The sequence below is a fragment of the Myxococcus virescens genome (assembly GCF_900101905.1).
Lineage (GTDB): Bacteria > Myxococcota > Myxococcia > Myxococcales > Myxococcaceae > Myxococcus > Myxococcus virescens.
The window spans coordinates 1-55,157 of sequence record NZ_FNAJ01000015.1; the positions used below are offsets into that span (position 1 = coordinate 1).

Below are 55,157 nucleotides of genomic sequence, written 5' to 3' on the forward strand. Positions count from 1 at the left end.
CAGCCGCTCCAGCTCCCTCACCTGGGCCTGCAGCCGCTTCACTTCGGACTCTGGGACTACCGCCTCGTCTGCGCCTAGGCTGGACATCGAGCCCTCCTCCGCCAGTCGCCTCCAGTGGAACAACATGCTCGCCGACAGTCCATAGCGACGGGCCACCGAGGAGATGCTCTGCCCGGCCATCTCCGCTTCTGCCAGGAACCGTTGCTTCTCCTCGGCGTTGAAGCGTCGTCGGCGACCAGGGCGAGCCGGTGGGATGACTTCTACTTCGAGTGCCTTCGTGTCCATCTCTAGGCTGGTCCTATGCGTTAGGGACCTGTCCGTTCGAAATGGGGGCTACACCAGGAAGATGTCCGTATAGCCATCCCCGTTGAAATCGCCGGCCACCAGATTCAGATTCGAAACCCAGGTCTCCTGCGAGGTGGCACTGAAGCTCAGTGCGCCCATTCCAGAGTTGCCGTAGCGAATCTCCACCTCGCCCGTAGGCATGTAGTAGCGGAAGATGTCCGTATAGCCATCCCCGTTGAAGTCGCCGGGAATCATCTTCAGGTTTCCAACCCACGTCTGCTGCGAGGAAGGGCTGAAGAGCAACTCCGTCATGATGGCCGACCCGTAGCGGATCTCCACCTCGCCCGTGCTCGGGCGGTACCGGAAGATGTCCGTGAAGCCATCCCCGTTGAAATCGCCGGGAATCAGTTCCAGTCCAGGAATCCACGTCACCTGGGATAGAGCACTGAAGAGGAACTCGTCCATTTCGGGCCGACCGTAGCGAATCTCCACCTCACCGGTGCTGGTGTTGTAACGGAAGATGTCCGTGTTGCCATCTCCGTTGAAGTCGCCGGGGATCATCTTCAGATTTGCAATCCATGTCTTCTGGGACGAGGCACTGAAAAGGAGGTCCCCCGTACCAGCATTGCCGTACCGAGTTTCCACCTGACCGGTACCGGTATCGTATCGGAAGATGTCTGCGTAGGCGTCACCATTGAAATCCGCACCAGGCACCTGGGAAGGTCCGTAAACACTGCGGGCGCCGATTCGGTCGAGCAATGAAAGGCGGGAGTAGGTCGACAAACCGCCACATTGCGGATAGTTCATCACCGACTCCGAATCATACGCAGTCAAACCCTCCCAGAGCTCACTCTCAGAACAATCCGGATTCGAAGAAGAAATGCGAAGATGCTCGTGTGGAAAACCAAGAATATGCCCCACCTCGTGCGTAAGTACCTTAGCGACGAGAGCATAATCATAGATCACATAGCGCCTATTCAACTCGACGCGCCGATCAGACCGCTCAAAGTCCGGGTAAAACGCCATTGCCACGACCCTGGAGTAACCAGACGGAAGAGCAGGTCCGCCTGGTTCCACGGGAATCCAGCACGCGACCGGATGCTCCTCGCAAAAATCAATGGGCTCCTTATTCATGAACACATCAAAAACAACATTCTCCTGCGTCGGCCCACAATCCCCATCATACTGACTCAGGTGAACGAACTTCACATCAGCAGCAGCCTCCCACTTGCGCATCGCAAGCCCCAGGTCATGAACCACCTGAGCGTAGTGGACTCCCAACGACGCACTGTCCACGCAGTAGGTCAAGTGGCGCTTCTGAGCTGCACTCCAAACACTTCGCTGCCCACCAGAGATACGAACAGCTAGCGGGCTGCGCGTGACTCCGTGAGCCGATGCTTCAACGTGAGCATCGTAATAGCTCCGGAGTTCCTCCTGGCTCCTGAAAACTTCATCGCCATTCGCGATATAGACGCCACGTGAAGGAGCGAAATAAGAGGACGCAAGAAACTCCTCCCACGTCGGAACCCTCACGGTCTCGTCCGCTTCACTCGAGGCCAGTTCCTGTGCCCCCTCACCACAGCCCAAGGAACCCGTCGCCAGCGCCGCCAAACATGACCAAACACCTACGATTCGTCTCACAGACCACTCCATTCGCGCAGCAGCGAACCAGCCGTCCCAAAACCTGGAATAGAAGAACAAGCCACCAACTCAAGACTCCTCACCGCCCCTCAAGCCGAGCGGTCGATGAGGATGACCGTGTCTAACAAAGGGGTCTGACATCACTCAATACCCAAATCCACAACCAGAAAATCTGGCTTTCCCACAACAAGCGCCGCCAAAGCCTCACTTGGAAGAGCCGAGTGCATTAGCACTATTCACTCGCAGATACTGGAACCCGTTCACGGACGTCGCCCCAAACCCGGCACTGCACGCGAAGCGGCGGCTTCATCGCGAAGGCAAGACCCAAACGGACGCCCAGGAGAGTCAGCGACGCCCCACATCCGAAGCCCATTTCGCCTCGGTCCAGAGTAGACAGGGCTCATGAGCGCCCCTGTCTTCATCTACCTGACCCCGCCCGACGGACTCGTCCCCCTGCTGACGCCGGCGCGGCTCGCGGCCTTCCGCGACTGGCTCTGGCGAGAAAACACGGAGCACCTGAACGCGGAGGAGCTGGCCGACATCGAGTCGGACGAGGAGCTGATGGCCCTCCTCGGCCTCGTGGACCACCTGCTCCAGCAGGGCGCCGAGTCCCTGCGCAAGCCCCCCACCCGCCACGCGGACGCGATGCTGGACCTGCTCGATGAGCTTTCCGACTACTTCACCTGCGAGGAACTGGGCATTCCAGAGGGCATGGAGCTGGCGACGGACCTCAAGCCCACCGACAAGCAGGTCCGCGCCTCGGACGTCGTCATCGGAGAGAACTGTCCCGAGCGGACGTTCGAGCTGTGGCGTCACCTCGTCTGGGGCCGGGCGCCGGACCGGACCGTGGCGGAGGGCATTGGCCTGCGACGCAACTTCCCCTCCATGGGCTACTGGACGGCCGCGGAGGTCCGGCACGTGCGCGACGACCTGCGCCAGCACCTGAGCGGGCCCCCTGACTACATGCCCATGAACAACTGGGCCCGCTTCATGACGTCGCTCCGCCTGAAGCTGACACGGACCGGCCGGGCAGCAGCCCCCGCCCCGGCGATTGAGGCCATCTCCCGCGCCGTGGACCGGGCGGTCCGAGAAGGTGCGGGGCTGCTGTTCGCGCGCTGAGCCCGACGTCAGGTCAGGCTGCGCGCCAGCGCCCCCAGCGTGGAGATGGCCGCCTCGATGCGCGGCGTCCACGGGTGGCCACAGTTCAGCCGGAAGCAGTGGCGATAGGAATCCATCCGCGCGGAGAAGATGGGCCCCGGGGCGATGCTGATGCCCGCTTCCAGGGCCTTCGCACTCAACGCCAGCGAGTCCACCTGCCGCGGCAGCTCCACCCAGAGCAGCGCGCCACCCGAGGGCCGCGTCACGCGCGTGCCTTCGGGGAAGAACTCCGCCACGGCCTCGGCCATGCGCTCCACCTGCGCGGCGAGCCGACGGCGCAAGGAGCGCAGGTGTCTGTCATAGCCTCCATTCTGAAGGAAGCGCGCAATCGCATACTGGGGCACGGTGGCGGTCGTCACGGAGGTGGAGAACTTGAGCAACTCCACCCGCTCCCGGAAGCGGCCCGGCGCCACGTAGCCCACGCGGAAGCCCGGCGCGAGCGTCTTCGAGAACGAGCTGCACAGCAGCACGTTGCCGCGCGTGTCGAATGCCTTGCATGCGCGCGGACGCTCGGCGCCGAAGTGCAGGTCGCCGTAGATGTCGTCCTCGATGAGCGGCACGTCGTGAGCATCCAGCAGGTTCACCAGCCGCTGGCGCCGCACGTCGGGCATGCAGCTGCCCACCGGATTGCTGAAGCTGGGCACCGCCAGCACCGCGGCGATGCGCCGCCGCGTCAGCGCCGCCTCCAGCGCCTCCATCTGCATGCCGTTGCGTGGGCAGCAGGGAATCTCCAGCGCGCGCAGGCCCAGCGCTTCGATGGACTGCAGCGTTCCGTAGTACGCGGGGGACTCGATGGCGATGGTGTCTCCCGGGCGGGCCACCGCGAGCAGGCACAGGTGGATGGCCTCGGACGCGCCGAAGGTGGTGATGAAGTCGTCCGCGGCCAGCGAGCAGCCCCAGTCCATGGAGCGGCGCGCGAGCTGCTGGCGCAGCTCCGGACACCCGGGCAGCGCGTCGTACTGGATGCTCCGGTCGCGCGATTCGCGGCTGAGCGCGTTCAGCTCGCGGTACAGCCTGCGGACGGGCAGCAGCTCCGGCGCGGGCGAGGCGGCGCCCAGCTTGACCATGTGGGCATCCCCCATGGACCGGTAGACGCTCGCGACGAGCCCGCTGACGGTGACAGCGGTGGCGCTGGACGCGGGCCGGGACACCTGGGGCTCCGCCAACCGGGGCCGCTCACGGCGGCGCACGTAGTGGCCGGACTGGGGGCGCGTCTCGATGAGCCCCAGGGACTCCAGGTGCAGGTAGGCCTGGAGGACCGTGGAGATGCTCACCCGCTCGCGCAGGCTGAGCTGCCGCACGGACGGCAGCCTGTCTCCAGGCTGCAAGGTGCCCGCGGAGATGGCATCCGCGAGCCGCTCGGCCACCTGCTCATAGAGCTTTGCTTTGTGTGCCACCGCGCCCATGGCTCCTCCCAAGGTGAGCCGCATCCACCACGGCCGGTATCGGAGACGAGAACGGGCCCGTTGCCCAGATACAGCTCCCATCAACAGCGACCGGCACAGTTCGCCGGAGCAGAACTGTACCGATAACAATCTCACCTGACTGAATCTGTTCCGCAACCGCCCGGGGGCGCATGTTGGCGCCCTGGAGGACGCGGTGATGTGGGACTGGATGAGGACGGTGGTGAGCGGGCTTCGGTTCGAAGCAGCGCCAGCGCGGAACATGGGCCCGGTTCACCTGGCCCAGGGCGCCTTGTGGAGCGAGCGCACCCGGAGCGGACATCCCCTGACGCTGACGTGTCGCGAAGGCATGCTGTGGCTCACCTGCGAGGGCGATGCGAAAGACTACGTGCTGCACCCCGGCGACACGCTGCGCATGGAGCGCTCCGGGCACGTGGTGGTGCAGGCGCTGAAGCCCTCGCGCTTCTGCCTGATGCAGCGCGCTCCGGTCCATACGCCGTGCACGCCTCCCGTGAGGAAGCATGAGGGGCTCGTCCGATAGTCGGTGCCATGCCCTGCCTTGCTATCGTCCGCGCCATGCCCAGCCGCCCTGACTGTCGCCGCCTCGCCTCGGTCCTCACGCTCGTGTCTTCGCTCCTCACCGCGCAGGCCGCGGAGGTCTCCCCGGCGGAACGGGTGGAGACCTCGCCGGGCCTGTCACCTGATGCCGTTCGACGCGCCTTCGACAGCCAACGCCAGACGCTCGCGTCCTGCATGCGTCTGGTCTCCATCCAGCGCGGGAAGGACAAGGCCCCGCATTCGATTGAGTTCGTTCCGTGGAAGGCCGGACCCGACACGGATGATCGCATCCGGGTGCGCTTCACCCTGGCGCCAGACGGCAAGGTCCAGAAAGAAGAAAGGCAGGCGGAGGCATGGGGCGTGCGGTCGATGTTCCTCGACCCCGGCTGCGTGGAAGAGCGGGTGAAGACCTGGTCCTTCCCGACCTTTCCAGGCAACCATGACGAGCGGGTGCAGGTGGAACTGTGGGCGCGGTTCCGGACCACGGAGGCGGAACGGACGGCGGCAGCCACCCGGTTGCGTGAATTCTACGGCGACTTCTGCAAGGCCCTTTCCGCATTGAAAGTCACCCAGCAGCCTCAGGCAGGCGTGGCGTGGCGCGCCACCATCAAACGCTTCCTCGCCGAGCACGGCGCGCGCGTCGACCCACGCATCGGCACGGCCATGCAGGCGGTCGGAGACATCGCGGGCCACGACCTGCCAGGCGCCATCTCGATTTATGAGCTCAGCATGGAAGAGTCGCTCGCCACGACCATTCCATGCCCGAAGCTCCGCGCCTGGGTGAAGGAGGGGTGAGCCCCAGGCCGGCCCCTCCTCGCCGGCCCACTCAGAGCACTTCGCGCAGGTTGCCCTCCACGATGCGCGTCAACTGCGTCACGCGCTTGTGGAGCCAGAACCCGAAGGGCTGGATGCGCTCGGGCTTCGTCATCCTGGGCAGCTTCTGGATGCTCTCATCGAAGCCGACCACGGCGTGTTCGCGCGTCGGGGACTTCGTGCGCAGGTCAAAGGCGAAGGACCTGCCGGTGTGCCAGCCGCCGTGGAACACGGTGAGGCGCTCCAGCTCCGCGTTTCCAGTCGCCTCGACGAGGCCGTCGAGGTCATAGACGTCGTCGGCGATCTCCAGGCAGCTCCAGCCTCCACCCGAAACGTTTCCGCACGGGAACGTGGGCAGGCCATTGTCGACCGCGTTGTCCACAATCCAGGTGATGGAGCCGTACACGCGCAGGAAGTAATCCCAGCTCGACTCTGTCTTCCTGGGCTTGAGCGCCTTCACGCCATTCCAACGTCCGATGCGGTGCTTGTAGACACGCTTGAAGAAGGACAGATTCTGGTCGAGCGAGCCCATGCGCTTGGGCTCCTTCTTCACGTCGAGGTGCTCCGCGACGAAGTGCGCCTTGGGGTAGCGCGCGTGAAGGTCCTTGAGCATGGCGATGGCGGTGTCGACCGCCGCGAACGCGTCCTGCGGCTTGGAGAAGGTGGGCGCCTTGGGAGCAGCGGGCTTCTTCGGCGCGCCCTTTGGAGCCGCGGGCTCGGGGTTGGAATGGGCAGCGTCCCGGAGCTCCACATTGCGCAGGACGAAGCCAGCCTTCTCCTGGGCGCGGATGCGCTGCTCCGCCCGCTGGATGGCGGCCTCGCGGCTGCCGGCGGCCGTCTCCTTGCGGTAGTTCTCGACGGTCCGATTCCCATCGACCCAGATGACCCATTGGGTCGAGGCACCCTTGCGATACTCACGCACCGTGATGCGCTTCCGGTTCGCGTTCCAGGGCGTGCCATCGCGGAAGCCCAGCTTCCGGTAGCGCGCCACCAGGGCCTCGACGTCCGACGCGTCGCAGAGGGAGACGAGGTGGGCGCCGTTCAGGGTGCCTCGGCGGACCACTGCCTTCTCTCCGCGCACCTCCACGTCGACGAAGAGCTGGGACAGCAGCTTGAAGAGCGTGAAGCGTCCCGTCACGGGAGCGGACACCTTCAGTGCCTTGGGCTCCGGCTTGTAGAGGGTGCCCGCGCTCCAGACTCGCAGCTCGCCTCCCGCCGAGTAGAGCCAGACCTCGTCCTTCACATCGAGCTGAGGCTCCGAGTACCAGATGGCGTCGCCGCCGTTGAGTTCCTGTAGGCGCTTCCAGTCGGACATACGCCCCCTCTCGCATGGGGCTGACGAGGGGTCAACGGTAGCACCGGCTCAACGGCCCGAGCCGCGCGCGCAGCCGGCCAGGAGGACGCGCTCCGCTGCCGGCTTCACAACCCCAGCGCGCTCATGGGGATGCGGTACATGTCCCCCGTGCCGCGGCCAATGCCCTGGACGGCGCTGTCATCCCGTGGCGCATCGAAACGTGCCCCCACGTCGCCCGTGAAGGGGCGCGTGCTGCTGAAGTAGAGCCACTTTCCGTCGGGGGAGACGCTGTGGTTGTAGTCGCTCGCGGGCGTGTTGATGCCTTCGCAGAGCCGGCGTGCAGGTGTCCATGCGCCATCCACCTTGCGGCTGAGGAACAAGTCGTATCCGCCCAGGCCGTCTTCCCGCCGCAGTGCACTGAAGATGAGGTAGCTCTCATCAGGCGCAATCCACGGCTCGAGCTCATGGACCGACGAATTGATGGCGGGCCCCAGGTTCTCTGGCGGCTGGTAGGCGCCGTCGACCCAGCGGGAGACCCAGAGGTCGCTGCCACCCAATGTGCCGTCTCGCTCACCCCCGAAGTAGAGATTGCCATTGGCGGCCACGGCCGGTGACCACTCGTCGCGGTGCTTGTCGTTGACGGGAGCCGGAAGGCGTCGCGCGTCCTCCCATGCTCCGTCGGTGTCCAGCGACGCGGTCCAGATGTCATACGAGCTGCGGGGGCCTTGCTCCCCAGGCTCGGGACGGTTGGAGATGAAGTACACCGTGCGCCCGTCGGGTGAGAAGTGTGGGTCCGCGTTGCTCCACTCGGTGGCGAAGCGCGGGAGCACCGGACGGGACCAGTGCCCTTCATCGGTCCGCTGCGTTTCGTAGAGCGTATAGTGTTGGAAACGGTCATCTGCCCTTCCAAAGAGCACGCGTCGCTGGTCTGGAGAGAAGGCCATGAAGAAGTCCCAGGCCCCGGTGGTGAAGAGCCCCGCGCCGTAGAGTTCAGGCGTGCAGGTGCCCCCGTGACTCTCCAGCGCCTCCGCGGGCCGTCCACCGTGTGCGCCACAGCCCAGCTCCCAGAGCGTCATCATCAAGAGCACGCCTCGCATCGACGACATCCCCGCCATGTACGGCTCCTCCTGGACGTTGCTTCAGCATCACGGCGGTCGGGATAGCATCGGCCCATGAGGCGAAACTTTGGGAATGTTGCGGTGCTTCCCGAACGGGCTCCCGGCTATCACGCGCTCAGCGAGGGCGAGTCCTTCGACATCAGTGACTGTGTCTGTCGAGCAGGCGCCCGCAGCCCCATCTTCGGCGGCGAGCACGCACAGGTCTGCATCAGTGTCGTGCTGTCCGGCGTGTTCCATGTCCGGAGCCCCGAGGGGGCCGCGGTGGTGGGGCCGGGCGCGCTGGTGCTCGGGAACCGGTCGGCGCCCTATGAGTTCCGGCACGTCGATGATGGAGGAGACCGCTCGCTCGTCATCGAGTGCTCCGACGCGCTGCTGGACGATGCCCTCCGCTCGCTGGGGCGTTCCCATCGAGGAACGCGCCCCTTCGCGCGCGTCTGCGCTCCGGCGTCGCTCACATCGGTGAACGCAGTGCTCCTGGCGCGACAAGCACTCGAGAGTGGCCAGGTGGAGGACCTGCGAGAGGCGGCACTGGCGGTGGTGGATGCGGGGGTGACGCTGGGAAGCAACCCGACGGAGACACGGGTGGAGGTCTCCGACCTTCAGGCGCGCAGAGTGGCTCGGGTCCTGCGGTATCTCGAATCAAGGTTCATGGAGGACTGCTCGCTGGACACGCTCGCGGACGTCGCGGGGCTCACGAGCTTTCACTTCCTGCGCATGTTCCGAGCCGTGACGGGACAGACACCCCGCCAGCTCGTCATCGCCACGCGGCTTGGCGTGGCGGCCTCGGCGCTGCGCGGCAGCCGTGCGCGAATCACCGACGTCGCCCTGGAAGCCGGCTTCGGGGACCTGTCCCACTTCACGACGAGCTTCACGCGAGCGTTCGGTCTCTCGCCTCGTGCCTACCGCGCTCGCGCGCTCAAGCACGCCTGACCGCGGTGGCAGGCGCGGCTCGCGCTTCCGCCATCGAACAGAACACCTGAGTCACTGCTTCAGGGCATCGCCAAGGCGGGATACCGCACGGTGCGGGAACTCGAAGCGCCAGATGGTGGCGCCGTTCGCCGCGAACTCCCCTTCGAGCCGACGGAGCGCGCGCCAGAATGAGAGAACGATGTCTCGCGCCGGAGCTTCCATCCTGAAGCGTTCCGCTTCGGTGTCCTGCATGCGCGTCCGGTCCGGCAAGCGCACGAGCCGCAGGGCCGCCTGAAGGCCAGGACCAGGCTCCAGGCGCAGTTCGTCTACTTCCGGTTCCCCATTCAACTGCGTCGCGCCCGGGAGCCCGTTCTCGTAGAAGCCGAGAAGCGATTCCGCCAGGTGCCGAAGCGAGTCGAACGGCACATCGGAGAAGGTCGAGGAGACGTGCCGTCCCTGCACCTCGAACGAGAGCTCCAGCCACCCCTGGCCCCTACACGAGAACGCGACTTTCAATCCTTGCCCCATCACGGGTGAGCCTACCGGAGCTGAACAGCCGCTACGAATTGGCGCGGCTCGCGTTCACCATGGGGGAACCCCATTCGAAGTGAAACGCGCCGCCGCCCTCACTCGCCTGGATAGCAGCCGTGGAACGGACCTGTGCTTCCGCCGATCCCACCTGAATCCCCGCCCTCCCATTCCCCCGAGCCGGAACGCATTCTCGAAGCCCACTACGACTTTCCGAGGACCTCTCATGGCTCACGACCACCACCATCCCGCCCACCACATCGTTCCAGGATTTGGCGCGGACCGCGCCGCTCACTACGACGCCCAGGCGTCCGTCGCGCTCGCGGGCACCCAGGCCCTGTATGAACTCGGCGTCAGCACGCTGACGGCCCAGCTCGACGGCCAGGACGCGGCCTCGCTACTCTTCGTGGGAGTGGGCACGGGTGCGGAGTTGATGCCCTACACCCGCTTCGACGTCCCCGGCTGGCGCTTCACGGGCGTGGACCCCTCCGACGCCATGCTCGACGTCGCGCAAAAGCGCCTGGAGGCGGAGGGCCTCCTCTCGCGCACGCACCTGCACCACGGCGAGCTCCACACGCTCCCGTCCGGCCCCCTCTTTGATGGCGCGCAGATGATGGGCGTCCTCCACCACGTGGAGGGTGAAGCAGCCCGCCTCGATTTGCTCCGGGAAGTCGCCCGTCGGCTCAAGCCCGGAGCCCCTCTCGTCGTGGGCTGCCGCATCGGCATGGACCCCGAGCTGTTGAACGTGGAGCTCCGGCGATGGCGGGCCTATGGCACCCCACGGGAGGAACTGGAGCGCCGGCGCGAGCGCTTCATGACGCTGCGACCCATCGAATCCGATGCCGCCCTGTTCGCGATGCTCGCCCATGCAGGACTGGTCGCGCCGAAGCCGATCTTCGTGTCGCTTCAGTTCAAGGTGTTCCTGGCGCGATACGCGCCCTGACAGCGACCGCCGAACCCGGAGCGCACGGCCGGAGGAGTCCGGCCGCGCGCGTCCACGGGCTCACGCCACGGTGAGGATTTCCGCGCCCTGCTCGGTGACGAGCAGGGTGTGCTCGAACTGGGCGCTGCGGCTGCCGTCGGCGGTGACGGCGGTCCACTCGTCATCCCAGGTGCGGTGACCCCAGCCGCCCAGGTTGATCATCGGCTCGACGGTGAAAATCATGCCGGGCTGCATGACGGTGTCGGCCTCGGCCTCGTAGTAGTGCGGAATCTGGAGCGCGGTGTGGAACGTCTCGCCGATGCCGTGGCCACAGTACGCGCGCACCACGCTCATGCCGTGCTGCGTGGCATGCGTCTCGATGGCGCGGCCGATGTCGCTGATGGGCCGGCCCGGCTTCACCGCCGCGATGCCATGCTCCAGGCACTCGCGCGTCACGCGCACCAGCCGCTGGCTCTCCTCGTCCACGTTGCCCACGAAGTACGTCGCCGAGCAGTCACCGTGCACACCATCCAGGTAGATGGTGACGTCCAGGTTGACGATGTCCCCGTCCTCCAGCGGCCGGCTGTCCGGGATGCCGTGGCAGATGACCTCGTTGACGGACGTGCAGAGCGACTTCGGGTAGCGGTGGTAGTTGAGCGTGCTGGGGTACCCGCCCCGCTTGATGTAGGCCTCGTGGGTAATCGCATCCAGCTCGTCCGTGGTGATGCCCGGACGCACGTGCGAAGCCACCTCTTGCAGCACCTCGGCGGCGGCCTTGCACGCCTTGCGCATGCGGGCGATGACGTCCGGCGTCTTGATGTCGGAGCCCGCGTCCTTGCGCGACGGACGGCCCGTCAGCGCGTAGTCCGGACGGGGGATGTGGAGCGGCACCTCGCGGCGCGGGCTGATGACGCCCGGGCGGATGCCCTTGCGAAGCACGTCCGGGCCCTTCTTGCGCGCCTCGGCGGCGTCCGCGCCGCGGTGGCACTTCTTGTACTTGCTGCCACTGCCACACCAACAGGTGTCGTTGGGGCCCGGAAGCACGGCGGGCGGGGAACGGGGAACAGCGGTAGTCATGACTCACCTCCAGCGCGGAGCTGCTCGGGCTTACGGGCGCGCATCCAGCGCACCACCTGGGGACGAAGCCAAAGCCGGGGCCGCCCCGTGCCCAGGTCCAGGACGGGCCGGGGCATGTCGGGATAGCGGCGCAGGTAGGTGCTGACGCTGTTGGCGTGGCGCAGGCGCAGCAACCCGGCCACCGCCTGAGCGTCAATCAGGTCTTCGGTCTTCACCATGGGACACATTTCGGGCGTGTCTATACCCCTAGACATACACCCATGCACGGCTTCTTTCCCAGACGGGGCGGCGGCACTGCTCGCCAGGCGACGCCGCCCGCCCGGGCAGGGAGCAGGCCATCAGCGCGCCAGGGCGGCACACGTCAGGCAGTGCCGGGCCTCTGGAACAGCGCGCAGCCGGTGCCGGCCAATGGCCCCGCCGCAGCGCGCGCACCGGCCGAACTCACCGTGGGCGATGCGCGTCAGCGCCTCCTCGATGTCCCGCAACTCCTGCTCCTCCGCCTGGGTGAAGGACAGGCCCCCCACCCCCAACGAGGCCCGAGCGCGCAGCCGGTGGCTGCGTTGCCGCAATGCTTCCTGGGCCTCCCGAGCCAGCAGCTCCATGTTCGTCTCCCACTGCGGCCACCCCGGCCACTCCGGCCCCTCGGCCCAGCAGGAGATTATGCTTTCAGGAAGCGTGCCTTGCGGTGCGCGGCGCTACAGCCCTGAAAACGCGCAAGGCTTGCGCACCCCGGCCAGGGGCCCTGCATTGGTTGCGGCGCACCGGCGTCACTCCGCGCGAGCCCGGGATGCGGCGTGTTCCCGGGCGCGCTTCTCCACCGCGCGGAACGTGTCCTCCACGGCGTCCTTCTGCCCCATGCGCGCCAGGAAGCCAGGGATGGAGCCGGCCGGGTCCACGGTGAAGCGGTACACGGCATGGGACTTCCCTTCGCCCCGAGGCTCCACGCGCCAGCTTCCCTCGTTGAGCCGGATGCGAACGGTGCCGCGCCGCTGGGGGATGGTGTCCGGCGTCGCCTGCCAGCGCTGCGCGAACACGCCCGAGCCGTCCTCCGCCAGCCTGGACTCCAACACCACGTTGCAGATGTAGTCGCGCGAGGACACCACCGGCAGGTCCAGCTTCGTGTACGTGAGCTGCCCCTCGTCCGGCAGGTCCTTCAGGATGCGGGATTCCTTCACATAGGGCATCCAGTGCCGGTAGGCGTCCACGTCCCGCAGCACCGCCTGGACATCCGCGGCGCTCGCGGCCAGCTCGCCCTCCGCCCACACGTCCTTGGCCTCGGAGCCCGGGCGCGCGCGGACCTTCACCACGTAAGGCTTCTCCGCCACCGTCTTCCACGCCTCTTCCGCGCGGGCTGCTCCGGCGGCGAGCCCCAGCACGCAGGCGGACAGGACCGCACCACTCCACGACATCTTCATGCAAACATCCTTCGCGGCTCGGGCCGGGTGTGACGTCACGTCCGCCTCCGACACCCAGGCGCGGCGGCGCATTCACGAACGCGCAACGGGCCCACGCAAGCACCGTCCCCGAGCCACCTGCCGAAGGTGGCCCGGGGCGGCAACCCCCACGCCGGTACCTACGGCACGCGGACGGCCCGCCCGCCGAACGCCGGGCTGGCCATGACATCCATGGCCAGACGGTCCGCGTAGGGGCGGCCCAGCCGGGCGTAGGCCTCGGCTTCCTGCTCGGTGAGGACCACGCGCACCGTGAACTGGGCGATGCCCCCCACCACCACGTCGAGGAAGAGCGCCCCCTCCGCCGAGCGCACCAGCCGGTACATGAGGGGGCTCTGGATGAGGACCTGCTCCTCGCTCACGGAATCTCCGTCACCACCGCCTGGGAGACGGGCGCGTCGATGACCATCAGCTCCGGCACGCCGCCAGAGGTGTAGCCGCCGAACTTGAAGCAATCCGTGTCCTCCTCGCTGGTGCACTTCCAGACGCCCGGGTCGCTGTCCACGGGCAGGCGCACGCACACGCCGGTGGCCGCCAGGTCCAGCGTCATCATCCGCAGCGGGCCTTCGAAGTTCTTCGCCGGCAGGCCCAGCGCCTGGCCAATCACCGCCGGGTCATGCGCGCCGTTCACCATCGACTTCTCGACGGCGGCCTGGATGGTCTCCGACGGCGCGGCGAACAGATAGCAACCGCTGTCATTGCAGCGGCCAAAGTTCTGCGCGTTCGGCTTCACCACGAAGTTCTGGTACGCGGCGTCCGTCATCAGCCACGACACCTTCTTGCCAGGGAAGTTCTTCGCCAGGTGCTGCTCCACGCTCCACGGGCTGGCGCGCTCATCGGCCTCGCGGGAGATTTGCGCCTGCTGCGCATCACACGCCTGCGGCTGCGTCGGGGTGGGGGTGACGCTGCCGCCACCCGTGTGCTTGCAGCCGGACAGCAGGAAGACACCAAGGAGCAGGCTCCGAATCGTCCACGTCATGGGCAGACCTCCAGATAGGGAAGGAGTGAAAGAGGTGGCGGAACCTACCTCCTGTCGGCCCATGGATAGTTGTCATTTCTGGATTTTATAATCTCCCCGACCTGCCCCCCGCCGAGCGGTTATAGGGTGCGGCATGAGCCAGAACCTCTACGACATTCCCCTCAAGTCCATCGACGGTGCCCCGCAGTCGCTCGGCCAGTTCAAGGGCAAGGTCCTGCTGGTGGTCAACGTGGCCTCCAAGTGCGGGCTGACGCCGCAGTACGAAGGCCTGGAGAAGCTCTACGAGCGCAAGCGCGGCGAGGGCTTCGAGGTGCTGGGCTTCCCGGCCAACAACTTCCTGGGCCAGGAGCCGGGCAGCGAGGCGGAAATCAAGGCGTTCTGCACGCTGACCTACGACGTGAAGTTCCCGCTGTTCTCCAAGATTTCGGTGGTGGGCGCGGACAAGCACCCGCTCTACCACGCGCTGACGGGCGCCATCCCGGACGCCGTGGGCGAAGGCCCCATGCGCAGCCGGCTCCAGGGCTACGGCATCACCGCCAACCCCGTGCCGGAAGTGCAGTGGAACTTCGAGAAGTTCCTCGTCGGGCGTGACGGCCGCGTCGCCGCGCGTTTCGCGCCGGACGTCGCCGCGGACGATGCGCGGCTGCTGTCCGCCATCGACGCGGAGCTCGCGAAGCAGGCCTGACCCGGCCGGGGTGCCGCTGGACTTCTGCCGTCCAGCGGACGGGCCCTGACGAAAGCAGTGACTTTTCGCGCGCTCCGGGGCAAGCCAGGGGTGCCATGAGCACGTTCATTCCTGGTCCCCCGCCCGAGCGCGGACTGTTCTGCAACCGCACCCTCAACCTGCGCGCCATCAAGGCGGTGGGTTACGACATGGATTACACGCTCATCCACTACCATGTGGAGGCGTGGGAGCGCCGCGCCTACGAGCACATCCGCGACCGGCTCGTCGAGCAGGGCTGGCCGGTGGCGGACTTGTCGTTCGACCCCGAGCTGTCGATGCGCGGCCTCATCATCGACACGGAGAAGGGCAACCTCCTCAAGGCCAACCGCTTCGGCTTCGTGAAGAAGGCGCTGCACGGCACGCAGGCCATGACCTTCGAGGCCCAGCGCGACGAATACGCGCGCACCATCATCGACCTGCATGAGCAGCGCTGGGTGTTCCTCAACACGCTCTTCTCGCTGTCGGAGGCGTGCATCTACGCGCAGCTCGTGGACCGGCTGGACGCCGGCCAGCTCCCGGGCCCCATGGGCTATTCGGACCTCTACGAGCACGTGCGGAAGAACCTGGACGCCACGCACATGCAGGGGCGGCTGAAGGCGGAAATCATCGCCGACCCGGAGCGCTACGTCATCGACGACCCGGAGACGCCGCTGGCGCTGCTGGACCAGCGCAACGCCGGCAAGAAGCTGCTGCTCATCACCAACAGCGAGTGGGCCTACACCGAGCCCATGATGCACTTCGCCTTCGACCGGCACCTGCCGGAAGGCATGACGTGGCGGCAGCTCTTCGACGTGGTGATTGTCTCCGCGCGCAAGCCGGAGTTCTTCACCACGCGCTCGTCGCTCTTCGAGGTGGTGGAGTCCAGCGGCGAGGCGCTGCTGCGTCCGCACTCGGGCCCCTTCAAGCCGGGCACGCCGTACTTCGGTGGCAGCGCGGTGGAGCTGGAGCGCCACCTGGGCATGAGCGGTGACCAGATTCTCTACGTGGGCGACCACATGTTCGGCGACGTGCACGTGACGAAGAATGTGCTGCGCTGGCGCACGGCGCTCATCCTGCGCGAGCTGGAGGACGAGGTGCGCTCCATCGCCTCGTTCCGCGCCACGGAGACCCGGCTGGCCGAGCGCATGGTGGTGAAGGAGCGGCTGGAGGCGGAGAGCTGCCAGATTCGGCTGGAGCTCCAGCGGCGGCGCTTCCAATACGGCCCGCGCACGGACACGCCGTCGGAGACGGAGCTGCTGGCGCGGCAGGCCACGCTGCGCACGGAGCTGGAGGCGCTGGACGCGGAGCTGGGGCCCCTGGCACGCGCGGCCACCGAGCTGTCCAACCCCATCTGGGGCCTGCTGACACGCGCGGGCAATGACAAGAGCCACCTGGCCCGGCAGGTGGAGCGGTACGCGGACATCTACACGTCGCGTGTGTCCAACTTCCTGTTCGCCACGCCCTTCGTCTACCTGCGCAGCCCGCGCGGCAGCCTCCCGCATGATCCAAGCCTGCCCGGCGGCACGCCCGTCTTCGGCGCCAGCGAGGCCGGCGGCGGCATGTCCGGCACGGACGGCGGGGAGTAACCGGCCCCCTTGGGGCTCGGCGGCCCGGGGCCTCCCGGTGCCGCCGGCGTCCTACCAATCGGGGTGGATGTGTAGATCCTCGGATTCATTGAACTTTCGTTCAGTACCCCTCCGAGGAGAGGGCAGGCAGGCATCCCCCTCCACAGGGCATGTCAGACCGCCCCGGTATGAGTGCTCTTGTGAGCCACTCGACCACGAACAGCTCTTCGACGCGCATCCTCGAGCAGCGCAACCTGCTTGGGGGCATGGACCTGCTACCGGTGCTGGGCGGCAAGGGCCGCAAGCGCGCTCGGCGCTTCCACGTCGCCTCGGAGCGGCGGGTGGGGTTCGCCGCGGCGCTGGCGCTGGTGGTGGAGCATGGCAAGCAGAAGGCGAAGGAGACGGGCGTCACGTCCCTGAGCCGCTGCCCGCGCTGCGGCCACATGGGCCCCACGGCGCAGGACTTCGGCTACCGCACCATGCGCGGTGAGCGCCGGCCCCAGTCCTGGTGCCGCGGCTGCCGTGGCCTGCACCTGGAGCCCACGGAGACGGCGCGGACCAGCAACACCGCCCCGCGCGGCGCGGACGGCTGGCTGTTCCCGCCCGAGAGCACCACCAGCACCCGCCCGCCCCGTCGTGGCAAAGGGTCGTCGACACAGTCCCGCTGAGGCACGGCCAGCCCCGACCATGTCACGTCGGGGCTGACCGGAACCCGGGATGACCGTCGCGACTACGAACGCGCCTTCTCGGAACCGACGAGTGCCTTCGCGTGGTGCGCGAAGTGGTCCGCGAGGAACGTGGCGATGAAGTAGTAGCTGTGGTCGTACCCCGCGTGCCGCCGCAGCGTGAGCGGGTGGCCCGTGGCCTCGCAGGCGGCGGCCAGCAACTCCGGGCGCAATTGGGTGGCGAGGAACTCGTCGGCCTCGCCCTGGTCCACCAGGAGCGTCAGACGCTCCTTCGCCGTCTTCACCAACTCGACGGCGTCCCAGGCCGCCCACGCGTCACGGTTGTCGCCCAGGTAGGCGGTGAAGGCCTTCTGGCCCCACGGCACCTGTGAGGGGGCGACGATGGGGGAGAAGGCGGACACGCTGCGGTAGCGGCCCGGGTGGCGCAGGGCGGTGACGAGCGCGCCATGACCGCCCATCGAATGGCCGAAGATGCCTCGCGCGTCCGTGGCCGGGAAGTGCTGCTCCACCAGCGCGGGGAGCTCCCGGGCCACGTAGTCCTGCATGCGGAAGTGCGGCGCCCAGGGAGCCTGCGTGGCGTCGAGGTAGAAGCCCGCCCCCTGCCCCAAATCGTAGGCAGCGTCGTTGGCCACCGCGTCGCCACGAGGACTGGTGTCAGGCGCGACGACGATGAATCCGTGGCGCGCCGCGTGCTCCTGCGCGCCCGCCTTGGTGATGAAGTTCTGCTCGGTGCAGGTCAGGCCGGAGAGCCAGTACAGCACCGGGCAGCGCTCGCCGCGCAGCGCGGCCTCCGGCAGGTAGATGCCGAACCGCGTCTCGCCGCCCAGCGCGGAGGAGGTGTGCTTCCACACCTCCTGCCGGCCGCCAAAACTCGCGTGGTGTTCGATGCGTTCCATGTTCTCAGTCCTCCCGGAAGGTGCCCTTCGCCTTGGCGCGGTGCGTGGCCGATACGCGCATGTCCTGCGCCTCGGGGAAGGGGTTGGCGGTTGACTCAGTAGCGGACGACGGTGCGGATGGACTTGCCCTCGTGCATCAGGTCGAAGGCCTCGTTGATGTCCGTCAGCGAACGCGTGTGGGTCACGAACGGCGCGAGCTGAATCTTCCCGGCCATCGCGTCCTCCACCATGCCGGGGAGCTCCGAGCGGCCCTTCACGCCACCAAAGGCGGTGCCCTTCCAGGTCCGGCCCGTGACGAGCTGGAACGGACGGGTGGAGATCTCCTGTCCCGCGCCGGCCACGCCGATGATGATGGACTGGCCCCAGCCGCGGTGCGCGCACTCGAGCGCGGCGCGCATCACGCCCACGTTGCCGATGCACTCGAAGGAGTGGTCCACGCCCCAGCCCGTCATCTCCACGATGACCTGCTGGATGGGACGGTCATGGTCCTTGGGGTTGACGAAGTCGGTGGCGCCGAAGGCCTTCGCCAGCTCGAACTTCGCGGGGTTCGTGTCGATGGCGATGATGCGACCCGCCTTCGCCATCTGGGCGCCCTGGATGACCGCCAGGCCGATGCCGCCCAGGCCGAACACCGCCACCGAATCCCCCTCCTGCACGCGGGCCGTGTTCTTCACCGCGCCCAGGCCCGTCGTCACGCCGCAGCCCAGCAGACAGACCTGCTCGGGGTTGGCGTTCGGGTTGATGCGGGCCAGCGACACCTCCGCCACCACGGTGTACTCGCTGAAGGTGGAGCACCCCATGTAGTGGTAGACGGGCTTGCCGTTGTACGAGAAGCGCGTGGTGCCGTCTGGCATCACACCCTTGCCCTGGGTGGCACGCACCGCCACGCACAGGTTGGTCTTGCCGGACTTGCAGAACAGACACTGGCCACACTCCGCGGTGTAGAGCGGAATGACGTGGTCGCCGGGCTTCACGGACGTCACGCCCTCACCCACCGCCTCCACCACGCCGGCCCCCTCGTGGCCGAGCACCACCGGGAAGAGACCTTCCGGATCATCCCCGGAGAGGGTGAACGCGTCGGTGTGACAGACGCCCGTGTGGGTGATGCGGACCAGGACCTCGCCCTTCTGCGGAGGCGCGACGTCGAGTTCGACGATGCTCAAGGGCTTTCCGGCTTCGAAGGCAACAGCGGCACGGGACTTCATGAGGATGCTCCTGGGGCTAGGGGATGAAGGCAGGGACTCCCGCTCACTTGAGATAGGTGCGGACCAGCGTCGTCATGTCCCGCACCCGCTGGGCGTGGCGCGGATCCTCGTCAGACGCTGGGCCGAACTCCTCCCGAATGTGTGACTCCAGCACCTCGGACATCAGTCCGTTGATGGCGCCCCGGATGGCAGCGAGTTGCTGGAGGACCGTGCCGCATTCGGCTCCGGACTCCAACGCACGCTCCAGGGCTTCGGCCTGACCGCGGATGCGGCGGACGCGGAGCAGCGCCTTCTTCTTCTCTTCCGGCGAGTGGGGCATGGCGGCGACGACATACTGGGTGGGAGTATCCTGCCGCGGCGGATATATACCCCCGGGGGGTATTCGACAAGGAAGGATTGAAGGCGTCCTGACAGGGCGCGGCGTCTCTTCCTCCCGGCAGGCGGGGGAGCAATGACCTCCGCCGTCCCATGGAGGGGGATGGAAAAGCCGTGGCGCCGTCCTTACCTCACCCGCAGGGAGGCAACATGGCCGTTCGGACCACAGTGGCAGGCATCAAGAACAGGCGGCGGGTCGACGCGCACGGAGCCCAGCCGAGCGTACAGGCCAGCAAGGGGCGCAAGACGATGCCCCACGATGACGCGGCCGCGCTGCGGCGGCAGAAGACGCTGGAGCGCGTGACGCTGGGCCCCGCCGCCGAGGCACATGAGCCCAAGAGTCATCGGCGACGCGCAACCACCCTCAAGGGCCGCAAGAAGGCCCCCAGCGAGATGAACGTGAAGCACCTCGGCGGGCCGAAGAAGCGCCTGCCCCTTCACGGCGGCTAGCATGTACACGTCGTGACGCGGCCCGCGACCTCCGGGCGGGGGCCGTGCCCGTCTCAAGGGCCCGGTGGCCACAGCGCGCTGGCGCCAGGGTCCTCCGCCACGTAGACGGCCCACACGCGCTCTCCCGGGCGCCGAAGCAGGTCCGACGCGTGCGGTGAAGGCATGCGCCCTTCGACGCGCTGGCCATGCACCGTGAAGACGTAATCGAGCTGCACCAGGCGTCCGGCATGCAGCGTGGGCGCCACCTGACGCTCCACCCGCGTGATTTCCGCCGCGGCCGGCAAGCCCCAGACCCATGCCTTCAACTGGCGCTGCTGCTCGCGCCGCAGCGCCACCGGCCAGCTCGTGCGCCGGAACAACAGCCCCATCCCGATGAAGATGGCGGACTGCAGGAGCAGGGGCCGCAGGAAGAACAGTCCCACCGGGAGCAGCATCACCCCCGCCCACAAGGCCAGCGTTCCCACGACGTAGTGCTTGTGCAGCTTGGGCCGCGAGACGGCCGCGCGCTGTGCCCGCGTCAACCGGCGCGGTGGCAACGGAGGCGGCGGACCTCGCGCTGCGTTCAAGGCCGCCTCCAGGCTCGCGCCGCACTTCATGCAGCGTGCCTCGGCGCCCACCGTGACGGCATGCCCGCAGCCAGGACAGACGATGCGGAACTCACCCGGCTCCGGCGAGAGGTACGGCGCGTCCAAGGAGATTCGAGCGCGGCGCATGGCCCCACCATCGGAGCACCTCCCCCCGCGCCGCCGCAACCCGTCCCGGAATGCCATGACGGACGTTCCACGACACCACCAGACCTGGGCACCGGGGCCCGGCTGCTCTACTGCTCCCTGGCATCTCCCACTCGGCATTCCTACCTGTGTCGCTGGAGGTCGCATGCCAGAGAAGAGTCAGACGGAGCGCGTGAAGCGCGCGAAGCGGCAGGGAACGACGTTGGAGCTCAAGCCCACCGACGTGCAGCTCGCCAGCGCGGACAGCACGCACCATGCGAAGAAGAGCGGCCGGCGGGCCCTGGGGAAACGGACCTTCGCGGACCGCAGCGTCAGTCCCCGCCACGCGCCAGGAAGGGGCCTCACGGCGAAGAGCCGCAAGCTGCCCGAACCGGAGCCAGGCCAGAGCAGCACCTCGCGGCGCAAGACACTGCCGTCCGCGGCCGCCGTGGCCTACCGCAAGGAGGGCCGCCCCAAGAAGACGACAGGCCGCGGCGATACGACTCCGCTGAAGGCGGGCAAGGTCTACAAGCGCGCGGGTGCCCGGAAGACGAGCATCCGCGCCTGAGGCCCTCCCAGCCTGGAGCCATGCGCGATGAGTCATGACTCCAGGCCGAGGAAGGCGACGACGCGGCCAGCCCCCACCGCATCGCCTACGCGGCCCGCTCGCTCGCAGACTTCCACGCGGAGCTCGTGCAGCTCGCCAGCGAGAAAAAACCCGCCCGTTCACGAGCCCGCAGCCGGACCTCCGCGCGAGCGGCATCACCCACCCGCGGCGTCCGTTCCCCCCTCGCGCTCATTCCTCGGGGGCGACGCCGTTCACCTCCTCGGCCAGCCTGCGAACCTCGTCGTGCAGCTCGCGCAACTGTCCCAGGCTGCGCTGAAGAAGCACGTCGATCTGCTGGCCCCGCTGCACGTCGCCTTGTGCCACGGCGTCCTCACGCTCGCGCGCCAGCCGCACCACGTCTCGCTCCACCAGCGCCGCCAGCCGCGCCATCTTCTCCAGCTCCCACTGGACTGTTTGTGGCAGCTCGGGCTCGATGTCGTCGTTGTCCTCTGGCGGAGGAAAGGACACCTCTGGCTCGGGCATCACGGGCTCGGGCGCCATCCGGGCCACCGTGACCTGGGGCGCCTCTTCCCGAGGCACGGGGGCGGGCGGCGCCACCTCGTGGGCCTTCACCGGCACCACACGGGGGAGCGGCGCGGGAGGCGCAGGAGGAGGCACGGCCATGGCGAGCAGCGCGGCGGGCAGCGGCTCTGGCTCGGGCTGGGGCCAGAACTCCACGGCGCCCAGAGCCACGGCGAGCACGCCCGCCCCGGTCAGAATCAAGCGGTAACGAATCCGCATGGCCCCCTCCCCGCCCCGGCGCTCAGAAGCGCACCCGCCAGTCACCGTCCTGGCGCTCCACCCGTAGCAACCACGGTGCCGGACGCTCGCGTCCACCATGCGCCACCCGGGCCCGCACGAGGACGGCCTCGGCGTCGCGCCCGTCCACCGTCGATTCGACAATCCCCACCAGCGTGAGGCCATGCCCCCGCAGCTCCCGCACCGTCTCCACACACGGTCGCGCGCTTCCTCCCGTGGCCAGCAGCGGTGCCAGGACCTCGCAGTCACCCTCGGGCAGCGCCGAGAAGAAGTGGCGCACCACCGCCTCCGCGGCCCGCGTCTTCGACGCGTCGGAGGAACACCCGAGCGCGGCCAGCATCAGCCACCCCCTCCACCTCACTGGCGCGGACCGTCGTGACATGGCTCAGTAGCAGTTGGGGGCGAACAGCTCGTCATCCACGGCGGCGGTGAACTGGTCATTGCACCAGCCGCTCACCAGGATGTGGCCATTGCGCACGCAGCTGTCGTGGTTGGTGGCGTCCACCGTGTACTGGGTGTCCCCGCCGCACGTGCTGCCGCAGCGCCCGAAGCAGTTGCCCACCACCTTCGGCCGGTGCCAGTGGTTGGGCGAACCGCAGTGCCAGGTATCGCCGGCCAGAAAGAACTCGTCCCCGCTGCAGGAGTAGTGGTCACCGAGCTGGGCCAGCTGCTGGTTGCCGGGCCAGTCGAAGCCGCCCCGGTCGCAGTCGTGCGTCGCGTGGGCGTACCAGTTGTAGCGCCCCTCGCAGCTGCCCGAGTTGCGCCCGTTGCACTGCGCATAGCTGCACAACATCGTGTAGCCACGCCCCTTCTCGCCCATCACCGCGCGCCGCAGCCCCACGGTGTCCGGGTACTGGGACCACATGCTCACCGCGCGGCGCAGGTACATCGCCGCGGGGGCCGCCGCGTCTCCGAAGGGAAGCGCCTCATCGAGCTCGCGATAGAGGGCGGTGAGCAGCGCGCGGTCCGCGGCGCGCATCTGCGCGTCCATGGCATTCGCCTCCGCGAAACCATCCAGCGTGGAGACGCCGAGGGCCGGCTCCATCAACCCGGTGAGCGTCAACCCGCGCAGCCGGACCTCCAGCCGGTACACCCCTGGCTCCACCTCGCGAGAGGAGAACGTCACCGCCTCGTCCTCATGGACGAAGGTGCCCCGGGCCTCTCCTGGCGTGGCGGAGAGCGACAGTCCCGCCTGCCGTGAGCGGAGCTCGTCGCCCGTCTTCGCGGCGCCACCACACGCACACGCCGCCAGCACCACGCTCCACCACAGCTTCGTGCGCATCCTCGGATTCCTCCGGCCACGCGCAGGCCCGAGTCCTCCGTCCCGCTCACGTCAGGGGAGCACGGCCCAGCGACGGAGAATGCTCGCACCGGACGAATTCGTGAATAGAGCCCGGCGGTCTCAGGCGTCTGTCCGCGCGAAGACAGGCAGCGGGCCGGCGGCGCGCGTCAGGCCGAAGTCTCCTTCGGGCAGGGACTCATGGCCGCCAATCACCAGCAGCCCGCCAGGGACCAGCCGCGACACCAGCCGTGACAGGACCTCGCGTTGAAGCGGCGGCGCGAAGTAGGTGAAGGCGACGTTGCGGCACAGCACCAGGTGGAAGGGCCCGTCGGGCATCTGGGAGCGCAAGTCCTGCTGGAGGAAGTCCACCGCCCGCCGGTACTCCGGCGCAAGGCACGGTTCGTCACCGGGCCCCGGAAAGGCCCGCTCCGCCCAGTCACGCGGCAGCTCACGCAAGGCCCCGCGCGGATAGCAGCCCCGCGCCGCCCGCGCGAGCAGCCCCGCGTCCGCATCGGTGGCCACCAACGCCAGGCGCGCTCCCGGGAATCGAGGCTCGAGCCCCAGTTGGAAGAGCACCGACAGCGTGTAGGGCTCCTCGCCGGAAGCACAGCCCGCGCTCCACGCCCGCAACGTGGCCTCGCCCCGGGAGCGAAGGGACTCCAGCCGGGCGGGGAGCAAGTCCTGGCGCAGCACCTCGAAGACGCGCGCGTCCCGGTAGAAGCGGGAGATGGTGACGCGGCACAGCGCGTCGAGCACGTCCCACTCCGAGGGCTCCGCCTCCAGCCGGGCGCGGTAGGCCCCCGCGTCTGGCAGGCCCAGCGCCTTCAGCCTGCGGGCGATGCGCTTGCACACCTGCCCCCGGACGCGCCGGAAGCCCTCCCAACGAAGGCGCAGGCGGGGCGCGGCCCACTGCAACAGCTCCACGCATTCACGGTCCGTCATCGGGTCGGCCTCCTCCTGGATGTCGGCACGGCCGCCGCGTCCGGGCAAGAGAAGGCCGCTTGCACCGGGCGGAGGCAGGCGGGATGTGGCATGACGCTCCGGCATTGTCCCTGGACCCCGGAGGAACCCACCCTTGAAGAGACTGAGCGCCCTCACCCTCTCCGCGGCACTGGCGTCGGCCGGCTGCACGCACACCCCCGCCGCGGCCCCCGAGCCCACCGCGCAGCAGGCCCCGGCCCCCGCCGCGCCCAAGCCCGTGCCGCCTCCCGAAGGCGCCAGCGTCCTCTCCGGCTCCCTGGCCGACTTCACCGCCGCGTGTGACGCGGACCTCGAGCGCACCCGCGCGCAGGTGTCCGCCATCAAGGCGCTGGACGCGCGCAAGGACGGCCAGGCCGTGCTCGCCGCCTATGACGAGGCCCTGGGCTCGCTGCTCGCCGCGGCCAACCGCTCCAGCCTCGCGCGCGAGGTGCATCCGGAGGCGGCCTTCCGCGACGCCGCGCGCGAGTGCGAGCAGCGCGTGGACTCCGCCAACGTGGCGCTGTCCCAGGACCGAGGCGTCTATGACGCGCTGGCCGCGGTGGACCTGTCCAGCGCGGACGCAGCGACCCGGTACTGGATGGACCGCGCGCTGCTCGACTTCCGCCGCGCCGGCGTGGACCGCGACGACGCCACCCGCGCCAAGGTGAAGTCGCTCAACGAGGCGCTGCTCAAGCTGGGGCAGCAGTTCAGCAAGAACATCGCCGAGGACGTCCGCAAGGTGACCTTCAAGCCCGCCGAGCTGGACGGCCTGCCGGAGGACTACCGCAAGGCGCACCCGCCGGGCGCGGACGGGCTGGTGGTCATCACCACCAACTACCCGGACTACTTCCCCTTCATGACGTACGCGAAGAACGCGAAGGCGCGCGAGAAGCTGTGGCGCACCTACCGCCAGCGCGCGTACCCGGCCAACCAGGACGTGCTGGCGCAGCTCATCGCCAAGCGCCACGAGCTGGCCACGCTGCTGGGCTACGCGAGCTGGGCCGCGTACACCACCGAGACGAAGATGACGCGCACGCAGCAGGCGGCCGCGGACTTCATCGACCGGCTGGGCGTGGCCACCGAGGCCCGCGCGAAGCAGGAGTACGCGCAGCTCCTGGCGCGCAAGCAGAAGGACGTCAAGGGAGCCAAGGTGCTGGAGCCCTGGGACCAGGACTTCTACGAGGACCGGCTGCGCGCGGAGCGCTTCAGCTTCGACTCGCAGGCGGTCCGGCCCTACTTCGAGTACGGCCGGGTGAAGGCGGGGGTGATGGACATCACCTCGCGCATCTGGGGCATCACCTACAAGCCGGTGAAGGACGCCCGGGTGTGGCAGCAGGAGGTGGAGACCTACGACGTGTTCGACGGCGACACGCTGCTGGGCCGCATCTACCTGGACATGCACCCGCGTGACGACAAGTACAAGCACGCGGCGCAGTTCGACCTCGTCGCGGGTCAGGCGGGCAAGCGCTACCCGGAGGCCTCGCTGGTGTGCAACTTCGCGCGCCCCGGCGAACTGATGACGCACGACGAGGTGGAGACCTTCTTCCACGAGTTCGGCCACCTGCTGCACGCCATCTTCGGCGGGCACCTGAAGTGGGCGGGCATCGCGGGCACCCGCGTGGAGTGGGACTTCGTGGAGACGCCGTCCATGCTGCTCCAGCAGTGGGCGGGCAACCCGGAGGTGCTGAAGGAGTTCGCGAAGCACCACGAGACGAACCAGCCCATCCCTTCAGAGATGGTGGAGAAGCTCCGCGCGTCGAAGGAGTTCGGCCAGGGCCTGTGGGCGCGGCGGCAGCTGTTCCTGTCCGCGGTGAGCCTGGACTATTACTCCCGCGAGCCGGGCTTCGACACGACCGAGGCCCTGGTTGCCCTGCAGACCCGGCTCAGCCCCTTCAAGCATGAGCACCGTGACGGCACGCACTTCGAGGTGGCCTTCGGGCACCTGGATGGCTACTCGGCGGCGTACTACACGTATCTCTGGTCCTCCGTCATCGCGAAGGACCTGGAGACCGAGTTCCAGAAGAAGGGCTTCCTCGACCGGGAGACGGCGATGAAGTACCGCCGCACCGTGCTGGAGCCCGGCGGCTCCAAGCCCGCCGCCGAGTTGGTGAAGGACTTCCTCGGGCGCGAGTACGGCTTCGACGCGTACCGCGCGTACCTCGACGCGAAGTAAGGAGCCCGCGGCACCCACGCGAACGCAGCTTGCACGCCGCAGGCTGCGTTCGTCCGCGGTTCCCTCGCCGGGAACTTCGCTACCCACTCGCGCCCCTCTCTTCCCTGCGCGCTTCCGGGTAGCCGACGCCGTCCTGCCCCCTGAAACAACGGAGAGGTCCACCAGGCTACGCGCCTGGGTGGAGAGCGCATTGCTACGGCTTCAGCTGTCCCGGCTTCGGATGGGGCAGTGTGGAGGGGGGTAGCCGACGTGACACCCATGCATCGACGAAGAGGGGGCTGGCTCTTCCTTGCGGGCGCAAGTCTCGCCCTGCTGGTGACCAGCTGCACCGATGACGGCCCGATGGCTCGGGTCAAACCCGACGAGGAGGTGCCAGGAGTACCGGGTCCACCGGGGCAGCCCCCGGTGGCAGGCGAGTGCGAGAACGCGCCCCAGAATCCGCGACGCGTCACGCTTCACCGTCTCAACCGCGCGGAATACAACGCCACCGTGCGGGACCTGCTGGGAGACACCACCCAGCCGGCCCAGGACTTCCCTATCGACGACCACGGCTACGGCTTCGACAACATCGCCGACGTGCTCTCGCTGTCGCCGCTGTTGATGGAGAAGTACTCCGCCGCAGCGGAGCGGCTGGTGAATGACGCCTGGACGCGCGGCGTCTTCAACTCCTGCGCACTGGACCCGCTCAACCCTGCGCCGTGCGCGCACGAAATCCTCTCCAACTTCGCCCGCCGCGCCTGGCGCCGGCCGGTGCAGCAGGAAGAGGTCGACAAGCTGATGACCTTCGTCACCCTGGCGAGCCAGCACGCGGACCCGCCCGAGGTGGGCGTGAAGCTGGCCCTGCGCTCGGTGCTCGTCTCACCGCACTTCCTCTTCCGGGTGGAGAAGAACGCGCCGCCAGGGAGCACCGAACCGTACACGCTCGACAACTACGAGCTGGCCAGCAGGCTCTCCTACTTCCTGTGGAGCAGCATGCCGGACGACGCGCTGTTCGCCGCCGCCGAAGCAGGGAAGCTGAGCGACCCCGCGGAGGTGGAGGCCCAGGTGCGGCGCATGCTCGCGGACCCGAAGGCACGCGCGCTGGTGGAGAACTTCGCCGGCCAGTGGCTCTTCACCCGCGCGCTGGGCACCGCCGTGCCGGACGGCACGCTCTATGGCGCGTTCAACGAGGAGCTGCGCGCCGCCATGCGCACGGAGACGGAGCTCTTCTTCGCGGAGTTCATCTCCAGCGACCTCAAGCTGAAGGACCTCATCGACGCGCCGTTCACCTACGTGAACGACCAGCTGGCCGCCCACTACGGCCTGCCATTGCCCGGCAGCCCCACGCACAAGCGCGTGGACCTCACGGGCCACCCGGAGCGCAGCGGCATCTTCGGCAAGGGTTCGCTGCTCACCGTCACGTCCAACCCGGACCGCACCTCACCGGTGCAGCGCGGCGTCTGGGTGCTGGAGCAGCTGCTGTGCTCGGCGCCGCCGCCGCCGCCGCCAAACGTGGAGAACCTGCCGCCGCCCATCACGCCGGACATGACGATGAAGGAGCGCATGGCGCTCCACCGCAGCGCGCCGGCGTGCCAGGGCTGCCACCGGCTGATGGACCCGCTGGGGCTGGCGATGGAGAACTTCGACCCCATTGGCCGCTGGCGCCTCCAGGAGGTGAGCGGCGCGCCCGTGGACGCCACGGGTGACCTGCCCGACGGCGCCATCCTCAACGGGGTGCGCGACATGCAGACCTACCTGAAGGAGGACCCGAAGCTGACCAACTGCATCACCGAGCACATGCTCACCTATGCCACGGGCCGTGGCCTGGACGAGGCCGACCACTGCGCGGTGAAGGATGTCGCCGAAAAGGCCGAGGCCCGCGGTGGGCGGCTCGTCGACTACATCCTCAGCATCGTCTCGAGCAGCCACTTCACGCAGCGTGGCGCCGAGGAGGAGCAGACGCCATGAGCAAGAAATTCAGACTCTCGCGACGGACCGTCTTGCGGGGAACGGGGGCGCTGATGGCGCTGCCCCTGTTGGAGCAGATGCTTCCCAGCAAGGCACATGGCGCGCCGGGCACCGTGCCCCGCAGATTGGCCGTCTTCTACACGCCCAACGGCATCCACATGCAGAAGTGGACGCCCACGATAGAGGGCCCCGCGTGGGAGCTGACGCCCACGCTGGAGCCCCTGGCCGCGGTGAAGAACGACCTGCTGGTCCTCACCGGCCTGGCGAACAGGCCTGCCTTCCCGGATGGTGACGGGCACCATGCCGCTGCCACCGGCGCGTTCCTGTCCTGCGCCAAGGTGTACAAGACGGAGGGCACCAACATCCGCGTGGGCATCTCCATGGACCAGGTCATCGCCAACCACATGACGGCGACGCGGGCCACCCGCTATGGGTCCATGGAGCTGGGCATCGACGCGGGCCGCGGCATCGGAAACTGCGACTCCGGCTACGCGTGCCCGTATGCCAACAACATCGCGTGGGCGGGGCCTCGGACACCGGTGGCCAAGGAGACCAACGCGCAGGCCGCGTTCAACCGGCTCTTCGCGGGCGGCATCCCCGGAGAGACGCAGGCACAAATCGAGAAGCGGCGCGCTTACGGCAAGAGCATCATCGACGTCGTGCGCGATGACGCCACCGCGCTGAAGGGCCGGCTGGGCACCTCGGACCTGCAGAAGCTGGATGAGTACTTCACCAGCGTGCGGGAGTTGGAGAAGCGGGTGGAGGACGTGTCCGTCCCATCCATGACCTGCGCCACGGGAGCCGCTCCCATCGTGTCCGAGGACCCGACGGAGAAGACCAAGGCGATGATGGACCTCATCATCCTCGCCTTCCAGTGTGACCTCACCCGGGTGGCCACCTTCATGCTGGCCAACGCGCGCGCCAACAAGGTCTACCCCTTCCTGGGGCTCAGCGGCGCACACCACACGTACTCGCACCACCAGAAGTCGCAGTCCAACTACAACGCGCTCGCCACCATCGACAAATGGGAGGTGACGCTCCTCCAGTACCTGCTGGAGCGCATGAAGTCGGTCATCGAGGCCAACGGCCTTTCGATGCTCGACAACTCGATGGTCTACTTCTCCAGCGAAATCGGCGACGGGGACTCTCACAACCACGTCAACCTGCCCATCATCCTGGCGGGCAGGGGCGGCGGCGCGCTCACCCCGGGCCGGCACATCGTCTACCAGGAGGACCCGCTGGCCAACCTGTACATCTACCTGATGCAGGCCATGGGCGTGCCCAACATCACCACCTTCGGTGACGACGGGACGGGCCCGCTGCCGGGCCTTGTGTAACCCCGGCGTTCCCGTGCGCGGCGGAGCATGTGAGCGGGCGGCCCACCGCGCGCAATGCCCCGCCGCGCACGCTTCACATGCATGAGCGGGCGTCCTGGCGCATCATCCCCCTCATGCCTTCCTTCTCCCGCGTCTCCCGCTGGTCCGCCTTGCTCCTGCTGCCGCCGCTGCTCGGCTGCGGGAGCGGTGGCACCCAACAGGGGCGGCGACAGAACGCCACCTCCCGGCAGGCGGTGGCCACAAGGCAGCCCGCCGCGTCCGCGAAGCCGAAGGAGCCACGCGCGGCCCTTCCCGATGCGAAGGACTTCTCCCGGGACATGGTGGCCGCGCACAACCTGGCGCGCTCCCGGGCCCAGCCCGCCCCCAAGCCCGCGCTGCCGCCGCTGGCCTGGTCCACCCAGGCCGAGCGCAAGGCCGCGTCCTGGGCGAAGGCCTGCAAGTTCGAGCACAACCCGGACCGGGGCGACTTCGGAGAGAACCTCGCCGCCGCCACGCCCGGCGCGTGGACCACGTCCCAGGTGGTGAAGAGCTGGGCGGACGAAGCCGCTGACTACGACTACCGGCGCAACACCTGCCAGAAGGGCAAGGTGTGCGGGCACTACACGCAGGTGGTGTGGCGCAAAACGGCGGCCGTGGGGTGCGCCACGGTGATGTGCAACAAGAACTCACCGTTCGGCGCGAAGTTCCCTACCTGGCAGCTCTGGGTGTGCAACTACACGCCGCCGGGCAACTGGGTGGGTCAGCGGCCCTACTGACCGCGCCCCACGGGGCCGGTGTGTCCCGGGTGCCGGACACTCACGCGGCGGGAGGTGACGGCCCTCCGCCTCGCGGCGGATAATCCCCCCATGCTCCGCCCCACGCCCCGCCATCTTCGACCGCTTGGCCTGCTCATCCCCCTGCTCCTCACCGGCTGTGGCTCCGACACACCCGGAGAGGAGGACGGCGACACCGAGCCGCTGGTCATGACGCAGTTCGACCGCGACATGCTGGCCGCGCACAACGCCGCGCGGAGGAACGTGTCGCCCGCCGCCTCCCCCGCGTTGGAGGACCTGACGTGGGACGAGCAGGCGACGCGCACGGCGAAGGCCTACGCAGCGAAGTGCCAGTTCTCGCACAACCCGAATCGCGGCAACCTGGGGGAGAACCTCACCGCGGCATCGTCCAGCGCCATGGGCGCCCAGGGCGTGGTGCAGGGCTGGGTGGACGAGGCCGCCCACTACGACCACGCCGCCAACACCTGCGCGAGCGGCAAGGTCTGCGGCCACTACACCCAGGTGGTGTGGCGCAACACGCGGGCCCTGGGCTGCGCCGTCCAGGAGTGCACGACGAACTCGCCCTTCGGTTCCCAGTTCCCGAATTGGACGCTCTGGGTGTGCAACTACGCGCCGCCGGGCAACTACGTGGGCCAGCGCCCCTACTGACGCAGGTGCTGGTCCAGGAAGGCCGCCACCTGCTGCCAGGCACCCGCGGCGGCCTGCGCGTCGTAGCGCTCACTCGACGGGTTGGCGAAGGCGTGCTCCGCCTCGAACTCCAGGATGTAGTGCCGCACGCCCGCATCATCCAAGGCCTGCCGGAAGGCCTGCACCGTCTCCAGGGGGATGGACGGGTCCTTCGTGCCGAAGATGCCCAGCACCGGCGCGCGGATGGCGGCGAGCTCCCGCGCCTCCGTCACCGGGTTGCCGTAGTAGAGGACCGCCGCGTCCAGTTCCGGCATGGCCATGGCCGCGTGCAGGGACCAGCCGCCCCCGAAGCACCAGCCGATGGTGCCCGTGCGCGGCGCCTGCACCCGCGCGTCCTGCTGCAAGAAGGTGTGCGCGGCCGTCAGCATCGCCTGCGCGCGCGCCGGGTCCACGGCCTTCAGCAGCGCCAGCGCCTCATCCCGCGTGGTGGCCACCTTCCCGCCATACAGGTCCACCGCCAGCGCGGCGTAGCCCTCCGCGGCCAGCCGGTCCGTCCAGTGGCGGATGTGGTCATTGAGCCCCCACCACTCATGGATGACGATGACGGCGGGCAGCGGCCCCTGCGCGCCCTGGGGCAGGCTCAGGTAGGCCTTCGTGCCGGCCACCTCCACCTCCTGGCCCTTGAGCACTGGCGGCGCGTCCTCGCGGAGCGTGTGCAGCGCCTTGAACTCCGACTCGGAGACAGCGCCCGTGGCGGACGGCTCGCGGAGCACTTCCCGGGCGCGGCCCTGGACACAGGCGCTCAGCAGCAGCGCTCCCATCATCAACAGCAGGCCCTGGCGCATGATGTGTCGACCTCCGTGGGTTGGCCCGTCCCCGAGGCGGAGACGCTGGCGGCTGTTGGACTACCCCGAGGCAGCGCCCCTCCGCCACTCCGGTGCCCGCGAACGCGAAGAGGGCTGGGAGGGAAGAATCCCCCGCCAGCCCCCTGGGCGTCCTGCGTGAAGACGGTGACTACTTCTTCTCGGCCGCGGAGGGCTTGCCCGCCGGCGGCGTGCCGCCCATGGCCGGCATCTCCGGCGGCTTGACGATCTCCAGCAGCTCCACCTCGAACACCAGGGCGGCCCCGCCCGGGATGTTCGGCGGCGCGCCGCGGTCACCGTAGGCGATGTCGGACGGGCACACGAGCTTGGCCTTGCCGCCCACTTTCATCTTCTGCACGCCCTCGGTCCAGCACTTGATGACACCCTGGAGCGGGAACTGCGTGGGCTCGCCACGCTTGTGCGAGCTGTCGAACTCGGTGCCGTCCGGCAGCGTGCCACGGTAGTGCACCTTCACGATGTCCGACGCCTGGGGCGACGCGCCCGTACCGGCGGTCAGCTCCTTGTAGATGAGGCCGGACTCCGTCTTCTGGGCGCCCTCTTCCTTCGAGGCCGTCTCCAGGAATGCCTTCGCCTTCTCCTTCTCAGCCTCCGCCTTGCGGGTGCTGCGCGCGCGCGCCAGCTCCTGCAGCTTCGGGCCGTACGTCTCCAGCTCCACCGCGGGCTTCTCGCCCTTCACCTGCGCGGAGATGCCCGCCTTGACGTACTCCAGCTCCTCGGGAGTCATGTCGAACACGCTCACGCTGCGGCCAATGGACAGGCCGAGCGCGTACAGCGTCTTCTGGTCCTCCGTCTGCGGATTCGCGCTCGCGCCGGGCGCCGTCGCCGTCGCCGCCGGCGTCGAATCCGTCTTGCCCTGCTGCTGGCAGCCCGCCAGCACCAGCATTCCCGCGACCAGCCACGTCTTCTGCATGTCGTTGCCCTTCCTTGCTTTTTAGAGCGGCAGTGAGACATCGCCGCAGTCAGTTCTGAGGGGCGACTTACTACAGAAATGGCCTGACTTCCGGTTCGACGGCACCCCAGAAGCGTCCCCGTTCCTGAGCGACACCCCGCCCGCCCCCAGGGCGACCTCGTGTCCTCTCCAGGAGGTGGGGTTTTTCATTACCCCTTCCCCCCGGCGTCAGCCTCGCCCGCCTCCAGGTAGCCCAGCAGCGGCGCCAGCACGGGCGCGACGCGCTTGTAGGCCGCGGTGTCGGCGGGCACGGTGCGCAGCACGCGGGCCAGCCGCTGCCGCCGACCGGGCGCTTCCACTTCCGAGGCCACCGGGGCCACGTAGGTGTGGATGGTGAAGAGAATGGCGCGCGTGCGGGGCAGCCGGGTGAGCGTCTGACGCTCCAGGCGGAGGAAGCAACGCTCGCCCGCATTGTCCGGGGTGATGCCGTCGAACAAGTGCCGCCACTCCGGCAGCGTGCGCGGCTCCAGGTCCAGCCGCTCCGTGACGCTGATGGCCCAGTTGCAGCGCGTGACGGGGCGCCCGGGCTTCAGGCCCTCCATCAACTTCAGCGTGGAGGGCCCCAGCTTCGCGTTGAACTGGGGCACCGGCTCGTGGACGGCCAGCAGCGACCGGCCCAGTTTGTCCCCCAAGCACCACCCGGAAGGGAAACACAACTGGCCCGCCACCAGCGGGAACCCCTCATGCGTGCCGTCCAGCAGCAGCAGGTCCTCCTGAACCTGCCGGCCAAACCAGTCCAGCGGCGCCAGCGGCAGGCTCGCCGCGTCCCCCGGCGTGAAGTGCGTCCGCGTGCCCAGCAGGCGGTTGTGCCAGCACCAGCGCGTGCCCTCCACCTCCAGCGAGAAGTGCTCCGGCGATTGACGCGCCATGGCAGGCAGCAGCACCGTCAACGTCTCCCATTGAAGCTCCTCTGTTCCGGGCCCTCCCTGGAAGCGCTCGGCGTGCCCCGCCGTCAGCAGCGCCACCTTCAATGCCACTTCGTCCGCATAGCGCGGCGCGTCTACTTCAATGAGTGTCTCTTCAGGCCTCAGCGCACGCACGCCCAGCGACATTGAAAAGACATCCTGCTCGAAGGGGAAGTAAGGCAGCACCGCGTCGACCTCTCATGAAGGATTGGAGCAATTTATCAATCGCGTTGCAGAACGCATCGCGTCACGGAAGGGTGGCTGTTTTTCGATGTCTCACCCTTGAGGTTGTTCATCTTCACGGGGAGGATTCGCATTCCGGGCCGCGCCCTGGAGCCTCGTGCTCAGCAGCCAGAAGGCGCAGCACTTCCACAGGAGATACCTGATGCATCCTCTGCCGCCGTCGCGCGCGCCCCGTGCCGTGCTTCTTGCCCTCGTGGGACTGATGGTCCTTCCCGCCTGTTCGGATGACGGCGATGACCGTCCGGACGCGGGCCAGCCGGACTCTGGCGTGCCCGCGGACGCAGGCAGCGACGCAGGCAGTGACGCGGGCAGTGACGCGGGCACCCCGGACGCCGGCGGCTCCATGGCCTGGCCGCAGGAGTTCTCCTGCGAAGGCAAGGAGCAGACCGAGCTGACGTTCAATCCGGGCCAGGAGCAGGACCTCCAGGACGCGGTGAACGCGCTGGACGACTGCACCACCCTCCACCTGGGCGCGGGCACCTTCCAGTTCGACAACGCCATCACCATCCGCGCCAACGGCATCACCGTCAAGGGCGCGGGCAAGGGCGCCCAGGGCGAGGCCACCGGCGGCGAGTCCAGCACCGTGCTGGACTTCACGCACGCGGCGGCGAACACCAACGGCTTCGACGTGGTGAGCAAGCTCTTCACGGTGAGCGACCTGGCCGTCTGGAACGCGAAGAAGGATGGCCTGCGCATCGAGTCCTCCGTCAACGTGAACATCCAGCGCCTCCGCACCGAGTGGGCCCAGGAGAACCAGGAGAGCAACGGCAAGTACGGCATCTACCCCGTGAAATCATCGTACGTCCTCGTCGAGGACTGTGAGGCGTACAACGCCGCCGACGCGGGTATCTACGTCGGTCAGACGCAGCACACCATCGTCCGGCGGAACGTGGCGAAGAAGAACGTGGCGGGCATCGAAATCGAGAACACGAAGTACGCCCACGTCACGCACAACGTCGCCGAGGACAACACCACGGGCCTGGTCGTGTTCGACCTGCCGGGCAACCCCATCCGGGGCACGGACATCTACGTCGCCCACAACACCATCACCGGGAACAACCGCCCCAACTTCGCCTCCGTGGAGGCCAGCAGCAGCACCGTGTCCCAGGTCCCGGCCGGCACCGGCACCTTCATCCTGGCCTCCCGCCGGGTGGAGATGGAGCGCAACACGTGGGGCAACAACAACACGGTGGACATCGCCATCCTCAGCGGTCTGGCCATTGAGCCCGACCCCGTCCAGTGGGCGGCCGGCTTCTTCAACTTCCCCAGCCAGGACATCTCCATCCACGACAACACCTTCACCGGTGGCAGCGGCCAAATGGTGGACAACGGCACGCCGGACCCGGAGCGCCGTCCGCTGGGCGCGCTGGTGGGCGCCGTCTACCAGTACGGCGCCGCGGCCCACGGCGTGACGGGCGTGGAGCACGTGCTGTGGGACGGCCTCGACCCGGCGCCTCGCGATGAGAGCCTGGCCAACCCCATCAACATCTGCTTCACCCGCAACACGCTGCCGGAGGGCACGCAGGCCTCGGTGGTGGACTTCGACCTGCAGGCCGTCGGTGGCCACCTCTCGGCGGGCCCCACCCCCGAAAACGCGGCCGCCGCCTGGGGAGAGACGCGCCGCTATGCCCAGGGCGCCGAGCCCTACAACTGTTCGGGCTTCACCCCGGCCCTGACCATCCGCTGAGACATCGTGAAGAACGGACGCATGTACAGGCCGTTCATCCCAGGACTGGGCCTCGCCGCGATGCTGGTGACCGCGGCGCTGGCCTCGTGCTCGGGTGACGAGGACGGCGTGACGCCGACCCCGGACGGCGGAGGCGGCTCCATCGTCGACTCCGGGCTTCCGCCCGAGGACAGCGGCACCCCGGACGCGGGCACGGGTGACGCGGGCGAGGACGCCGGCACCCCGGAGGACGCGGGGACGAACGAGGACGCGGGGACGCCCGACGCCGGGCCTGCGTTTCCGCCCAATACCCTGTCGGGCTTCGGCCTCTTCACCGGGACACCCGCGACGGGTGGGCTCCAGCCGGTGGAGGGGAACATCCCCTATGCGCTGACCACGCCGCTCTTCTCCGACTACTCGGTGAAGTCGCGCACGCTGTACATCCCGCCGGACGCGCAGGCCGGGTACTCGGCCACCGACGTGCTGGACCTGCCGGTGGGCACCATCATCACCAAGACGTTCTCCTTCCCCGCGGACCTCCGCGTCCCGGAAGAGAACGTGCGCGCCATCGAGACGCGCGTGCTGGTGCACAGGCCCGGGGGCTGGGAGGCCTTTCCCTACTTCTGGAACGAGGCCCAGACGGAGGCCACGCTGGCCAACGGCGGCCGCGTCGTCCGCGGCGTGCGCTTCATTGGCGAGGACGGCGTGGAGCGGACGCTGGACTACCTGGTGCCCAGCAAGAACCAGTGCCTGAAGTGCCACCATCTCCAGGACGCCCAGGAGAACCAGGTGCTGCTGCCCATTGGCGTGAAGGCCCGCTACCTCAACCAGGACCATGACTATGGCAACGGGCCCATCAACCAGCTTCAGCACCTGGCCAACCTGGGCCGGCTGACGGGGCTGCCTCCGGTCGACCAGATTCCCCGCGCGCCGAACGCGTTCAACGAGGAGGACGGCACGCTGGAGCAGCGCGCACGCGCCTACCTGGACATCAACTGCGCGCATTGCCACAACCCCAAGGGGACGGCGGGCACCACCAGCCGGCTGTTCCTCAACGTGGACAACACGGAGGAGTTCACGTTGGGCGTGTGCAAGCGGCCGGGCTCCGCGGGCGGTGGCGTGGGCGGTGAGTTCGACATCGTCCCCGGCAGCCATTCGGTGTCCATCCTCTGGTACCGCCTGCACACCGAGGAGTCGGGGAAGATGATGCCGGAGCTGGGCCGCGTGCTTCGCCACGACCAGGGCTCACGACTCATCGCCGACTGGATTGACGCCATGCCGGCGCGGGCCTGCAAGTAGGTCCTCGCTCAGACGAGCGGCCCCTCCGTGCCCGGTGCGCGGAGGGGCTTCTCGTTTCCGATGCGTGACGGCCGCGCCGCGTGACAGGGCGCGCGCGTGCCGCATAATCGCAAGCACATGTCCCTGCCCATGCTGCTCCGGGCCGCGGGGGTCGCCGCCGCGCTCGTCCTGCTCGCCGCCTGCCGCATCGAGTCCGCCGCGCCCGCGGCCGGGCCCACGCTGGCGCGCGAGGGCACGCCCTCCGGAGACGTCTGGGTCTACACGTCCATGTATCGGCACGTCCTGGACGCGCTGGAGCCGCTGCTGAAGGCGCGGCTCCCCGACGTCCGGGTGCACTGGTATCAGGCGGGCAGTGAGAAGGTGGCCAGCCGGCTGGAGGCGGAGCGCGCCGCCGGGGCCATCCGCGCGGACCTGCTGGCCACTTCGGACCCGTTCCTCTACGAGCGGCTGGCCCGTGAAGGCGCCCTGCTCCGCTACGCCTCGCCCAACGTGCTCCGGGTGCCCCGCGCCCTGGTGGACCTGGACGCGCGCTACGCGGCCCTGCGCCTGTCCACCATGGTCCTGGTGCACCGGCAGGACGGGCCACCGCCGCCCCCCTCCTTCGCGGCGCTCGCGGAAGGTCCGTGGGCGGGACGTGTGGCGATTGGAGATCCGCTGACGTCGGGCACCGCCTTCACCTGGGCCGTGTTCTGCGACGCGAAGTACGGCGAGTCCTTCTTCCCCGGGCTGCGCCAGCGAGGCGCCATCGTCGCGGGAGGCAACGCGGCGGTGCTCCAGAAGGTGGAGAGCGGCGAGGCGGATGCGGGCGTGCTGCTCCTGGAGAACGCGCTCGCGGCCCAGGCCCGCGGCAGTCCCATCCAGGTGGTGTGGCCCACCGATGGCGCCGTCGTCATCCCCGGCCCCGCGGCCCTCTTCACGACGACGCCCAACCCCGTCGCGGCGAAGGCGGTGGTGGACGTGCTGCTGTCGCCCGAAGGCCAGCGCATCATCGTGGAGAAGGGAGACATGCACGCGGTGGACCCCAGGCTCGCGGGCCCTCGGGGAGAGGCCGGTGTCTCGGAGTTGCTGGAGCGCGCGCGCCCCTGGACGCCCGAGCTGCTCGAGCGCGGGCTCACACAGGGCGGCGCCGTGAAGGAGCGCTTCCGCCAGGCCTTCTCACAATGAGCGCGGCGGCCCCCAAATCCCAATGGCTGGGGCTCGGCCTGTGGTTGGTGCCGGTGCTCTGCTTCTCCGTGCTTCCGGTGGCCGCGCTGCTCTGGCGAGGCCTGGGCCACTCCGGGACGGGCGGCCTGGACTGGCTGCTCGCCGAAGGTGGCGCGCTGGGAAACACGCTGCGCATCGCCACGGGCGCTGCGGTGCTGGCCTTCGTCCTGGGAGCGCCGCTGGCGCTGGTGCTGCAACGCACCGACCTGCCCCTGCGCGGGGCCTTCACGGTGCTGTTCACCCTGCCCTCCGCCGTGCCCGCGTTCATCTGGGGCATGGGCTGGCTGTCGCTCGCGAGCCCTCGCGCGGGGTACCTCAACCGGCTGCTCGGCGATGACACCTTCGACATCTATGGCCCCGCGGGCATCGCCTTCGTGGAGGGCGTGTCGGGCCTCCCGCTGGTGCTGCTGGCGGGCGCGGCGGCCCTGCGGCGCGTGGACCCGGCGGTGGAGGAAGCCGCGCGCGTCTGCGGCGCGTCGACGCCCCGGGCGCTGCTGACGACGACGCTGCCGCTGGCGCTGCCCTCCCTGCTGTCGGGCGCGGTGATGGTGTTCCTCATGGCGGCCTCGTCCTTCGGCGTGCCGTACCTGCTGGGCGTGTCGGCCTCACCGCCCACGCGGGTGCTCACCACGCGCATCTATGAACTGGTGCTGATGGGCGGTGACGAAGGCCTCGCGCGCGCCGCGCAACTGGCGACGCCGCTGCTGCTGCTCGCCCCCATGGCGATGCTGGTGACCTGGGCGCTGGGCCGGGCCGGCCGCGTCCGCCTCGGCGCGGGCAAGGGCCTGTCGTCCCGTCCCTTCCCGCTGGGGCGCGCACGCGGGCTCGTCCTGGGCGCGGTGAGCCTGACGGCCGCGGCGCTGGTGCTGCTCCCGCTGGGGGCCATCCTCCTCACGTCGCTCCAGCGCAGCTTCGGCGCGGCGCTGACCTGGGAGACGTTGACGCTGACGCACTGGGCGGGTGTGCTGCTGGAGCCGCGCACGCTGCACGCCACGGGGCGCAGCGTCCTGCTGGCGGCGGGCGCGGGTGTCCTGGTGTGTGGGCTGGGGCTCGCGGCGGCGGTGCTGCGACGCGGGCTGCGCCGCCTGGGCACGGGCGTGGAGGCGCTGGCCGTATGGCCCTACGCGGTGCCGGGGACGGTGCTGGCCCTGGCGCTGCTGCTCGCGTTCTCCCGGGACTTGCGCTTCATCCTCCTGGACCGCGTCGCCTTCGTGCTCGCGCTGGCACACACGCCGTGGCTGCTGCTCATCGCCTATGTGGCGAAGTACCTCGCGCTGGGCGCGCGCAACAGCGAGGAGGCGCTCGCGCAACTGGACGCCTCGCTCACCGAGGCCGCGCGGGTCAGTGGTGCCGGCCCCTGGCGCGCGTTCGTGGATGCGCCCCTGCCCTTGCTGCGGCCGGCGCTCACCGCGGCCTTCGTCCTGGCGTTCCTCGCATGCGCGACGGAAATCACGATGTCCGTCCTGCTCGTGCCCGCGGGAACCGAGGTGCTCGGGACGCTGCTGTTTGAACTCCAGAGCTACGCGGACCCCGCCGCCGCCGCGGTGCTGGCATGTGCCTTCATCGCGCTGGTGGTGGTGGGACAGGCGCTGCTCGCGCTGCTGACCCGGCGGCCCTTGGACACGCGGTGATGGCGGAGGTGTCCGACATCGCCAGGGAGCCGGCGGCTTCCTGGCGATGCCTTCAGGACCTGCTCGCCATTACATGCACGCGCAGTACATGCCCCGGATGCAGTGCCCGTATCCCTCGCCACAGAAGTGGTCACAGTCCGAGTTGCGCTCACAGATGGACTGGGTGAACTCAGGCGCGTTGGCCTCGGCCGTGGACGGCATGAACGCCATTCCGAAACCCGCCGCCAGTCCCACACCCAGCGCCATCAGCATCGCAATTCCATTCTTCTTCATCGCGTGACTCCTTTCGGGGAGCCCTCAGCCTAACTCCAGACTCAGACACGAGGCAGCCAATCCACACGCCGCGTGCTTCCGCGACACAACAGCAGACTTCCTGACACACAGCGACATGGTGTTTCGGACACGGCCTCGAAGCACCGTCGCGCCAAAGCCGAGGGACTCACGGCAAACGGCGGCGGCCAGGGTAGACTCCGTCACCGCCGCATGAGCAACTTTCGACGCGCTACCCGTGACGACAACACCGCGCTGCTCGACCTGTTCGGCACGGTGCCCATGCAGGGGGACCTGGTCCTCTCCGCACAGCGTGCGCCCGACTACTTCGGCCTCTACACCATGCAGCGCGGAGAGACGGAGGCCTGGGTCCACGGCGAGCACGGCCGGCTGGACGGCATGGGCGCCGTGCACGTGCGCGATGGCTGGCTGGAGGGCCGTCCGTGCCGGGTGGGCTACCTGGGAGACCTGCGCACCCGCTTCTCCGCGCGCCGGAACCGCGGCCTCGCGCGCTTCTACGGGCCCATGATCGAGGAGAGCGCCCAGCGCCTGGGCGTGGACACCTTCCTCACGGCCGTCATGGCCTCCAATGCCCCCGCGCTCCATGCGCTCGTGCGGCGGCGGCCCGGGCGCGTGAGCCAGCCGCACTACACCCTGCTTCGTCGCTTCTCCGCCGTGTCCATCCAGTTCCTGCTCCGCCGCCGTCCCCGGCGAAGCGCCGTTACCGTGCGGCGCGCCACACCCGCGGACGTCCCCGCTGTCTCGGCGTTGCTGGATGCCGACCACCGCGCGCGGCCTTTCGGCTACCGCTTCGACACGGGCGAGTTGGAGCACCGCCTCGCCCACTGGCCCGGGCTGCGAATCGAAGACACCTATCTGGCCTTCGACGCGACCGGCGCGCTGGTGGGCTGCACCAGCGCCTGGAACCCGGAGGCCGTGAAGCGCTACCGCGTCCATGCCTACCGGGGAGGCATGCGCTGGGTGCGGTGGGGCTGGGACATGCTGGCCACCGCGCTCCGCGCGCCGCGCCTGCCCGCGCCGGGAAGTGACTTCCGCTACTTCTATCTCTGCAACACCAGCGTGCGCGGAGAAGACCCGGCCGTCTTCCGCGCGCTCGTGGAGCGGGTGTACGCGGACTTTCACGGCCAGGGCTTCCACTTCTTCACGCTGTACCAGGACGAACTGGACCCGCTGGCGCCCGCGCTGAAGGGCTTCCTCCAGCGGCGCCTCGACTTCCACCTCTACGCCGTGACGCCCGCCTCACGTCCCCGGGACACCTTCCCCGCCGGGCGGACCGGCTTTGAAATCTGCCTGCCCTGACGCACTCACTCCGCTTGGAGCGTGAAGCGCCAGGGGACCTGCTCCAGGCCGGAAGCACCGGCGAGAAACAGCGTATGGAGACCGCTCCGGCTCGCCACGAACCGTCCGTCCCGCAGATTCGCCAGGAGACCACCAGGCGCGATGAGCGTCGCGCGGAGCGTGCCAGCGTCCAGGCCCAGCCGGTACGCGCGCCCCTCCTCCAGCCAGACGGAGAACACGTCCGTGTCGACGGCCGACTGGACCACGCCGGCCCTCGAAGCCGGCAGCTCCAGGATTTGCGCATCCTCGCTGGAGTCCGGATGGTCATCGATGGCCACCTCCTCCAGCGTCAGGGAGAAACCCTCCACGCCATTCAGGGGCTGGAGCATCAAGGTGACCTGCCGGGCGTCCCTCGCGCTGAAGAGATGGCGGCCGCCCTCCAACCCCAGGATGCCCACGGCGCCTCGCGGGTTCAGGGACAGGTCGGCGAACGGCGCATAGGACGCAAGATAGATGGCACGTGCCTGGGTGTAGAAGGCGATGGCATCCGTGTCCTGAGGTGAGTCGAAGCGGCCCGTGATGGTGGTTCCCGGGGAGATGAATGTCGCCGTCTCTGGAGAATCGCCGTGGTCATCCGTTCCCGCATCCACCAGCGTCAGCACGAAGGAGTGCTCCCAGGGAGCCCCACCTTGGACGCGAAGGGAGTAGGTGCCCCAGCGGTTCATGCGGACCCGCAACTGGTCGGTCGTCGTGAGCGCCACGTTCGCACCCTCTTCGTCCACCACCTGGGCCGACCACCGCCCGGCCCCTTCCGTCCGCACCGTGTAGACATGCCCGGACTCCCCCGTGAAGGAGAAGACATCCACGTCATCACGCGACTGAAGGGTGACCGCCACCGGGACACCCGGCGTCACGGGCGTGGCGGTCGCCAGTGTGTCGCCATGCTCATCGGGCCCCAGGTCCTCGAAGCGGCAGGCGGCATCCACCGGGAAGGTGCCATGGTCGGCGGCCAACATCAGGAGCCAGTCTCGCTCGGACGTCGCCTGCAGGCTCACCGTGAGCGGCTCCCCTGAGGTGCCCTGCACCGCATCCATCAGCAAGCCGGTCGCGGACTGCAGCGTCAATTGAAGGAACGGGTTGGGCGCCTGCTCACAGATGAAGCGGTAGCCATGCCCCACCCGCGAGCGGAAGGTGAACACATCCGCGTCAAAGGGCGAGGAGAGCCGCACGGGGAACGACGTGCCGGAGCCGGCCTCCAGGACGGTGGCGTCCTCCAACGTATCGCCATGGTCATCCACGCCCAGCGACGCCAGCTCGTACGTGTAGCGCCCGTAAGCGTCCCTGCTGGAGACCTCGAAGTACCAGGTGCCCTCGGAGAGCGTGGGGAACCACGACACCCTCGCCCCCTCGAAAGCGGAAGGCATGTCGTGGGCGTTCCCAGCCACATCCAGCAACCGCACCCGGCACTCCACCAGCATCAGCCGCGTGCACGAGAAGCGATACAGGCCGCTCGCCTCCACGGTGACGGCGAACAAGTCCCTGTCCAGCATCGCCTCCCGCCGGCCCTCGTCGATACGGCCCTCCTGGGGCGACATGGGGAGCGTCAGCACTGTCGCGCTGTCAGGCGAGCCCCCATGGTCATCCGGCTGCGTGAAGGCGGCGACCGAGCACGTCAGCCCCGCGGCCCGCTCCCACGCTCCGCAGCGGCACATGGGCTGCCCCGCGTTGGAGAAGCAGGTGCCCGCCGTGCACTGCAGCCCCGCGCAGGCCACCTCATCCCCGGGCATCTCCACGGTGTGGCACGAAGCCAGCCCCAGGACGAGGAGCAGGAACACCGGAAGCAGCCCCGGGGACCGGGCGGAACGCCGTGCATGGGCCATGACGTTCCGCCCTCCCATTCAGACCACCCGGTGCTTCCAGGTTCCGCGCCGGAACAGGACGACGGCCACCAGCGCCATCACCGAGAAGGCCACCGAGATGGAAAGGAATGCCCCCGGCGGCCCCAAGCCCAGGGGGCCGGAGAGCACCCACGCCAGGGGCAGCTCCAACAGCCAGAAGCAACAGATGTTGAGCACGGTGGGCGTGGTGGTGTCCCCTGCTCCGTTGAAGGCCTGCGTCAACACCATGCCGAAAGCATAGAACAGGAAGCTGGCGCTGAGGATGCGCAGGGCGAGCACCGCTTCCTTCATGACCGCGGCGTCGTTCGTGAAGATGCCCACCACGGGATTGGCCGCGAGGACGAACAGCAGCCCCAGCGAGCCCAGGAAGACGGCGTTGATGCGCCCCGCCGTCCACACCGCGTGCTCGCCTCGCTCCGGCTTTCCCGCGCCCAGGCTCTGTCCCACCATGGTGGCCGCCGCGTTGCTCAGCCCCCACGAAGGCAGCAGCGCGAACAGCACGATTCGCAATGCGATGGTGTAGCCCGCCACGGCCGCGCTGCCGAACGTGGCCACGATGCGGGCCAGCACCACCCAGCTCGTCGTGCCCACCAACGCCTGGGCCGTGCCCGCACCCGACATCCGCAGCATGGCCAGCATCGTCCCCGGCTCCAGGCGCAGGTGCTCGCGCCGCAGCCGCAGCCGGCCGGAGCCCCGCGCCAACCGGTAGAGCTGGTACACCACGCCGCAGGAGCGCCCGAAGGTGGTGGCCACCGCGGCGCCCATGACGCCCAGCTCCGGGAAGGGCCCCACGCCGAAGATGAGGAGCGGCGCCAGCACGATGTTGATGGCGTTGGCCAGCCACAGCACGCGCATGGCGATGGCCGCGTCCCCCGCGCCGCGGAAGATGGCGTTGATGAGGAACAGCAGCAGGACGCTGCCCATGCCGCCCAGCATCACCTGCGTGTAGCGGATGCCGTGCTCCAGCACCCACGGCGAGCCGCCCATCATCGCCATCAACGGCCGCGCGAAGTAGACGCCCGCCACCGACACCGGAATGGACAACACGACGCCCAGCCCCACCGCCTGCACCGCCGTGCGCGCGGCCCGCTCCGGGTCGCCTTCACCGATGCGGCGGGACACCAGCGCCGTGGCGCCGATGCTCAGCCCCGCGGACGCCGCGTAGATGATGGTGAGCAGCGACTCCGTCAGTCCCACCGCCGCCACCGCGTCCGCCCCCAGCCGGCCGACGAAGAAGACGTCGACGACGGCGAAGACGGACTCCATCATCATCTCCAGCACCATCGGCACGGCGAGCAGGAAGATGGCGCTGCGAACTGGAAGCCGGGTGAGGTCCCTCTCGGTTCCGTGAATGGCTTCCTTCACCGAAGCCCAGAACCCCTGAGGCCCCTCTTCGGGCGGACCTCCTGCTTCCGCCGGAACGGGTTCGAACCGGACCGGGGATGACTCAGACATGCCTGCCTCCGTTGGCGCCCTTCTGTCAGGAAGGCCGAAAGAGGTCCAGGGACGCCATACCCCATGGCACCTGACGCCTCTCCCCTCCAGGCCCCCTGCGCGGCGAGCGGGCAACCGCCCCCAGGGCAAGGCCCGGCCCTGAGAGCGTCGGACGCTGGACAACCTACCTGCGCCGTCGGGCCGTCGGGCCGCCGAGCGCGTGGGTGTAGGGTGCCGCGTCAATGGTCATCAGCCTGCCGCACGAAAGTGCGCCCGCGGTGCCTGTCGGGGGGGCCGCGCACTTCAGCCTCTCCAGCAGCGCGCGGGTGCTGGGAACTCTCCACCTGGGTCCGGGAGCCAACATCGCGCAAGGCGCGGTGGTGCGCTCGCACGAAGGCGCCGTGCGGTTGGGCGCCGGCTCGGCCGTGCTGGAGAACGGTGTCATCATCGGACTGCCGCAGCAGCCCGTCACGGTGGGAGAGCGTACCTTCCTGGACCACCGCAGCGTCGTCATCGGCGCGGAGGTCGGCGCGCTCTGCAATGTGGGAGGTGGCTCCATCCTCATGCCCGGCGCGCGCATCGGTACGCGCTGCCTGCTGGCGGAAGGAACGCTCATTCCAGCGGGCACCGTGGTGCCGGACGACTCCGTCGTCGTGGGCCGCCCCGGCCGCATTCTCCGTCGAACCACCGCGGATGACCTGGAACGGCTCCGGAAGCGCCGCGGCGGAAGCCTCGACCTGCCGGGCCAGCCACTCACCGCATTCTCCGCGAGAGATCGCGCAGAGGACGCTCCCATGGGACAGCTCTATACGTTTCGCGACAAGCACCCACTGGTGCACCCCACCGCCACCCTCTTCTCCTCGGCCGAGGTGACAGGGGACGTCATCATCGGCCCGGGCTGCATCATTGGCCCCGGGGTCAAAATCCTCGGGGATGGCAATGGTCCAGTCCGCATCGGCGCGGGCGTGCAGGTGCTGGCCAACACCGTGCTGCACCGGCTGTCGGACCACACGCTGACGCTGGAGGACGGCGCCATCATCGGTCCGGGCTGCACAGTGCATGGCAGCCACGTGGGCGCGAACACCGTGGTGGAGCCGGGTGCCATCCTCTGTGACGGAACGCGGCTGGGACGCGGCAGCTTCGTGGGCGCGGGCAGCCTGGTGAAGCAGGGCAGCGCCTTCACGGATGGTGCGCACATCGAAGGCTTCCCGGCGACGCAGACGGGCACGTTGGCGTCCCTGCCGCCGGTGCCCCGCTGGGCGCTGCGGCCGGAAGACCTGCCGGGGCTGCGGCGCATCGGCTAGGGCGCGCGCCGGCTCACCGCTGCTTGTCCGCGTGATTGAAGGCCGCGAGCAGCGTGCCCATGGCATGGAACGCCAGTCCCATGCCCCAGCCGATGGCGGGGTACTGCACCCACCAGCCCGGCCCCGAAAACAGGTCGATGAAGGTGAGCCCTCCCATGACGATGGTGTAGCTCGTCGCGTGTGACGCAAGGCCCATGTAGGCCCTGCGCATGCGGCGCTGCGCCTTGTCACGTCCCGCGCGCGCGGAGATGACGCTCTCCACGGCGGCTTCGCTCACGCCCATCTCCCGGGCCATGGCGAGCAGGTCCTCCCGGGTGAGCGAGCGATCCACGTCCTTGCCCGCCAACGCGCGAGCCGTGGCCTCACGGATGATGTCCGCGGCCTCGTTCTGGGAAAAACTCGGAGGTGCACTGCGCTGCCGTGTGTCCGCCATGGGACTGGGACGCTAGCGCGGCGCATCCGCCACGAAAAGAGAAGCAATCCCCCATGCCCACCAGGAAATCGAAATCGGCTGCTACGGAAGCCCGGGCCAGATTCAAGTCGCTCTATCCGTGAGTGACGCTCCGGGCCGCGCGTCCGAGGCAGGGAGGCGCGTCCCGCGGCCGTAGCCGTAATTGAAGGGGACTGAATGCCTCCCGGGACCTCCCGTCAGAAGGAGCAAGACGACGAAACAAGGCCACGGTGGCCATGAACGGGAGGCAGTCATGCGTGGAAAGCTGATGCGGGTGCTTGTGGTCATCGCAATGTCCGTCGGAAGCCCGGTCCTCGCGCAGGGCGTGCATGGTGCCTCCGGAATCCAGGCCCCCAACAACACCCAGGCCTGGGCACGGGGTGGCAGCGTGGATGCCGCGCGGCATCGCGCGGAGAACGAGCGGCTGGAGCGGGAACGGCTGGCTCGCCTGGAGCGCGCGCGCCAGGAGCGGGAGCGGCTGGCCCGCCTGGAGCGTGAGCGGCAGGAGCGCGAACGCATCGCGCGCATGGAGCGCGAGCGGCAGGAGCGCGAACGCATCGCCCGCCTGGAGCGCGCGCGCCAGGAGCGGGAACGCATCGCCCGCCTGGAGCGTGAGCGGCAGGAGCGGGAACGCATCGCCCGCATGGAGCGTGAGCGGCAGGAGCGCGCGCGCTGGAACCGCGGCAATCCCATGCACGGGCGCTCCGCGAGCAACTCCCGGCGCGGATAGGCTCCAGCGCATCCGCCCCACGGACAGCCCCCGTGGGGTGGACGCATCAGTCGCGCATCCGCGTAACCCAGCAGTGGAGCAGGTCCACGCCGTGCCGGTCCACCTCCTCCGTAGTGAGCGACTCGTGGCGCGCATCGCGCGGCCCCCCCTTGCCCGGAACGACGGCCGGTGCACGAACTCCAGGCGCTCAATCCACGCGCCTCCACCGCTTGCAGGAACTTGCTGCCCCAGACAGCCGCCTGCGCCTTTCAGCGGTGAACCCGAGTCAAGCGCGCCAGCCCACCAGTGACGGCTTCCGTGCGCTCCACTGCCCCCGGGGGTCGTTCCGCGTCGAAAGGCCCCGACAGAATAATGAGGCGCCCACGCACATGGTGAGGACGATGCCTCCATCCGACGCCGCAGCTCTCGGGAGCAGCCACCGGCAGCCAGCCAGCGAAACCCCCGTCGGGTATCCCTTGGAGCATGCCCACACGGTCCAGTTCTATGAGGACGAGGCAATCGTCATCGACATCGTCGAGGCCTACATCATGGGCGGGCTCGAACGAGGAGACCCGCTCATCATCATCGCCCAGGCGAGCCACCGGCAGCAGCTCATCGCGCGGCTGGTGGCCGCGGGTGTGGACACCGCGGCGGTCATCGCGAGCGGGCAGCTCGCCCTGCTCGACGCCCGTGAGACACTCGCGCGCTTCATGGTGGGGGGACGCCCGGACTGGGAGCGCTTCCGCGAAGTCATCGGTACCGTGATTGAGCACAGCCTCACGGCCGCGCGCCCCGGCGCCAAGGTCCGCGCCTACGGCGAGATGGTGGATGTCCTCTGCCTGGATGGGATGCCGGACGTGGCGGTGGAGCTGGAGGCACTGTGGAATGACCTCAGCGTGCTGTACCCCCTGTCCCTCCTGTGCACCTACGCCATCGGCCACTTCGGCCAGGCGGCGCACGCGCGGCCCTTCCTCGATGTCTGCAAGGCGCATGCACACGTCATTCCCACCGAGCGCTACACTCGGCTCGCGGATACGGAAGGGCGGCTGCGAGAGGTCAGCCTCCTCCAGCAGCGCGCCCAGGCACTGGAGGCGGAAGTCCAGCAGCGGCAACAGGCGGAGCAGGCCCTGCGCGAGGCCCTCCATCGCCGGGATGAATTCCTGGCCCTGGCCGGCCACGAGCTGAAGACGCCCCTGACCGCGCTCCAACTCCAACTCCAATCACTCCCCTCCGCCGCAGCGCGGAAGGATGGTGGCGGACGCCTGCTGGAGCGGCTGGACAAGGCCATCCGCCATACCGAGCGGCTCGCCACGCACATCGACGGGTTGCTCGACGTCTCCCGCATAGGAGAGGGCCAGGTGCCCTTGATGATGGAGCCGCTCGACCTGTCGCGGCTCGTCCGGGAAACGGTTGCCCGCGCCATGACTCCGGCGGCCGAGGCGGACTGCCCCATCCAGTTGAGGGCGGAGGTCCCCATCGAAGGCGTGTGGGACCCGCTGCGGATTCAGCAGGTGGTGGGCAACCTCCTGGTCAATGCCTTCAAGTACGGCAAGGGCCGTCCCATCGAGGTGCGGGTGGACGGCGCACCGGACCACGCGCGCATCCTCGTGAGAGACCACGGCATCGGCATTGCCCCCGAGCACCAGGAGCGCATCTTCCACCGCTTCGAACGCGCCGTTCCCTCGAGCGCCTTTGGAGGGCTGGGCCTGGGGCTCTACGCGGCCCGCCAGGTCGTAGTGGCGCACGGCGGCACCCTCCGCGTGGAGAGCGAGCTGGGCCAGGGCGCCACCTTCATCGTGGAGCTGCCCTACCGTCCGCAGTAGCGCGGCGGCGGACTCAAATCCAGAAGGCCATGTCGCGCTCGGCGTCCTCGGGCCCCGAGCCCAGACCGCCCTCCCGCAGCCAGCGGCGATACGCCTCGATGTCGGCGTGGTGCAGGTCCGCCTCCGTGCCGGAGTAGACGCCTCCACCCGGGCCGTCCAGCAGGGCCTCGCGCTGGATGTCCATGATGACCACGTCCTGCTGGATGACCTGCCGCGTGTACCACCGCACCAGCGGCATCATGGCGCGCCCCACCAGCGCACCGGGGACATCCACCGGCAACCGATAGCTGATGGCCGTGTAGACGAGGCTGTCCGTGGGCCCGATGGGCGTGCACTGCGAGTTGATGACGAAGCCGTGCTCGCCCCACAGGTAGTCCACGCGTGTGACATTGGGGACGTAGAACTTGTCCGTGTGAAGCAGCGGCAGTCCGCGCGGATTGAAGAGCCGGCCCAGGCCCGTGACGGTGTCCTGTGCCTGCTTGTACGTCACCAACACGCTGCCCGCCGTGCGCCGCACCGTGGCCGGCACTCGCTTGCTGGCGGGCCTGCGGAACCAGCCCGGATGCACGAAGAGCGTGTGCGGGACGTCCATGAAGTTCTCGACGAGGTTCGTCACCCCGTTCGGGAAGCGCGTCACCATGAAGTAGACGGTCCACCCCTCCTGGTCCCAGTAGGGCACGCGGAACGGCGCGGACCGCGCGGGCTCGGCGCCGCCCATGTAGACGAAGACGAGGCCGTCCTGCTCCAGGGTGGGAAAGCGCGTCAGGCGTCCCAGCGCGCAGGGCGCGGTCGCCAGTCCCTCCCGCGCGCAGGCGTCGGCGTCGAGCAACTCGCTTCGCTGCGAGGGCCCCAACGAGGGCACCTCCACCACGGCGCCCGACGCGTCGTAGACCCAGCCGTGATACGGGCAGCCGATGCGGCCATTGAAGACCGCGCCCCGAGACAGCCGCGCGTTGCGGTGCAGACACCGGTCCCGGAGAGCGGTGGGCTGCCCATGTACGTCACGGAAGAGGACCACCCCCGTGCCAAAGAGGGTCCGCGCCAGAGGCTCGCCTGGCTTCAGTTCAGTGGAGAGACACGCGACGTACCAGAAGTCCTTCAGCGCGCCACAGCGCGTGAGGTCGGCTTCGGCCTCCAGGTCCACGTTGGGGGTGGGCGAGGTGTCGCGCGAATGCAGGCGCAGTGGCGGTCTCATGTGGAGGCTCCGGAGAAATGGTCCGACCAGCCCGTCAGGCGGTGCAGGTCCACGGGCTTGATGTCGCCCGCGCGCTGGCCCAGCGCGACGCAGCGAGCCTCATAGCGGCGAGCCCCGTCCACCACGCGCACGGCACGCACCGGACCGAGCTGTCCCAGGGCGCGCGCGTAGCGGTAGTGGTGTCCCTCGCAGAGAGCGTGCTCCACGGCCTCCGCGGCGGCGGCGAGCCGTGAGGCAGGGGCGTCCGTCTCCAGGAACAAGACGTAGGACGGCGCGGGAGTCCACTCGGGCGCCAGCATGGAGAAGCCGGGGCGCGCGCCGCCAAAGAAGTCCGGAAGCACGGCATCCAGCACGGCCCCCACGCGCGTGCTGGCGAGCTTCTCGCCCACCAGGTCACAAACGGCGTCCGCTCGGCCGACGAAGCGAAGGCAGGGCGTCGCGTGTTGGAAGCCCTCCACGCGGACCCGGTCGCCCAGGCGGTAGCGCAGCAGGCCACCCGAGGTGGACAACAGCACCGTGTACGTGCGGCCCTGCTCCAGCTCGTGTGCGAGGCGCGGTCGCGCGGTGGGCTGCTCGCTGTCGATGAACTCGAAGAAGTGGCTGCGCACCGCGAGCACGGGGGCGGGCGCATCGAAGAGGGGCACGGTGACGACGCCCTCCGTGGCCAGCAGCCCCTTGCCCTGCACCTCCACGCCCGGAAAGCGGCGGCATGCGGCGGGCAGTGCGTGGGCGGCCTGTGCGTCCGTCCACATGCTGAGGAGCGACAGTCGAGGCCACAGCGCGCGGGCGCTCCAGCCACCTCGCAGCACCTCACGCAGCAGCGAGGCCCGCTCCGGGCGCGGAGAGAAGCGCATCCGGGCCAGCACCGCTTGCATCGAGGCTTCATCGTGCGCGGCGCCGGACGCAGGCGGCCGGCAGCGCCCTCGCGTCAGGTCATCGGCCAGTCGCTCCCCGTGCCGCTCCAGCGCGTCCATGAGGAGCGTGAGGAAGCTGGGGTTCCACACGCTGATGAGAGACAGGTCCTCGCGGGCGACGAGATGCCAGAGCGTCACGTAGCGACAGGACTCCACATCCGGCAATGCCCCCACTTCACCAGGCACCGCGAAGATGCGGGACAGCAAGGGGCGCAGCACGCGCGAGAAGTAGGCGCTGTCCTCCGCGCTGCCCACGGGAATCCCGCCCGCCGTGCGGGCCTGCTTTCGCGCCAGTGGGGAGATGGACCAGTAGCTGGCGCCCTCGCGCAACGCGGGCCGGCGGTGGAGCAACTCGAAGAGCATGGGGGCCAGGGCGCGCTGGAACTCGGCCAGGAGCCCGCGTGTCATGGGCACCCGCTTGCTGGCGCCCGAGGAGCCTCCAGAGAGTTCGAAGCGCAGCACCGGCTCACGCGTGAGCACCCGGGTCTCGCCCGCGGCGATGCGCTCCACGTCCGGAGTCAGCGCGTCCGGTGTCACCCACGGCACGGCGGCCTGGAAGTCACGGGCGTCGCGGATGCGGTGGAAGCCAGGAATGCGCTCCGCCTGCACGCTGCCCACGGCCGAACGAAGCACCCGCTGCAGACACACCGCCTGCGCGGCCTCCGGATGGCGCAAGGCCTGGTAGAAGCGCAGCGCGGAGGGAGAGAGCACGGTCCGCAGGCCGCTCAGCGGCAGGGAGGAAGCACTCACGACGGCCTCACGTCCCCACGCGGACACCGGCGTTCCGCAGCCCTCGCCGGGCCCAGCCGCGAAGCTGTCCGGACACACTGCGCCCCAGCGCCAGGAAGAGGTCCCACCAGCGAATCTCCACCAGGCACACCAGCTCCTCGCCCTCGCCATGGCGCGGATTGCGCTCGGCGAAGAAGGCGATGTCGGGGTGCAGCGCCGCCGCGCGGTCGATGGGCGCGACGCCATCCCGCACGCGGTAGTGCGCGCCCTGGAAACGGAGCGTGCCTCGCGACGCGTCGTACTGCGCGCCGAACCAGCGGGCGGCCAGCGCTTGCAGAAAGTCGGCGCGGCCGGGAGGCGGCGTCCAGTCCCGCCGAGGCATCGTCCTGGGGAAGTAGTTCACCGCGAGCAGGTACGTCCTGAAGCCGGCGCTCAACAGCAGCCAATGCACCGGGCGCAGGGGATGGCGGAGCTTGCGCGACAACACGAAGCGCCCGAAGCACACCTGCAACACCTTGTGACCCCACCAGTCGGGGTGGATGACCGTGTCGCCCGAATACACCACCTCCACCCGCTGCCCGCCCGCGAGTTCCTCGGCGACGCGCAGCGTGCTGAACCCCACCAACTCCCCGCCTCGCCGCGTGTGGAGGAGGATGACGTATTGCTTGGCGTCCAGGTCCTCGGCGAAGCGCTCCGGCGACACGCCCGTGTAGCAGAGCTGCATCAGCGCCAGCATCTGCCCACGCTGCGCCTCCGTGAGCGCATCACGCCGCACCGTCGAACCCTTGAGCGGCGACATCATGGCCGGGCACGCCCCTGCAACACCTCCGCGTCAGGAGGCTGCCGAAGCTCATGCGTGCGGTCCGGCGACAGCGACACCTCCTGCACGTCGCCCCCGTACCAGTGCACCCGCGCCGTCACGAGCCCCGAGTACCGGCCCAGCCCGAAATGCAGCCGGGCGTCCGCCGATGCGGAGAAGCCTCCCATCAACCCCACCTCCTGCACCTGCTCCACGCGTTTGCCCGCCTCCTCGTAGGAGACGACCACCCGGGTGCCCACCGCGCTCCGGTGCGTGCGCCCGCCATGCCCCACCAATGTGAGGCCCACGAAGTGCGCATCCTGGCGCCCCTCCGAGCGCAGCGTGTTGCGATACAGCGACACCGGCCCGTGCTGATTGGTGATGAGCGCGTCCAGGTCGCCATCCCCATCCAGGTCCGAGAGCAGCACGCCTCGCGAGTTGTCCGGGTCGTCCAACCCGAGCTCGCGCGCCAGGTCCACGAAGTGTCCGGGCTTCGCGTCGCCCAGGTTGAGGTACGCGCGGCGCGCTTCATTCGGATAGATGGTGCGACCCCGGATGTCGCCCCACTTGTCCGCGTACGTGTGGACCTCCGGGCCGGACTGCATCAGCTTGTGGTTGACGTACCAGTAGTCCTTGCGCTGGCCGTCGGGGATGCGCCACCGCGCCGCGTCCAGGCGGTCATCCACCATGCCATTGGCCTGCACCAGGTCCGGCCAGCCGTCGTTGTCCAGGTCTCCCGCCGCCGCACCCCAGCCGAAGCGCCGCTCGTTGAGCGCGCCGCGGAAGGTGGCCTCGTCCCGGAACTCCGGCGTGAAGGCGTCCTTCCCGGGGCCCACCATCCACAGCAGGCTGCCCTCCGCCTGGAGCGAGTGATGGACGTTGGAGACGTACAGGTCCAACCAGCCGTTGCGGTCGAAGTCCGCCACGGAGGCATTCATGCCCTTGTACGTGTCCTTTCCAATCTCGCCGAAGAGCCGGCCCGCCACGCGGCGGAAGTGCTTGCCGCCCTCGTTGAGGTAGACGTCGTCCGGCCCGAAGTCGTTGGCCACGTACAGGTCCGTCCACCCGTCGCGGTTGAAGTCCACCGTGCTCACCGCCAGCGACCAGTGCGTCTCCGGCATGCCCATCGCGGCGATGTCCACCTTCTCGAAGGTGCCGTCTCCCTTGCCGCGATAGAGCGCGTTGAGCCCACCGTTGGCCGCGTTGTGCCAGCCGTCATGCATGAAGCGGAACATGCGGCGGTCGTCGGGGTGCTCGGGCTCGGGCAGCCGGAAGAGGTTGAGCGGCACCGGCGGCTCGTAGCCCGGCAGGTGCGTGGTCATCACGTTGAGCACGAAGAGGTCCAGGTGCCCGTCCCGGTCATAGTCCAGGAAGGTCAGGCCCAGGCTCACCGCGTGGTCCGTCACGCCCGCGGCCTCCGTCACGTCCTCGAAGCCCGCCGTGCCCGTCTCGCGCAGCGTGTTGCGCAGCAGCCGGACGGGCCCGAAGGCCACCGCCACCGCGAGGTCCAGGTCGCCGTCACCGTCCCAATCCACGAAGGTGCCGCCGCCCGGCAGGCCCTCTTCCTTGTAGCGCGTGGCGAAGCGCTCCAGCGCGGGCACGGGCACCCGTTCGAAGCGGAGGTCGCCGAGGTTGCGATAGAGGCTTGCGTGGTCCTCGGGCCGCGCCAGCGGGTGCGTGAGGAACAGGTCCGGCCGGCCATCCCCGTCGTAGTCCCCCACGGCGACGGAATCCCCCACCGCCACCAGCCACTTCGCGACATGCCCCAGCCGTGGGTCCAGCTCCTCGAGCGTGTTGCCCATGGTGGAGTCGAGCCCCGCGGCCCGCGCCTCCACGCGCTCCATGCGGAAGTCCAGCGGCGTGGTCCGGACGCCGGGCGTGGCGGCCAGGGTGTAGCCACCCACCATGAGACCTCCCAGCCCGCCCACCACCGCCGCGCGCTTCAGCCAGCCGGAGGACACCAGCGTGCTCAGCGACTCGCGCAACCCGCGCTGCCAGGCGGCTCGCGCGTGGACGAAGAGGAAGCGGACCGTGGCGCACGTGAGGGCCGCATAGAAGAACGTGTAGACGCTCTCCTTGAAGTGCAGCACCAGGTCCACCAGCGTCACCGCCAGCGACAGCAGGATCTGCCCGCGCCGCGTGCCCGGAGACGTGGCCGGGTCGGTGAGCATGTAGAAGACGAAGATGAAGAACGACGGCGCACCCAGCGTACCGAGGAAGAGGACCTCCGGCGGCAGGTGGTGCCGGAGCACATAGGCGCGCAGCGCCGTCTGGAGCGCGTAGAAGAAGAGGAAGCTGACCACCAGCCACCCGCGCCCCACCCGAAAGAAGAACAGCACCAGCGCCGCCATGAGGATGAAG

The 55,157-nt window shown here is 69.0% G+C and carries 54 protein-coding genes (1 of these 54 running past the window's edge); 23 read left to right on the forward strand and 31 right to left on the reverse strand.

Annotated features, from left to right (window positions below; genetic code table 11):
* Positions 1-285: transposase (locus tag BLU09_RS38425; protein WP_143043225.1), on the reverse strand; the 285-nt coding region annotated here is incomplete at its 3' end.
* Between the two features lie 48 nt (positions 286-333).
* Positions 334-1,986 carry an FG-GAP-like repeat-containing protein gene (locus tag BLU09_RS38430; protein WP_143043226.1) on the reverse strand — a complete coding sequence of 551 codons (1,653 nt, stop codon included), beginning with the start codon at positions 1,984-1,986 and terminating at the stop codon, positions 334-336.
* A 342-nt stretch (positions 1,987-2,328) separates the two neighbouring features.
* On the opposite strand from BLU09_RS38430, the gene BLU09_RS30250 reads away from it, so the two are divergent.
* Complete coding sequence (locus tag BLU09_RS30250) at positions 2,329-3,045, forward strand: hypothetical protein (RefSeq protein WP_090493615.1); 717 nt, start codon at positions 2,329-2,331, stop codon at positions 3,043-3,045.
* An 8-nt stretch (positions 3,046-3,053) separates the two neighbouring features.
* On the opposite strand, the gene BLU09_RS30255 is transcribed toward BLU09_RS30250, so the two are convergent.
* Positions 3,054-4,490 (reverse strand): aminotransferase-like domain-containing protein, encoded by a 1,437-nt coding sequence (locus BLU09_RS30255; protein ID WP_244172145.1) that lies wholly within the window; start codon positions 4,488-4,490, stop codon positions 3,054-3,056.
* Between the two features lie 196 nt (positions 4,491-4,686).
* Between BLU09_RS30255 and BLU09_RS30260 the strand changes: the two genes are divergently transcribed.
* Together BLU09_RS30260 and BLU09_RS30265 are read left to right on the forward strand one after the other, a co-directional pair.
* Complete coding sequence (locus BLU09_RS30260; RefSeq protein WP_244172146.1) at positions 4,687-5,028, forward strand: DUF2917 domain-containing protein; 342 nt, start codon at positions 4,687-4,689, stop codon at positions 5,026-5,028.
* An 8-nt stretch (positions 5,029-5,036) separates the two neighbouring features.
* Entirely contained in the window at positions 5,037-5,840 is an 804-nt protein-coding gene (locus tag BLU09_RS30265; protein ID WP_090493621.1) for a hypothetical protein, read from the forward strand.
* Positions 5,841-5,871: 31 nt separating this feature from the next.
* Here the strand turns inward: BLU09_RS30265 and BLU09_RS39565 are convergent, their stop codons facing one another.
* Positions 5,872-7,173, reverse strand: coding sequence for a hypothetical protein (locus tag BLU09_RS39565; RefSeq protein ID WP_244172147.1), 1,302 nt, complete (start codon positions 7,171-7,173; stop codon positions 5,872-5,874).
* Between the two features lie 104 nt (positions 7,174-7,277).
* Entirely contained in the window at positions 7,278-8,267 is a 990-nt protein-coding gene (locus BLU09_RS30280; RefSeq protein ID WP_090493623.1) for a TolB-like translocation protein, read from the reverse strand.
* 84 nt (positions 8,268-8,351) lie between these two features.
* Here BLU09_RS30280 and BLU09_RS30285 point away from each other — a divergent pair, with 84 nt between their 5' ends.
* On the forward strand, positions 8,352-9,200 hold the full coding sequence (locus tag BLU09_RS30285) for a helix-turn-helix domain-containing protein (RefSeq protein ID WP_090493625.1): 849 nt from the start codon (positions 8,352-8,354) through the stop codon (positions 9,198-9,200).
* Positions 9,201-9,251: 51 nt separating this feature from the next.
* Here the strand turns inward: BLU09_RS30285 and BLU09_RS30290 are convergent, their stop codons facing one another.
* Positions 9,252-9,695 carry a hypothetical protein gene (locus BLU09_RS30290; RefSeq protein ID WP_244172148.1) on the reverse strand — a complete coding sequence of 148 codons (444 nt, stop codon included), beginning with the start codon at positions 9,693-9,695 and terminating at the stop codon, positions 9,252-9,254.
* A gap of 238 nt (positions 9,696-9,933) precedes the next feature.
* Here BLU09_RS30290 and BLU09_RS30295 point away from each other — a divergent pair, with 238 nt between their 5' ends.
* A complete protein-coding gene (locus BLU09_RS30295) occupies positions 9,934-10,650 on the forward strand; it encodes a class I SAM-dependent methyltransferase (RefSeq protein WP_186817762.1) in 717 nt (238 codons plus the stop codon).
* A 60-nt stretch (positions 10,651-10,710) separates the two neighbouring features.
* Here the strand turns inward: BLU09_RS30295 and map are convergent, their stop codons facing one another.
* From map to BLU09_RS30325, 6 genes are all read right to left on the reverse strand, one after another.
* On the reverse strand, positions 10,711-11,706 hold the full coding sequence (gene map / locus BLU09_RS30300) for a type I methionyl aminopeptidase (protein WP_090493632.1): 996 nt from the start codon (positions 11,704-11,706) through the stop codon (positions 10,711-10,713).
* Complete coding sequence (locus BLU09_RS30305) at positions 11,703-11,924, reverse strand: hypothetical protein (protein WP_171410092.1); 222 nt, start codon at positions 11,922-11,924, stop codon at positions 11,703-11,705. The genes map and BLU09_RS30305 overlap by 4 nt, the downstream gene beginning before the upstream one ends.
* A 120-nt stretch (positions 11,925-12,044) precedes the next feature.
* A complete protein-coding gene (locus BLU09_RS30310) occupies positions 12,045-12,308 on the reverse strand; it encodes a TraR/DksA family transcriptional regulator (protein WP_090493634.1) in 264 nt (87 codons plus the stop codon).
* Between the two features lie 165 nt (positions 12,309-12,473).
* Complete coding sequence (locus BLU09_RS30315; RefSeq protein ID WP_244172149.1) at positions 12,474-13,121, reverse strand: START domain-containing protein; 648 nt, start codon at positions 13,119-13,121, stop codon at positions 12,474-12,476.
* A gap of 158 nt (positions 13,122-13,279) precedes the next feature.
* Positions 13,280-13,519 (reverse strand): hypothetical protein, encoded by a 240-nt coding sequence (locus tag BLU09_RS30320; protein ID WP_090493638.1) that lies wholly within the window; start codon positions 13,517-13,519, stop codon positions 13,280-13,282.
* A complete protein-coding gene (locus BLU09_RS30325; protein ID WP_090493640.1) occupies positions 13,516-14,136 on the reverse strand; it encodes a hypothetical protein in 621 nt (206 codons plus the stop codon). The genes BLU09_RS30320 and BLU09_RS30325 overlap by 4 nt, the downstream gene beginning before the upstream one ends.
* Positions 14,137-14,269: 133 nt before the next feature.
* On the opposite strand from BLU09_RS30325, the gene BLU09_RS30330 reads away from it, so the two are divergent.
* From BLU09_RS30330 to BLU09_RS30340, 3 genes are all read left to right on the forward strand, one after another.
* On the forward strand, positions 14,270-14,821 hold the full coding sequence (locus BLU09_RS30330) for a glutathione peroxidase (RefSeq protein WP_090493642.1): 552 nt from the start codon (positions 14,270-14,272) through the stop codon (positions 14,819-14,821).
* A 95-nt stretch (positions 14,822-14,916) separates the two neighbouring features.
* Positions 14,917-16,425, forward strand: coding sequence for an HAD-IG family 5'-nucleotidase (locus BLU09_RS30335; RefSeq protein ID WP_090493644.1), 1,509 nt, complete (start codon positions 14,917-14,919; stop codon positions 16,423-16,425).
* Between the two features lie 149 nt (positions 16,426-16,574).
* The gene (locus tag BLU09_RS30340) at positions 16,575-17,072 is read left to right on the forward strand and encodes a hypothetical protein (RefSeq protein ID WP_090493646.1); all 498 of its coding nucleotides are present in this window, start codon (positions 16,575-16,577) and stop codon (positions 17,070-17,072) included.
* A 62-nt stretch (positions 17,073-17,134) separates the two neighbouring features.
* On the opposite strand, the gene fghA is transcribed toward BLU09_RS30340, so the two are convergent.
* From fghA to frmR, 3 genes are all read right to left on the reverse strand, one after another.
* Positions 17,135-17,986: an S-formylglutathione hydrolase gene (gene fghA / locus BLU09_RS30345; protein ID WP_090493648.1), complete on the reverse strand. Its 852-nt coding sequence runs from the start codon at positions 17,984-17,986 to the stop codon at positions 17,135-17,137.
* A 95-nt stretch (positions 17,987-18,081) separates the two neighbouring features.
* The gene (locus BLU09_RS30350; RefSeq protein ID WP_090493652.1) at positions 18,082-19,191 is read right to left on the reverse strand and encodes an S-(hydroxymethyl)glutathione dehydrogenase/class III alcohol dehydrogenase; all 1,110 of its coding nucleotides are present in this window, start codon (positions 19,189-19,191) and stop codon (positions 18,082-18,084) included.
* Positions 19,192-19,234: 43 nt separating this feature from the next.
* A complete protein-coding gene (gene frmR / locus BLU09_RS30355; RefSeq protein ID WP_090493654.1) occupies positions 19,235-19,510 on the reverse strand; it encodes a formaldehyde-responsive transcriptional repressor FrmR in 276 nt (91 codons plus the stop codon).
* 206 nt (positions 19,511-19,716) lie between these two features.
* On the opposite strand from frmR, the gene BLU09_RS30360 reads away from it, so the two are divergent.
* Positions 19,717-20,016, forward strand: a complete 300-nt coding sequence (locus tag BLU09_RS30360; RefSeq protein WP_225888327.1) for a hypothetical protein — start codon at positions 19,717-19,719, stop codon at positions 20,014-20,016.
* 53 nt (positions 20,017-20,069) lie between these two features.
* Here BLU09_RS30360 and BLU09_RS30365 read toward each other — a convergent pair whose 3' ends face one another.
* The gene (locus tag BLU09_RS30365; protein WP_244172150.1) at positions 20,070-20,729 is read right to left on the reverse strand and encodes a hypothetical protein; all 660 of its coding nucleotides are present in this window, start codon (positions 20,727-20,729) and stop codon (positions 20,070-20,072) included.
* A gap of 163 nt (positions 20,730-20,892) precedes the next feature.
* On the opposite strand from BLU09_RS30365, the gene BLU09_RS30370 reads away from it, so the two are divergent.
* Positions 20,893-21,294: a hypothetical protein gene (locus tag BLU09_RS30370; RefSeq protein WP_090493661.1), complete on the forward strand. Its 402-nt coding sequence runs from the start codon at positions 20,893-20,895 to the stop codon at positions 21,292-21,294.
* A gap of 228 nt (positions 21,295-21,522) precedes the next feature.
* Here the strand turns inward: BLU09_RS30370 and BLU09_RS30375 are convergent, their stop codons facing one another.
* The 4 genes from BLU09_RS30375 to BLU09_RS30390 form a co-directional block, all read right to left on the reverse strand.
* Complete coding sequence (locus BLU09_RS30375) at positions 21,523-22,074, reverse strand: hypothetical protein (protein ID WP_090493664.1); 552 nt, start codon at positions 22,072-22,074, stop codon at positions 21,523-21,525.
* Between the two features lie 22 nt (positions 22,075-22,096).
* Positions 22,097-22,474: a hypothetical protein gene (locus BLU09_RS30380; RefSeq protein WP_090493666.1), complete on the reverse strand. Its 378-nt coding sequence runs from the start codon at positions 22,472-22,474 to the stop codon at positions 22,097-22,099.
* A gap of 3 nt (positions 22,475-22,477) precedes the next feature.
* Positions 22,478-23,374 (reverse strand): hypothetical protein, encoded by an 897-nt coding sequence (locus tag BLU09_RS30385; RefSeq protein ID WP_090493668.1) that lies wholly within the window; start codon positions 23,372-23,374, stop codon positions 22,478-22,480.
* A 120-nt stretch (positions 23,375-23,494) separates the two neighbouring features.
* Entirely contained in the window at positions 23,495-24,316 is an 822-nt protein-coding gene (locus tag BLU09_RS30390; RefSeq protein ID WP_186817761.1) for a CheR family methyltransferase, read from the reverse strand.
* A gap of 133 nt (positions 24,317-24,449) precedes the next feature.
* Between BLU09_RS30390 and BLU09_RS30395 the strand changes: the two genes are divergently transcribed.
* The 5 genes from BLU09_RS30395 to BLU09_RS30415 all read left to right on the forward strand — a co-directional run bounded on the left by BLU09_RS30395 (position 24,450) and on the right by BLU09_RS30415 (position 31,212).
* The gene (locus tag BLU09_RS30395; protein WP_167371193.1) at positions 24,450-26,507 is read left to right on the forward strand and encodes a M3 family metallopeptidase; all 2,058 of its coding nucleotides are present in this window, start codon (positions 24,450-24,452) and stop codon (positions 26,505-26,507) included.
* A 342-nt stretch (positions 26,508-26,849) separates the two neighbouring features.
* The gene (locus tag BLU09_RS30400) at positions 26,850-28,454 is read left to right on the forward strand and encodes a DUF1592 domain-containing protein (RefSeq protein WP_244172151.1); all 1,605 of its coding nucleotides are present in this window, start codon (positions 26,850-26,852) and stop codon (positions 28,452-28,454) included.
* Positions 28,451-29,791: a DUF1552 domain-containing protein gene (locus BLU09_RS30405; protein WP_090493677.1), complete on the forward strand. Its 1,341-nt coding sequence runs from the start codon at positions 28,451-28,453 to the stop codon at positions 29,789-29,791. Before BLU09_RS30400 ends, BLU09_RS30405 begins: the two co-directional genes overlap by 4 nt.
* A 77-nt stretch (positions 29,792-29,868) precedes the next feature.
* The gene (locus BLU09_RS30410; RefSeq protein WP_090493960.1) at positions 29,869-30,546 is read left to right on the forward strand and encodes a CAP domain-containing protein; all 678 of its coding nucleotides are present in this window, start codon (positions 29,869-29,871) and stop codon (positions 30,544-30,546) included.
* 90 nt (positions 30,547-30,636) lie between these two features.
* The gene (locus tag BLU09_RS30415; protein WP_090493679.1) at positions 30,637-31,212 is read left to right on the forward strand and encodes a CAP domain-containing protein; all 576 of its coding nucleotides are present in this window, start codon (positions 30,637-30,639) and stop codon (positions 31,210-31,212) included.
* Here the strand turns inward: BLU09_RS30415 and BLU09_RS30420 are convergent.
* From BLU09_RS30420 to BLU09_RS30430, 3 genes are all read right to left on the reverse strand, one after another.
* The gene (locus BLU09_RS30420) at positions 31,206-32,036 is read right to left on the reverse strand and encodes a dienelactone hydrolase family protein (protein ID WP_090493681.1); all 831 of its coding nucleotides are present in this window, start codon (positions 32,034-32,036) and stop codon (positions 31,206-31,208) included. The two genes, BLU09_RS30415 and BLU09_RS30420, sit on opposite strands and share 7 nt — an antisense overlap.
* 169 nt (positions 32,037-32,205) lie before the next feature.
* Positions 32,206-32,985: an FKBP-type peptidyl-prolyl cis-trans isomerase gene (locus BLU09_RS30425; protein ID WP_090493683.1), complete on the reverse strand. Its 780-nt coding sequence runs from the start codon at positions 32,983-32,985 to the stop codon at positions 32,206-32,208.
* A gap of 188 nt (positions 32,986-33,173) precedes the next feature.
* Entirely contained in the window at positions 33,174-34,115 is a 942-nt protein-coding gene (locus BLU09_RS30430; RefSeq protein WP_090493686.1) for a heme-dependent oxidative N-demethylase family protein, read from the reverse strand.
* 199 nt (positions 34,116-34,314) lie between these two features.
* On the opposite strand from BLU09_RS30430, the gene BLU09_RS30435 reads away from it, so the two are divergent.
* The 4 genes from BLU09_RS30435 to BLU09_RS30450 all read left to right on the forward strand — a co-directional run bounded on the left by BLU09_RS30435 (position 34,315) and on the right by BLU09_RS30450 (position 39,971).
* Positions 34,315-35,859: a parallel beta-helix domain-containing protein gene (locus tag BLU09_RS30435; protein ID WP_186817760.1), complete on the forward strand. Its 1,545-nt coding sequence runs from the start codon at positions 34,315-34,317 to the stop codon at positions 35,857-35,859.
* 21 nt (positions 35,860-35,880) lie between these two features.
* Positions 35,881-37,137: an SO2930 family diheme c-type cytochrome gene (locus BLU09_RS30440; protein ID WP_244172152.1), complete on the forward strand. Its 1,257-nt coding sequence runs from the start codon at positions 35,881-35,883 to the stop codon at positions 37,135-37,137.
* 117 nt (positions 37,138-37,254) lie between these two features.
* Entirely contained in the window at positions 37,255-38,301 is a 1,047-nt protein-coding gene (locus tag BLU09_RS30445) for an ABC transporter substrate-binding protein (RefSeq protein ID WP_090493693.1), read from the forward strand.
* Complete coding sequence (locus tag BLU09_RS30450) at positions 38,298-39,971, forward strand: ABC transporter permease (RefSeq protein ID WP_090493695.1); 1,674 nt, start codon at positions 38,298-38,300, stop codon at positions 39,969-39,971. The genes BLU09_RS30445 and BLU09_RS30450 overlap by 4 nt, the downstream gene beginning before the upstream one ends.
* Before the next feature lie 69 nt (positions 39,972-40,040).
* Here the strand turns inward: BLU09_RS30450 and BLU09_RS30455 are convergent, their stop codons facing one another.
* Complete coding sequence (locus tag BLU09_RS30455; RefSeq protein WP_090493697.1) at positions 40,041-40,244, reverse strand: hypothetical protein; 204 nt, start codon at positions 40,242-40,244, stop codon at positions 40,041-40,043.
* A gap of 210 nt (positions 40,245-40,454) precedes the next feature.
* Here BLU09_RS30455 and BLU09_RS30460 point away from each other — a divergent pair, with 210 nt between their 5' ends.
* Positions 40,455-41,561, forward strand: a complete 1,107-nt coding sequence (locus tag BLU09_RS30460) for a hypothetical protein (protein WP_090493700.1) — start codon at positions 40,455-40,457, stop codon at positions 41,559-41,561.
* Between the two features lie 5 nt (positions 41,562-41,566).
* Here BLU09_RS30460 and BLU09_RS30465 read toward each other — a convergent pair whose 3' ends face one another.
* Together BLU09_RS30465 and BLU09_RS30470 are read right to left on the reverse strand one after the other, a co-directional pair.
* Entirely contained in the window at positions 41,567-43,420 is a 1,854-nt protein-coding gene (locus BLU09_RS30465) for a hypothetical protein (RefSeq protein WP_244172153.1), read from the reverse strand.
* Between the two features lie 18 nt (positions 43,421-43,438).
* Positions 43,439-44,893 (reverse strand): MATE family efflux transporter, encoded by a 1,455-nt coding sequence (locus BLU09_RS30470; RefSeq protein ID WP_090493705.1) that lies wholly within the window; start codon positions 44,891-44,893, stop codon positions 43,439-43,441.
* Positions 44,894-45,114: 221 nt separating this feature from the next.
* Between BLU09_RS30470 and BLU09_RS30475 the strand changes: the two genes are divergently transcribed.
* Positions 45,115-46,176 carry a gamma carbonic anhydrase family protein gene (locus BLU09_RS30475; protein WP_090493707.1) on the forward strand — a complete coding sequence of 354 codons (1,062 nt, stop codon included), beginning with the start codon at positions 45,115-45,117 and terminating at the stop codon, positions 46,174-46,176.
* Between the two features lie 13 nt (positions 46,177-46,189).
* Here BLU09_RS30475 and BLU09_RS30480 read toward each other — a convergent pair whose 3' ends face one another.
* Positions 46,190-46,609: a 2TM domain-containing protein gene (locus BLU09_RS30480; RefSeq protein WP_090493709.1), complete on the reverse strand. Its 420-nt coding sequence runs from the start codon at positions 46,607-46,609 to the stop codon at positions 46,190-46,192.
* 271 nt (positions 46,610-46,880) lie between these two features.
* Between BLU09_RS30480 and BLU09_RS30485 the strand changes: the two genes are divergently transcribed.
* Both BLU09_RS30485 and BLU09_RS30490 read left to right on the forward strand, forming a co-directional pair.
* Entirely contained in the window at positions 46,881-47,357 is a 477-nt protein-coding gene (locus BLU09_RS30485) for a hypothetical protein (RefSeq protein ID WP_090493712.1), read from the forward strand.
* Positions 47,358-47,737: 380 nt separating this feature from the next.
* Positions 47,738-49,159 (forward strand): ATP-binding protein, encoded by a 1,422-nt coding sequence (locus BLU09_RS30490; protein ID WP_186817759.1) that lies wholly within the window; start codon positions 47,738-47,740, stop codon positions 49,157-49,159.
* A 13-nt stretch (positions 49,160-49,172) separates the two neighbouring features.
* Here the strand turns inward: BLU09_RS30490 and BLU09_RS30495 are convergent, their stop codons facing one another.
* The 4 genes in view from BLU09_RS30495 to BLU09_RS30510 are tightly spaced (at most 7 nt apart) and all read right to left on the reverse strand, a layout consistent with a single transcriptional unit that may run on beyond the window.
* Positions 49,173-50,354 (reverse strand): aromatic ring-hydroxylating dioxygenase subunit alpha, encoded by a 1,182-nt coding sequence (locus BLU09_RS30495; RefSeq protein ID WP_090493716.1) that lies wholly within the window; start codon positions 50,352-50,354, stop codon positions 49,173-49,175.
* Positions 50,351-52,018 carry a GH3 auxin-responsive promoter family protein gene (locus BLU09_RS30500; RefSeq protein ID WP_090493962.1) on the reverse strand — a complete coding sequence of 556 codons (1,668 nt, stop codon included), beginning with the start codon at positions 52,016-52,018 and terminating at the stop codon, positions 50,351-50,353. The genes BLU09_RS30495 and BLU09_RS30500 overlap by 4 nt, the downstream gene beginning before the upstream one ends.
* A gap of 7 nt (positions 52,019-52,025) precedes the next feature.
* The gene (locus BLU09_RS30505; RefSeq protein WP_090493718.1) at positions 52,026-52,799 is read right to left on the reverse strand and encodes a hypothetical protein; all 774 of its coding nucleotides are present in this window, start codon (positions 52,797-52,799) and stop codon (positions 52,026-52,028) included.
* On the reverse strand, positions 52,796-55,157 hold the 3' portion of the coding sequence (locus BLU09_RS30510) for an FG-GAP-like repeat-containing protein (protein WP_090493720.1). 506 nt of this gene lie beyond the right edge of the window; the window shows 2,362 of its 2,868 coding nt (coding positions 507-2,868); its start codon lies off the right edge, out of view; the stop codon is at positions 52,796-52,798. Before BLU09_RS30510 ends, BLU09_RS30505 begins: the two co-directional genes overlap by 4 nt.

What these genes read in the sequence shown, in the direction of transcription:
- BLU09_RS30485 (WP_090493712.1), top strand. Translation starts at nt 46,881, where the DNA reads ATGCGTGGAAAGCTGATGCGGGTGCTTGTGGTCATCGCAATGTCCGTC.
- BLU09_RS30400 (WP_244172151.1), top strand. Translation starts at nt 26,850, where the DNA reads ATGGCTCGGGTCAAACCCGACGAGGAGGTGCCAGGAGTACCGGGTCCA.
- BLU09_RS30465 (WP_244172153.1), bottom strand. Translation starts at nt 43,420, where the DNA reads ATGGCCCATGCACGGCGTTCCGCCCGGTCCCCGGGGCTGCTTCCGGTG.
- BLU09_RS30330 (WP_090493642.1), top strand. Translation starts at nt 14,270, where the DNA reads ATGAGCCAGAACCTCTACGACATTCCCCTCAAGTCCATCGACGGTGCC.
- BLU09_RS30415 (WP_090493679.1), top strand. Translation starts at nt 30,637, where the DNA reads ATGCTCCGCCCCACGCCCCGCCATCTTCGACCGCTTGGCCTGCTCATC.
- BLU09_RS30380 (WP_090493666.1), bottom strand. Translation starts at nt 22,474, where the DNA reads ATGTCACGACGGTCCGCGCCAGTGAGGTGGAGGGGGTGGCTGATGCTG.
- BLU09_RS30315 (WP_244172149.1), bottom strand. Translation starts at nt 13,121, where the DNA reads ATGAAGATGTCGTGGAGTGGTGCGGTCCTGTCCGCCTGCGTGCTGGGG.
- BLU09_RS30280 (WP_090493623.1), bottom strand. Translation starts at nt 8,267, where the DNA reads ATGGCGGGGATGTCGTCGATGCGAGGCGTGCTCTTGATGATGACGCTC.
- BLU09_RS39565 (WP_244172147.1), bottom strand. Translation starts at nt 7,173, where the DNA reads ATGTCCGACTGGAAGCGCCTACAGGAACTCAACGGCGGCGACGCCATC.
- BLU09_RS30435 (WP_186817760.1), top strand. Translation starts at nt 34,315, where the DNA reads ATGCATCCTCTGCCGCCGTCGCGCGCGCCCCGTGCCGTGCTTCTTGCC.
- BLU09_RS30370 (WP_090493661.1), top strand. Translation starts at nt 20,893, where the DNA reads ATGCCAGAGAAGAGTCAGACGGAGCGCGTGAAGCGCGCGAAGCGGCAG.
- BLU09_RS30255 (WP_244172145.1), bottom strand. Translation starts at nt 4,490, where the DNA reads ATGGGCGCGGTGGCACACAAAGCAAAGCTCTATGAGCAGGTGGCCGAG.
- BLU09_RS30375 (WP_090493664.1), bottom strand. Translation starts at nt 22,074, where the DNA reads ATGCGGATTCGTTACCGCTTGATTCTGACCGGGGCGGGCGTGCTCGCC.
- BLU09_RS30420 (WP_090493681.1), bottom strand. Translation starts at nt 32,036, where the DNA reads ATGCGCCAGGGCCTGCTGTTGATGATGGGAGCGCTGCTGCTGAGCGCC.
- BLU09_RS30390 (WP_186817761.1), bottom strand. Translation starts at nt 24,316, where the DNA reads ATGACGGACCGTGAATGCGTGGAGCTGTTGCAGTGGGCCGCGCCCCGC.
- BLU09_RS30295 (WP_186817762.1), top strand. Translation starts at nt 9,934, where the DNA reads ATGGCTCACGACCACCACCATCCCGCCCACCACATCGTTCCAGGATTT.
- BLU09_RS30325 (WP_090493640.1), bottom strand. Translation starts at nt 14,136, where the DNA reads ATGACGTGGACGATTCGGAGCCTGCTCCTTGGTGTCTTCCTGCTGTCC.
- BLU09_RS30480 (WP_090493709.1), bottom strand. Translation starts at nt 46,609, where the DNA reads ATGGCGGACACACGGCAGCGCAGTGCACCTCCGAGTTTTTCCCAGAAC.
- BLU09_RS30260 (WP_244172146.1), top strand. Translation starts at nt 4,687, where the DNA reads ATGTGGGACTGGATGAGGACGGTGGTGAGCGGGCTTCGGTTCGAAGCA.
- map (WP_090493632.1), bottom strand. Translation starts at nt 11,706, where the DNA reads ATGACTACCGCTGTTCCCCGTTCCCCGCCCGCCGTGCTTCCGGGCCCC.
- BLU09_RS30340 (WP_090493646.1), top strand. Translation starts at nt 16,575, where the DNA reads ATGTCAGACCGCCCCGGTATGAGTGCTCTTGTGAGCCACTCGACCACG.
- BLU09_RS30475 (WP_090493707.1), top strand. Translation starts at nt 45,115, where the DNA reads ATGGTCATCAGCCTGCCGCACGAAAGTGCGCCCGCGGTGCCTGTCGGG.
- BLU09_RS30350 (WP_090493652.1), bottom strand. Translation starts at nt 19,191, where the DNA reads ATGAAGTCCCGTGCCGCTGTTGCCTTCGAAGCCGGAAAGCCCTTGAGC.
- frmR (WP_090493654.1), bottom strand. Translation starts at nt 19,510, where the DNA reads ATGCCCCACTCGCCGGAAGAGAAGAAGAAGGCGCTGCTCCGCGTCCGC.
- BLU09_RS30425 (WP_090493683.1), bottom strand. Translation starts at nt 32,985, where the DNA reads ATGCAGAAGACGTGGCTGGTCGCGGGAATGCTGGTGCTGGCGGGCTGC.
- BLU09_RS30385 (WP_090493668.1), bottom strand. Translation starts at nt 23,374, where the DNA reads ATGCGCACGAAGCTGTGGTGGAGCGTGGTGCTGGCGGCGTGTGCGTGT.
- fghA (WP_090493648.1), bottom strand. Translation starts at nt 17,986, where the DNA reads ATGGAACGCATCGAACACCACGCGAGTTTTGGCGGCCGGCAGGAGGTG.
- BLU09_RS30470 (WP_090493705.1), bottom strand. Translation starts at nt 44,893, where the DNA reads ATGTCTGAGTCATCCCCGGTCCGGTTCGAACCCGTTCCGGCGGAAGCA.
- BLU09_RS30265 (WP_090493621.1), top strand. Translation starts at nt 5,037, where the DNA reads ATGCCCTGCCTTGCTATCGTCCGCGCCATGCCCAGCCGCCCTGACTGT.
- BLU09_RS30455 (WP_090493697.1), bottom strand. Translation starts at nt 40,244, where the DNA reads ATGAAGAAGAATGGAATTGCGATGCTGATGGCGCTGGGTGTGGGACTG.
- BLU09_RS30495 (WP_090493716.1), bottom strand. Translation starts at nt 50,354, where the DNA reads ATGAGACCGCCACTGCGCCTGCATTCGCGCGACACCTCGCCCACCCCC.
- BLU09_RS30250 (WP_090493615.1), top strand. Translation starts at nt 2,329, where the DNA reads ATGAGCGCCCCTGTCTTCATCTACCTGACCCCGCCCGACGGACTCGTC.
- BLU09_RS30490 (WP_186817759.1), top strand. Translation starts at nt 47,738, where the DNA reads ATGCCTCCATCCGACGCCGCAGCTCTCGGGAGCAGCCACCGGCAGCCA.
- BLU09_RS30310 (WP_090493634.1), bottom strand. Translation starts at nt 12,308, where the DNA reads ATGGAGCTGCTGGCTCGGGAGGCCCAGGAAGCATTGCGGCAACGCAGC.
- BLU09_RS30410 (WP_090493960.1), top strand. Translation starts at nt 29,869, where the DNA reads ATGCATGAGCGGGCGTCCTGGCGCATCATCCCCCTCATGCCTTCCTTC.
- BLU09_RS30440 (WP_244172152.1), top strand. Translation starts at nt 35,881, where the DNA reads ATGTACAGGCCGTTCATCCCAGGACTGGGCCTCGCCGCGATGCTGGTG.
- BLU09_RS30335 (WP_090493644.1), top strand. Translation starts at nt 14,917, where the DNA reads ATGAGCACGTTCATTCCTGGTCCCCCGCCCGAGCGCGGACTGTTCTGC.
- BLU09_RS30365 (WP_244172150.1), bottom strand. Translation starts at nt 20,729, where the DNA reads ATGCGCCGCGCTCGAATCTCCTTGGACGCGCCGTACCTCTCGCCGGAG.
- BLU09_RS30405 (WP_090493677.1), top strand. Translation starts at nt 28,451, where the DNA reads ATGAGCAAGAAATTCAGACTCTCGCGACGGACCGTCTTGCGGGGAACG.
- BLU09_RS30360 (WP_225888327.1), top strand. Translation starts at nt 19,717, where the DNA reads ATGGCCGTTCGGACCACAGTGGCAGGCATCAAGAACAGGCGGCGGGTC.
- BLU09_RS30305 (WP_171410092.1), bottom strand. Translation starts at nt 11,924, where the DNA reads ATGGTGAAGACCGAAGACCTGATTGACGCTCAGGCGGTGGCCGGGTTG.
- BLU09_RS30445 (WP_090493693.1), top strand. Translation starts at nt 37,255, where the DNA reads ATGTCCCTGCCCATGCTGCTCCGGGCCGCGGGGGTCGCCGCCGCGCTC.
- BLU09_RS30505 (WP_090493718.1), bottom strand. Translation starts at nt 52,799, where the DNA reads ATGATGTCGCCGCTCAAGGGTTCGACGGTGCGGCGTGATGCGCTCACG.
- BLU09_RS30460 (WP_090493700.1), top strand. Translation starts at nt 40,455, where the DNA reads ATGAGCAACTTTCGACGCGCTACCCGTGACGACAACACCGCGCTGCTC.
- BLU09_RS30450 (WP_090493695.1), top strand. Translation starts at nt 38,298, where the DNA reads ATGAGCGCGGCGGCCCCCAAATCCCAATGGCTGGGGCTCGGCCTGTGG.